We start from the raw sequence: 56,776 nt of genomic DNA on the forward strand, positions 1-56,776 counted from the left end.
GATTGAGCGCAAGGTCATGCTCGACTCCTTAGGGCAATGATGCCTTCAGGGTAACGAGTCAGGCCGGCACGACCAAGGGCGGTTTGGCGCTATTCGTGGCTGCTGCCGCTGGCGCCCGAGGCGTAGGCGGCGAGCAGGCTGTGGATCAGGTCGTTGAGTGGCATGGGCGTTCTCCTTGAGGGCTGCGGATGAGGCTAGGCCAAGACGCTGCCAGCGGCTGGTTGATTGTCTCGATCAGGGCAATAGGCGGTCGCGGACAGTTGCCCACAGAGCCTGTGGATCAGCCTGTGGGTAAGCTGGTGGCAGAGTTGCCAAGGCCTCGATGCACGGCCCTTGCGGGGAATTGCATGTTTTTTGAGCTGCGGAGTTTTTCCAGTAAATACAGCGACTTGGGCTTGACGAGAGTGGATGGAAGCGGTGCGGATAAGTTGTCCACCACTGCTGTGGGTAGCCCTGTTGATAACTGTCGGGTAAGTGAGGCCGGGCCAGGCAGTGCATGGCCTGGCGGCCGTTGTGCGTTTTATGATCAGGCGTCGGGCGGGCGTGGGGGAGGCGCTTGTCCGCCCTGTAGTCAAGCAAAAAATCTAAATTTATCAGCAGGTTGTAAAAGGCTTATGGAACTTATCCAGTCTGCCTGTGGAACGAGCTGTGGATAAGCTGCGGGTGATTGGCGCCAGCCCCGATAGCGCTAGGCGGGGCCGGCGCTGGCTGTTTTTTGAGCGGCTGACGCGGCTAGTCGCTCAGCGAGCTGATCCGGGTCGAGCGGCCGAGCAGCTGCAGGGCGCGTTCCGGATGGTCGGTGATCAGCCCCCGGGCACCGAGGTCGAGCAGCCGGCGCATCGCCGGCTGTTCGTTGATGGTCCACAGCAGCACGTCGAGGCCGCAGTCGCGGGCGGTCCGCAGCAGGCTGGCACTGGCGATCGGTACGCCGCTGTGGCGCTCGGGGATCTGCAGCGCCTGGTAGGAGGGCGACAGCAGGCCGCCCAGGCCCAGCCAGTCGAGCGTCACCAGCAGCCGTACCGAGCCGGGGCCGGCGGAGGTGGCGACGCCTGGGCACTGCTCACGGAACAGTTGCAGGCTGCGCTCGTGGAAACTGCCGACCAGCACCCGCTCGCGCTGACCGCTGGCCTCCAGCAGCTGGCACAGACGGGCCTCGAGACCAACGTCCGGCGCCTTGATCTCGATCACCTTGGGCATGTCCGGCAGGCGCTCGAGCACCTCGGCGAGGCTCGGAATGCGAATGCCCTGGCCGCGGTAGGGGTAGCTCTGGCCGCCGTCGGCAGTCCAGTGGTAGCCGGCATCCAGGGCCTGCAGCTGCTCCAGGCTGCGTGCCGCCACCGGCCCCTGGCCGTCGGTGGTGCGCTCTAGGCGGCTGTCGTGGATCACCACCGGTTCGCCGTCGCTGGACAGGTGCAGGTCCATCTCCAGCATGTCCACGCCCAGGGCGCTGGCGCGTTCGAAGGCGAACAGGCTGTTCTCCGGCCACAGGCCCATGCCGCCGCGGTGGGCGATCACCAGCGGGCGCTCACCGAAGGTGGCCAGCACCGCCGGCGGCGAAGCCGGGCGACTGGTCTGGGCCAGCGCCAGCAGGGCGATGGCGGTCAGCAGCAAGGGGGCGAGGAGAAAGCGGGCGAGGCGCGGCATGGACCCTTCCGGTGCAGTCGATTGAGGCAGCAGAGCTGCGACTATGGCAAAGCTGGCGCAGATCGGCGAGGGCTCGATTGCGACCACCGGCACAGTCCGGGCATTGGCCGCCCAGGTGCCAGCGTGGTGGCCTGGCGCGCCCGGATTGACCCGCCCCGCCAGCTGTACTCTTACTGCTCAGACGAGCCGCCTTGGCCGCGCCGCTCAGTAGCCGCCGCCTCCGCCGCCGATCCCGTAGGGGGCGCGAGCTCGGGCGCGGGCGTTGCTTTCCATCTGTTCGCAGGTGGTGAAGCCCTTGCCGTCGACCCGCTCGGCCGAGTCGAGGCTGATGTGGTAGGCCTGGGGCTGGCCGTCGCGGGTGAGGATGTAGTCGAGACAGCTGCCCGGGCTGACGCTGCGCGGCATCTCGCCGGATGGCGGGCCGCCGATCTCCAGGACCTGCTGCTTGGTCATGTCGAGTTCGACCTTGGCCACCAGGGGTTCGTCGCGATAGCTCAGGTAGGCGGTGGGACTGCCCAGCGAACCGGCGCAGCCGGCCAGTGTGCACAGGAGCAGGCTGGCGCCCAGCGTGTGCTTGTTCATGGATACCTCCGTGAGGACGCCAGAAGCGGGGCGCCGGAGCGCCCCGCTGTGTTGCCGCTGGTCAGTGACTGCGCGCGTGGTGATGGCGCCTATGGATTTATCTTAGTTGATCGGGCGATTGCGCCGATCACTGCGCTATTACTGCCGGGCGCCGCCCTGCGTTCAGCCCTGGCCGTGCTGCTCCAGCAGACGCTCGGCGCCGCCTTCGGCCAGGCGCAGTCCCTGCTGTCCGGGGGTGCGTTCGGCACCGCCTTCGGCGACGTGGCGGTCCTGCGGGCGCACGTTTTGTTGGCTGTCCTTGAGCTCGCCGAGCAACGGCTGGGGGATCTGGCTCGGCAGGGCCAGGGCGTTGGTGGCGAACAGGCCGAGGGCCAGGGCAAGGATCGATGGGTAGTTCATGATGGCTCCTCCGGTTGGAGAACAAGGGTTACGGAGGGCCATGCTAGGGGCTTGCCGACGCCGGCAGAAGTTGAGCGCTTCGATAGTGTCCATCGATGTTGGTGATGCGCTGGATTGTCGGTTTTGTCGGCGCTATTCGCCGATTTTGCCTGATATTTCTCGACTTTTTTCGGCGCCTTGGCAGACGTGGTCGGCCGCGTAGCCACCTCCGCACGGTGATCACAGAGCGCCCAGCAGGCGCGCGATCCGGGCAAGTTGGCATTGTGAAATCTTCGGCTAGGCTGACGGGATAACAACTATTTCGTAGAGAACTGCATGCCAAGGGCCATACGGGTTTTCGTGCGCGGGGTGGATGCGATGAACCGGGTCATAGGCCGGTTCGCCATGTACCTGATATTCGCCATGCTGGCGGTGCTGCTCTACTCCTCGGTCAGCAAGACCTTCGCCGATCCGGCGATCTGGACCCTGGAAACCGCGCAATTCCTGATGGTCGCCTACTTCCTCCTCGGCGGCGGCTATTCCATGCAACTGGATGCCCATGTGCGCATGGACCTGTTCTACAGTCGCTGGTCGCCACGCACCAGCGCGATCATGGATGCACTCACCGTCGGCTTCCTGATCTTCTACCTGATCTTCCTGCTCTACGGCGGCATCTCCTCGACCCAGTACGCCCTGCAGTACGGCGAGACCAGCTACTCGGCCTGGTCGCCGCCCATGGCGCCGATCAAGATCATCATGACCCTCGGGGTGGCGCTGATGCTGCTGCAGAGCATCGCCACCTTCTTCAAGGATGTCGCCACGGCGCGTGGGGAGACGCTCTAAATGAGTTACGAGCTCATCGCCCTGTTGATGTTCTCCTCGATGATGTTGCTGTTGCTCACCGGCAAGCGGGTGTTCGGCGCCATCGGTTTCGTCGCGGTCGGCGCCGCCCTGCTGCTGTGGGGCGACGGCGGCTCGGAAATCGCCTTCAGCGCCGCCATGAAGCTGATGAAGTGGTATCCGCTGCTGACCCTGCCGATGTTCGTCTACATGGGCTACATGCTCTCCGAGTCCGGCCTGGCCGAAGACCTCTACCGCATGTTCCACGTGTGGATGGGGCCACTGCACGGCGGCCTAGCGATCGGCACCATCGGCCTGATGGTGGCGATCTCGGCGATGAACGGGCTGAGCGTCGCCGGCATGGCCATCGGCGCCAGTATCGCCCTGCCGGAATTGCTGCGCCGCGGCTACGACAAGATCATGGTCACCGGGGTGATCCAGGCCGGCAGCTCCCTGGGCATCCTGATTCCGCCCAGCGTGGTGCTGGTGCTGTACGGCATGATCGCCCGTCAGCCGGTCGGCCAGCTGTGGCTGGCCGGGGTCTTTCCGGGGCTGATGATGGCCGGGCTGTTCATCCTCTATATCGTCATCCGCTGTCGCCTGCAGCCCAACCTGGGGCCGGCCCTGGCCGAGGAGGAGCGCGAGCAGATCGGCTGGGGCGAGAAGCTGCGCCTGCTCAAGGCCGGCATCGCCCCGCTGTTCATCTTCTTCTGCATGACCGGGCTGTTCCTGATGGGCGTCACCAGCCTGGTGGAGAGCTCGGCGGTGGGCGCCGCGGCCGCCACCTTCACGGCCCTGGTCAAGGGCCGGCTGAACGCCAAGGTGATGGAGGAAACCCTGCGCAAGACCCTCGGCATCAGCTGCATGTTCATGTGGATCATCCTCGCCGCCCTGTGCTTCGGCGCGGTGTTCGACGGCCTCGGCGCGGTCAATGCGATCGAGGCCTTCTTCGTCGACCGCCTGAACCTGGGGCCCTGGGAGATCCTCATCATGATGCAGCTGTCGTTCATCCTGATGGGCATGTTCCTCGACGACACCGCCATGCTGGTGATCGTCGCGCCGCTCTACGTGCCCCTGGTCGGCGCCCTGGGCTTCGACCTGATCTGGTACGGCGTGCTCTACACCATCACCTGCCAGATCGCCTACATGACCCCGCCCTTCGGCTACAACCTGTTCCTCATGCGCGCCATGGCGCCGCCGGAGGTGACCCTGCGCGACATCTACGTCTCGGTCACGCCCTTCGTGCTGATCATGGTCCTGGCCCTGGTGCTGGTGATGGTCTTTCCACAGATCGCCCTGTGGCTGCCGCAGTGGCACTACGCGCGATGAACCATGTAATTCAGGAGCGGCCGGTCGACCTCGACAGAGGGCCGGCGCAGGCGCCATGAGGGGGATTGAGCCTACCTGAACACGCTGCACCGACCTTGCCGGGTCGCAGTGGTGCTATGCGGTTGTATGACATCTGGATCGACACTATTGGAGATAACAGCATGAGTACGAGACGCAAGTTCCTCAAGACCGCCGCGGTCACCACCGGCGCGGTGGGCGCTTCGGCCCTGGGCTCGGCGCACATCTACGCCGCCGAGCCGAAGAAGATCACCTGGCGCCTGCAGACATACGCCGGCCCGGCCCTTGCCGAGCACGTGATCAAGCCGTCCATCGACGCCTTCAACCTGGCTGCCAACGGGCAGATGGAAATCCAGCTGTACTACGCCGACCAGCTGGTGCCCACCGGCGAGCTGTTCCGCGCCATGCAGCGCGGCACCATCGACGCGGTGCAGAGCGACGACGACTCGATCGCCGCACCGGTGGACGTCTCGGTGTTCGGCGGCTATTTCCCCTTCGCCACCCGCTACAGCCTGGACGTGCCGGTGCTGTTCGAGAAGTACGGCCTGCGGCAGATATGGGAGGAGGCCTACGGCGAGGTCGAGGGCGTCACCTGGCTCGGCGCCGGGGCCTGGGACCCCTGCCATTTCGCCACGGTCGAACCGATCCGCAGCCTGGCCGACCTCAAGGGCAAGCGCATCTTCACCTTCCCCACCGCCGGCAAGTTCCTCTCGCGCTTCGGCGTGATCCCGGTGACGCTGCCCTGGGAGGATGTCGAGGTGGCGGTGCAGACCGGCGAGCTGGACGGCATCACCTGGTCGGGCATCACCGAGGACTACACCGTCGGCTGGGCCGACGTTACCAAGTACTTCCTCACCAACAACATCTCCGGCGCCTGGATCGGCTCCTATTTCGCCAACTCGGAGAAGTGGGCCGAGGTGCCCGAGCACCTCAAGACCCTGTTCAAGCTGTGTATGGACAGCTCCCACTACTACCGCCAGCACTGGTACTGGGGCGGCGAGGCGCAGCTGCGGGTGGAGGGCGGCAAGCTGCAGCTGACCACCATTCCCGATGCCGAGTGGAAGACCGTCGAGGAGGAGGCGCACAAGTTCTGGGACGAGATCGCCAAGACCAGCCCGCGCAGCGCCAAGGTGGTGGAGATCTTCAAGAAGTACAACGCCCTGATGGCCAAGGCTGGGCCACCCTACCGTTACTGACACTGACTGCCTGCGCTGCCGGGCGCAGGCCGGTGCCCGTGCCCGGTTGCGTCTGCGCCGGCGCGGGCGCCGTGCGTTTTGCGGCCGGTCGCTGGCAGCGAAGCAGAACCACCGACAGGGGACGTCGGCCATAACAACAGACAGGGGGCGAGTATGCTCAAACCGCGAGAAGTGAAGACCATTGAGGACGCCAAGCGTATCGTCGAGGAGCGCGGGCTCAGCCATATCAAAGTAGGGGTGTTCGATAACGATGGGGTGATGCGCGGCAAGTACCTGAGCCGCAGCAAGTTTTTCTCGGCGCTGGACTCGGGCTTCGCCTTTTGCGACGTGGTCCTGGGCTGGGACGTCAAGGACCAGCTGTACGACAACGCCAGCTACACCGGCTGGCACACCGGCTACCCGGACGCGCCGGTGCGGGTGCTGCCGCACACCTGCCGGGACATTCCCTTCGAGAACGGCATGCTGCTGTTCATCTGCGAGTTCGACCAGCAGGCCGAGGCCGTCTGTCCGCGCGGCACCCTGCGCCGGGTGGTCAAGCGCTGCCAGGAAATGGGCTTCGACCCCTTCGCGGCGCTGGAGTACGAATTCTTCATGTTCGACGAGACCCCGGAGTCGGCGCGGGAGAAGGGCTTTCGCAACCTCAAGCCGTTCACCCCGGACTGGTTCGGCTACTCGACCATCCGCAACTCGGTGCATGCCGAGCTGTACCACGAGATCCTCGAACTGGCCGAGCAGATGGACTTTCCCATCGAAGGCCTGCACACCGAGACCGGCCCCGGCGTGCTCGAGGCGGCCATCGCCTATGACCATGCCGAGGCCGCGGCCGACAAGGGCGCGCTGTTCAAGACCTTCATGAAGGTGCTGGCCCAGCGCAACGGCCTGATGGCCACCTTCATGGCCAAGTGGTCGGGCAAGTACCCGGGGCAGAGCGGGCATATCCACGTCTCCCTGCGCGACCGCAGCAGCGGCAAGTCGGCGTTCCACGACCCCAGCCAGCCGCACAACATGAGCGCGCTGCAGCGTCACTTCCTCGCCGGCCAGCAGCGCCTGATGCCGGAGTTCCTGTGCATGGTGGCGCCGACGCTGAACAGCTACCGGCGCCTGATCCCCGGTTTCTGGGCGCCGACCGATGCCACCTGGGGCGTGGAGAACCGCACGGCGGCGCTGCGCGTGATCCCCGGCAGCGACAAGTCGCAACGCCAGGAATATCGCCTGGGCGCGGCGGACGGCAATCCCTTCCTGGCGCTGTCGGTGGCCATCGGCTCGGGGCTGTACGGGGTGATGCAGCAGTGGCAGCCGACCGAGCCGGTGTCCGGCAACGCCTATGCGCAGAAACATCCGCCGGAGCTGGCGCTGCCGCGCACCCTGTGGGACGCGGCGCAGCGCCTGCGCGCCTCCACCGCCGCGCGCGAGCTGTTCGGCGACCCGTTCGTCGAGCATTTCGCCGCCAGCCGCGAATGGGAGGAACGTGAATACCGTCGGCATGTCAGCGATTGGGAGCTCGATCGCTACTTCGAAATCATCTGATTGCCGGGGGCGGCACGCTGTCGCCGCGCCCCTGTCCCGTTCTGGAGTGTCGCAATGAGCAAGTTGCAGTGCATATCACCGATCGACGGCTCGCTGTACGTCGAGCGTGAACTGGCTTCGCCCGAGCAGATCGCCGTGGCCCTGGCCAAGGCCGAGCAGGCCCAGCGGATGTGGAAAGACACCCCCCTGAGCGAGCGGGTCGCCATCGGCCGCAAGGCCATCGCCGCCTTCGCCGCCAAGGAAACCCAGCTGGCTGAGGAGCTGTGCTGGATGATGGGCCGGCCGATTCGCTACACCGCCGGGGAGATCCGCGGTTTCGTCGAGCGCGCCAGCCATATGGCGGACATCGCCGAGAGCGCCCTGGCCGACATCCGCCTACCGGACAAGCCCGGCTTCACCCGCTTTATCCGTCGCGAGCCGCTGGGCGTGGCGCTGGTCATCGCGCCGTGGAACTACCCCTACCTGACCGCGGTGAACGCGGTGATGCCGGCGCTGCTGGCCGGCAACGCGGTGCTGCTCAAACACTCGGCGCAGACCCCGCTGTGTGCCGAGCGCATGGTCGCGGCCTTCGCCGAGGCCGGGCTGCCGGACGGGGTGTTCCAGTACCTGCACCTCAGTCACGCCGATACCGAGCAGCTGATCAAGGCACCGGCGGTGCGCTACGTGGCCTTCACCGGCTCGGTGCCGGGCGGCGCCATGGTCGAGCAGGCGGCCGCCGGGCGCTTCATCGGCACCGGACTGGAGCTGGGCGGCAAGGACCCGGCCTACGTGCGCGCCGATGCCGACCTGGCCCACGCGGTGGAGACCAGCATCGACGGTGCCTTCTTCAACTCCGGGCAATCGTGTTGCGGCATCGAGCGCATCTACGTGCACGAGTCGCTGTACGACGCCTTCGTCGAGCAGGCGGTGGCGCTGGTGCGCCAGTACAGGCTGGGCCGCTCCGACGACCCCGAGACCACTCTCGGCCCGCTGGTGCGCGCCGAGGCCGCCGACTTCGTCCGGGGCCAGATCGACGAGGCGGTGGCCCAGGGCGCGACCGCCCATATTGACCCGGCCGACTTTCCCCAGGACCTGCGCGGCACGCCCTACCTGGCGCCCCAGGTGCTCACCGGCGTGCACCACGGCATGCGGGTGATGACCGAGGAGTCCTTCGGTCCGGTGGTCGGCATCCAGAAGGTCAGCGGCGATGACGAGGCGCTGGTGCTGATGAACGACAGCGAGTTCGGCCTCACCGCCGCCATCTTCAGCCGCGACGTCGAGGCCGCCCAGGCCCTGGCCGAGCGGGTCGAGGCCGGCACCGTGTTCCTCAACCGCTGCGACTACCTCGACCCGGCGCTGGCCTGGACCGGGGTCAAGCACTCCGGCCGCGGCTGCACCCTGTCGAGCATCGGTTACGAGCAGCTGACCCGGCCGAAATCCTTCCACTTCAAGACTCAGCTGTGAGGCGCCCCATGGACCTGAAGCAATACCGGATGAACTGGAACTACCCCACCGCGGTGCGCGTCGGCGCCGGGCGCATCACCGAGTTGCCGGCGGCCTGTCGTGAGCTGGGCATGCAGGCACCGCTGCTGGTCACCGACCCCGGCCTGGCGGCGCTGTCGGTGATCGACGACGCCCTGCTGCAGTGCCGCGACGACGGCCTCAAGGCCGGGCTGTTCTCGGCGATCAAGGGCAACCCCACCGGCCAGAACGTGATGGACGGCGTGGCGGCCTTCAAGGCCGGCGGGCATGACGGCGTGGTCGCCTTCGGCGGCGGCTCGGCGCTGGACGCCGGCAAGGCCATCGCCCTGATGGTCGGCCAGGATCGCCCCTTGTGGGACTTCGAGGACGTCGGCGACAACTACCTGCGGGTCAATGTCGCCGACATGGCGCCGGTGGTGGCGGTGCCGACCACCGCCGGCACTGGCTCGGAAGTCGGCCGCGCCTCGGTGATCACCGATGAGGCGGCGCAGATCAAGCGCATCATCTTCCACGCGCGCATGCTCCCGGCCCTGGTCATCCTCGACCCGCAACTGACCATCGGCCTGCCGGCCAAGGTCACCGCCGCCACCGGCATGGACGCCCTGTCGCATAACCTGGAGGCCTACTGCTCGCCGCTGTTCCACCCGATGGCCGAGGGCATCGCCCTGGAGGGCATGCGCCTGATCCAGCACTTCCTGCCGCGGGCCGTGGCCCACGGCGCGGACGTCGAGGCGCGGTTGCAGATGCTGGTGGCCTCCAGCATGGGCGCCACCGCCTTCCAGCGCGGCCTGGGCGCCATGCATGCCCTGGCCCATCCGCTCGGCGCGCTGTACGACGCCCACCACGGCCTGCTCAACGCGGTGCTGATGCCCTACGTGCTGCAGGCCAACCAGGAGCGCATCGGTCCGCAGATGTACCGCCTGGCGCGCTACCTCAACCTGGCCAAGCCGGGGTTCGATGGCGTGCTCGACTGGGTGCTGGAGCTGCGCAGCGAGGTGGGCATCCCCCACAGCCTCGGCGAGATCGGCATCGACGACAACCGCATCGAGCAGGTCGGGAAGATGGCCGAGGTCGATCCGTCGGCGGGCACCAACCCGATCGCCTTCAGCGCGGCGCAATACAGCCAGCTGTTCGAGAAGGCGCTGCGCGGGACGTTGTAGCGCGTCGGGGGAGTGTGTCCAGGCGGGGCATCGTGCTGCGCCTGGCGCGTCGAAGGTTGGCTCAAGCGCCACATCGCGCTGCGTTTGGTTCGTCGAGCAGGGCGTGCGCAGCGCCATCCCTGTGCCTGGTCTGGCTGCACGGACGATAGGCTCGTCATGCTGATAGAGCCCGGGACTGGGCGGATATACGAATGCCACTGCGCGGAGATCAGGCTCGAGAAACGATCACGCACTATAGGTAAGAACAGCCCATGTCGATTGCTGACCCACCTACTGGGAGATAAGAGAAAGTAGGCTTTCTTGCAGGGAGCCGGCATGTTCCGTGCCTGACTCATCAGTGAGCGAGAAAGCAACAAAACGCCCCCCAATCGGTGTGACGCCATCAATTGCGCTGCATAGGGTTAAAAGGGCGTCAGTTGACGCGATGCGTGCAAAAGATAAAAGTATTTCTTGCTGGTGCGGCTTAAGTTCACGAGCCAAACCAATGATGGCTTGCCACTCTTCGTTCCTCACGGAGGCCAAATCTTGGGTAGTGAGCATGCTTCTGTAGAACGATAGATTGTCTTCACATGCCTCTTTCACGAGGGCTTTGCACAGGCTCGATGTTTTCATGGCTTAGCTCTGGCACTAGGTTAAAGGTGTGGCCGCGATACTTGGACATCCAAGTGAGCGAAATCAACGAATTGAACCGCGAGTTAGGCGCAGCTAAGACAATACGGTAGTTGCAGCAACGGGAAAGCGAAAGACCGACGCTGCTGAAGCAACGAATCTATTGGGTAGGCTATTTGTCGTGGTACCGGGCGTGGGTTCACCCCCCTTCGCAGGCGCGAGTGACGGCAGTTACTAACAGGCGCCCGGTGAATGTTCAGTCATCCTTGTGGTCCGTTGGTGAACAGAGTGACTTTCCCATGAACACACTCAGTGGATGTTCCGGATAGGCGCCGAACGCCCCCCGTCGCATGTAGCCGTGTCTCCCGTAGAACCGCAGCGCCTCTGGCTGATACGGGCCCGTTTCAAGCATGAGCTCTCGGCAGCCTGACTTGTAGGCACCCGCTTCCAGGGCGGCGATGACGTGCCGCGCCACGCCCATATTCCGCGCTTCCGGCCGCACATACATGCGCTTGACCTCGCCGTAGAGGTCGTTAAGCACAACAGCGCCGCACCCGAGGGCTGCGCGCTGTTCATTCCGGGCTACGACAAACAGTACATTGGGCTTGGATAGCGACGTGAGGTCGAGCGCATACCGCGCTTCCGCCGGGTACAAAGAGTCCTGATAGGCATCGAGCTCTGCGATGAGCGCGATGACATCTGTTTGATTGGGCGATTCTTGTTCTACACGCATGATCGACTTCCGATGCCTGGCGTTAGATTAAGGGGCGGGCTTTGGCCCGATCCGAGTGAGTGAAGCGAAGGATCTGAACGCCGGAGCGGGCACATCTCGCGCCACGCTTCTATCACCCACAGCGGTGCTGGTTGAGCTGGCCAAGTCCATGTACCGAGTCGCCGAGAGTTTCCGTGTCGGAGGGGGCAGCGTAAGACCAGATGCTCTGGTTATGGACTGAATACATCAGAGCCCGGATTCAGCCATCAGCCTTATTTTTGTGGCTTTCTCGAAGTGATCCAGTTTGTGGGTTTGTATCCACCATGTTGCAGCCTCCATGAGTCGTTCTGGATCGTCATTTTTATTGGCAAAGAACGCATAAAAAGAAACGCCAACCGAGTCGCCCTTGGCAAGTATTTTCTTGGTGCACACGCTGACTATTTTTTCTCTTAGGTCCTGCCGCATTAATCTGCACTCTCCGTTGTCTGGCGTTTAGGTTGAGAGGCAGGCGTTAGCCTGCTCCTGTGGGTGAGACGAGCGATCTCCGTCGTGTTGACTGTTTTGTTTCATATCCACACATCATTCGTGGCGGTGCGATCGCTGGCTGCATGGCCAGTGTTGAGTACCCCGCGGGGCTCGATTAGTAGAACCTTTGCTTCATCTTTCGCGAAAGGTTTGTGCTCCTTGCCCTTCGGTACGACGTACATCTCGCCTTTCGACAGGTTTACATGTCCATCACGAAAATCAATTCGTAGTTTTCCGTCTAGTACAATAAAGGTTTCGTCTGTGTCCTTGTGTTCGTGCCAGACAAAGTCACCTTTGATTTTAACTAATTTGAACTGGTAGTCATTCATCTCTGCGATGACTTTGGGTGCCCATTGCTCGTCAAAGAGAGCAAGTTTTCTTTCAAGGTTTAGTGCCTCATATTCCATTGAGTGCTTCCTCTAGGTAACCGCTTGGTTAAAGTCCTTTCTTCGCCCGTCCTGTGTAAGCGCAGCGTGCGGCCTGCGCGGCTTGTTAGACCTCATTGCCCTGGCCGCGCCGGCAGTGAGTGAGTACCGCCTGTATGAAGGGTGCTTTGGCCGCTGTGTACGCTTCGCGGTCAGTGCGATGCTGAACGGCAAGCTGTAGTTTCAAGGCGGCGTACTGCGCAGCGAGCTTAGGGTTTGAGCGCAAGGTGTCGCGGAAGGCCAGTCGATCAAGCCACGTCGGGCTGTTATATACCAAGATATGCAGGTGATGCGTCCGTAAGTCAGGGGAGGGTTTGCAGAACCAGTGCATGTCCTCGGGCTTATACGGGTAATGCTGATAGGCCAGATGGCGCAATGCTTCAATGGCTCCGCGGGACTCTGCCAGCGACCTGACAGGCGCAGCAATGTCGATGATCGGTTTGGCAACCAAGCCAGGCACTGAAGTGCTGCCGACGTGCTCGATGGGGCCAACAAGCCACGGCTCAAGAACCTCGGCCAGTAACGCCTGCTCCTCTGCGAAAATTCGCGGCCAAGCAGGGTCGTATACGCGTATTTCTATCGGGGCGTCTTCAGTTGCAGCGAAGGTTCGCATGGCTTCTTCTGTGGTCCGTACCTGGATTAAAGGTTTAGCTCTGGCCGGCCCCTCCGGAGTGAGGCCCTCACCTGCACTACAGGCCGAATATACGAATACAACCGCGCAGACGACGCGCCACTCTTCTATCGACAGAGTGCGGCTGACTGTGCGCAGGGAGAGTGCTGAAGAAACGCATAGCAGTTGATCTGGTCAAGTCCGTTTACCAAGTTGCCGAGCGTGTCCGTGTCGGCGGGGTGAGTCAGCGTAGGCGGCTGAGTCGTGGGGTGCTCGGGCGATGTATACAGGAGCGAGCCGAGCCGGTCGAGTGGCTAATGGGGACCTGCGCTACGGCAAACTATTGAGGGGGTGGGGGCACCGGGTGAAGCGGCTGCATGCGTACCCTGTGCGGGACTGCCGGCGGGGCAACCAGGCCGAGCGCAGCGAATGCGAGGCCGACCTCGAGGCCGGCGTTGCCAGGGTTTCCTCCGATGCCGGTCACAAGCCTGGTACGTCTTATCGCCGTGGAATGGCCAACTGTTGCGGGTAGCTCGGCGGAGCGCAGGCTACTCGGCCTGCGCCGCCTTGCACGCCTCATAGGCCGGCGCGGCATAGATGCCCACTTCCACCGCCAGTTCCATCACCCGTGGCAGGTCGGTGCTGTACACCAGCACGGCCTGCAATTCGTCATCCAGCGGTTCGCTGAAGTCGAGCAGGACGTAGCCCCGGGTCTCCGGTGACAGGCTGGAGAGCTGCACCTGGATGCGGTTGAGCGCCTTGAGCGGTTCGACTTTCTGCAGCTGCTTGGGCTTGAGCACGAAGTTCACGCTGGGGCCGAAGGAGTCGGTGATCTGCTGGAACAGCTGGTCGTAGCTGTCGGCCTGGAACAGCACGGTGTCCGGCAGGCTGCCGACCACCACCCATTCGCCGAGCGGGATGGGGAAGTCGTCGTCGTAGTTGATGTCCGGGTTGGCGGCGAGGAAGGCCTGCGGGTCGGCATAGGCCTGGGCGGCCTCGGCGGCGATGCGGGCGATGTCCTCGGCCAGCATGCAGCCCGAGCTTATCTTGCCGATCAGTTCTTCGAGTTGCGCTTGCATGCTGTGGGTCCTGGGGCGATGGAGAAGGGCGCCAAGGATAGCCGAATTCGACCTGGCCGCGGCGCCAGCGGCGCTGCTTCAGGCCGTTGGCGACGGCGGTTGCGCGCTGCCCTCGGTTGCGGCCGCCGCTGCTGCGTCGGGCTCGTCGTCGTTCGGCATCGACTCCATCAGCACCGAGCCCACCGCTAGGGGCGCCTGCATCTGGAAGTGGGTGGGCGTCTCGCTGGTGGCGGGGAAGGGGTCGGTGATGCGCTTGTAGACGGCGTGGGTGACCATCAGGCCGGCCATCACCGCCAGGCTCCAGAAGAAGCTGGCCGGGCCCCATTGCTCCATGGTCAGGGAGACCATGAACGGGCCGATGCTGGCGCCGACGCTGCCCAGCAGCAACAGGGTGCTGCTGGCACCGGTGGCCTGGTCGGCCTCCAGCTGGTCGTTGGTCAGTGCCAGGTACAGGGCCAGCAGGGGGAAGCAGCTGCCGCCGAACAGCAAGGCCAGCAGCAGGTGGCTGTGGTTGGCGGCGAAGCCGACCAGGGCGCTGGCCGCGGCGAACAGCACGGCGGCCGCGGCGGCCGCGGCGATCACCGTGCGCCGGTCCATGCTGTCGGACAACCGGCCCAGCGGCCACTGCAGCAACATGCCGCCGACCACCAGCAGGGCCATGAACAGCGAGATGTCGCTGACCTGCATGCCCAGCCGGCTGGCGTACACCGAGCCCATGCCGAGGACCATGGCGTAGCAGGCGTTGATCAGGAAGGAGCCGACCAGGCCGGTCGGCGCCAGGCGATACAGGGTGGCGATGCTCACCGGGCGGGCGGCGGCGAACGAGGGCATCGGCGTGGCGGTGATCAGGATCGGAATCGCCGCCAGGCTGATGAGGATGGAGATCAGGGTGAACAGCTCGAAGCTGGCCGGGTCGGAGATGTTCAGCAGGAACTGCCCGCCCGACAGGCCGGCGAGCATGGTGATCATGTACAGCGACAGCAGCTGGCCACGGGTGCGGTTGTCGGCGGCCTGGTTCAGCCAGCTCTCGGCGACCACATAGATGGCCGACACCGAGAAGCCGGTGAGCAGGCGCATGACGCCCCAGACCCAGGGGTCGACCCACAGCGAATGGATCAGGATGGTCATGGAGGCCAGGGCGGTCAGCGCGGCGAAGGCGCGCACGTGGCCGACCCGCTGGATGATCGCCGGGGCGCGCAGCGAGCCGAGCAGGAAGCCGGCGTAGTAGCCGGACATCAGCAGGCCGGTGACGCGGGTGTCGAAGCCTTCCAGCTCGGCGCGAATGCCCAGCAGGGTGTTCTGCGCGCCGATGCACAGGCCGATGATGCCCAAGCCGAAGAACAAGGGCCAGACGGCCCGCACTGTCTGCTGAAACATGCTCACCACCGTGTTCGCGCAGCCGCGTCTTGCGACCCGGGCCGGCACCGGCAAAACGTGGCCAGGCCGTGAAGAATGGCTGGCCGAGGGCAGCGCGCCGCGCCTCGGCCCAGAAATGCAAAAGCGGGCGGGACAGCCAAACTGTCCCGCCCGCCGGTCTGATGCCTGAGTTTAGCTAGGCAGGAACTCCTTGGCCCAGCCCAGGCTGGCGATGTTGCGCTCGATCATCGATTCGATCTCGCTCGAGCTGTAGCCGGCATCGGCCAGCACTTCGCGGGTCGAGTGGCCCCAGCGCTCCGGCAGGCTGACCGCCCTGATGCTGGCCTCGCTCGGGCGGATCGCCAGGTGGTCGATCTGGGTCAGGCAGTGGCCGCTCGGGTGGTTGCGGTGGATCGAGAAGGCGAAGCTGCCCTTGTCGATGCCCACGGTGCCATCGCCTTCGCGGCTGTACTGCTCGCGCAGCGACTCGATCGACTGCGGAACCGCGGCGGCGATATCGGCTGCCTGCAGCTTCTCCGCCCAGTAGGCGGCTGGTGCGGCCTGCAGAGCGCTCTTCAGGAACGCGCCGACGTCGGCCGCGGCGCTGATGCCGGCCAGGCCCTCGACTTGCTCCAGCTTCGGCAGTTCGGCTTGCTTGGAGTCGAGGTAGATCCAGCCCTCGGAGGTCTTGTAGAAGTGCGACAGGGCGTGGTGGCCCAGCACTTCGCGACCGGACGGCTCGTTGAAGGGCGCGCGCCCCTCGTAATCGAAGGCGAAGGTGATCTGCGCCAGGTTGGTGACCGCCGACAGCGAGGTGCGCGAGCGGCTCGGCTGGCCGGTCTTTAGCTTGTGGTAGATCGACACCGCCATGCCCAGGCCGGCGGCGAAGCCGCAGTTGACGTCCAGGGTGCCGAGGTGTGCGTGCTCCTCCGGGGTCTCCGGGCCACCGAAGCGGCTCATGATGCCGCTGTGCGCCTGGATGATGTCGTCGTAGCCGATGTAGTTGGTCTTCGGACCCGGCAGCGGGCCGCCGAGGCAGTCGAGGCGGCAGAACAGCACGCCCGGCTTGACCGCCTGCAGGCTGTCGTGGTCCAGGCCCAGGGGCTTGAGCTGACGCTCGGGGGCGTTGATCACCACCATGTCCACCGAGCGCACCAGGCGGTTGAACACCTCGCGGCCTTCCTCGCTCATGATGTCGACCAGGGCGCTCTGCTTGCCCATGCTGGTCTGGAAGCTGAACAGGGTGCCGATCAGCGGATCGTACAGCGGCTTGACCGGGTCGAGCTTGATCACCTCGGCGCCGAAGCGGGCGAGGAAGGCGGTGGAGTGCGGGCCGGCGATCACGTTGGTCAGGTCGAGGATGCGCAGGCCGTCGAGCCAGCCGGCGTTGGAGGCGGGGGCGATGGCGGCGCCGACCGGACGGGTCACCACCTCGGCGGCGGCCACTTCGCTCAGCTCGGCCAGGGCCTGCTCGAAGCTGACATTCTTGCGTGGCCGCGGGCTGACCATCTGCCCGGCGCACTCTTCCAGCCAGGCGAACGGGCCGGGCTGCTTCATCAGGCCGTACTCGGGGTCGTTGACCTCGACGATCAGCCCGGCGGCGTTGGTGTGCTCGTGGTTGACCCACTCCTGGGTGGTGCGGTGCGGCGCGCCGGGGATCTGGCCTTCGCCGAAGATCTTCGCCCACTCCTCGGAGGTCCTGGTCAGGAAGGCCTTCTTCATCTTCGCCGAGATGTGGTCGGCCCATTTCTTCGGCAGCGGGTAGACGCCGATGGAGGTCTCGCCGTCCCACTCGCTGATCGGCGCGTGCAGGTCGTTGACTTCCGGCAGGCCTTCGGCGACCAGCTCGTCGTAGATGCCCAGCACGGTCAGGGCGCGCTTGGCGTGGTTGCGGTGCGACGGGCAGACGCAATAGAACATGCGGCCGTCGGCGCACTTGTAGGTGCGGTAGAAGGGGTCCAGGTATTCCTGCAGGTCGTCGTAGCTCAGGTCCATCGCGATGTTGTTGGCCTTGCGGTACTCGATCTCCTTCTCGCGCATGGTCTTGTAGCGCTCGGGCAGGCCTTCGATGACGTAGGAGTTGTACGACAGGCCTTCCATCAGCGCGGAGATCACCGGCACTTCGATGGCGTCGCCACGGCCGGTGCGCTCACGGGCCTGCAGGGCCAGGGCGACGGAGGCGGCAGCCAGGGCGGTGGCGTAGGCGGAGCCCAGCGGCAGCGGCGAGAAGCTCGGGTTCAGGCCCAGCAGCACGCGGTTGAAGCCCATGTCGGTGAAGGCGCCAGCGGTCGCCGCGACCACGGCCTCGGTGGCCTTCCACTCGCGGCGCAGTTCGTCGTTGCTGGCGAAGCCGGGGATGGACAGGGTGATCAGCTCCGGACGGGCTTCACGCAGCTTGGCGAAGTCGATGCCCAGCTCCTGCATGACGCCGGGACGGAAGCTCTCGATGACGATGTCGGCCTTGTCGATCAGGGCCATGGCCTGGGCGCGTCCGGCATCGGACTTGAGGTCCAGGCGCAGGCAGCTCTTGTTGCGGTTCAGCACGGCATTGGCCGGGTGGTCCCACTGCGGGCCCTGCGGCGGATCGATGTGCACCACGGTGGCGCCCAGGTCGGCGAGGGTCATGGCCACGGCCGGGCCGGCGATCTGCTGGCCGAAGTCGAGGACGCGGACACCGTTTAAAGGCAATTGATTGTTGTTGTTCATTTCAATTTATCCCTCGAGGAGCGATCCAGCCTGCTGGTGCAAATCAGGCAAGTTGGGTTGTTTTATTAATAAGTTGGCGAACTGCCACCAAGCTTTGCGGTTTGTCATCGAGCACGAGAGACTCGTTTTCGATGCGCTGTGGTTCGAGCGAGGCCGGCAATAACCTGGGCATCAATATCGATGGGCAGTTGTGCCCGTTATTGCCGCACCGCTCAGTTCCCGAACCGGCCTGTTCTGCTTGTCGCCTCTATCGCTGGCGGCAATAGGTGCGTTCGGCAGGTGCTTGGTCTGCTTCGGTGAGGCGGATATTAGGAATGAAGAATTGCGCTAACCAGCAATAAAAAATGGACCTAAGGCGGGGTTTTGCTTATGGGTGCATAAGTGCGTGACCTGGCGGTCACTCGAGCGCCCGAGGTGCTGTCAATGCGACCTATGTCGTCGGCCGCCGCTGCCGTCCATGAGGTAGTTTGCTAATGGATCCATAAAAAAAAGCGGCTCATAGGCCGCTATTTTTTTGCTTTTCAGCGCTTTTTATCTTCATAACAATAGATTTCGTATCGATATCGCGGGTTCGCCAGGCCGGGATCGACCGCTGAGGGCCGCTCCCCGTGAGCGTCTGAGCGAGGGGGAAAGGCAGGGCAGTGGCGAAGTTTGAGAGTGCCGGGCGTTGCGTTATCAGCGCCGGCAGTTCCGCCGCGGATAGATAAGCAAGTCGCCTTTCGCCTGTTGGAATAGTGACGGTGCTTTATTACCAGTGGCGTGATGGCACTTTAGCAAGTACGGCGAGATTGGCCCGCATCGACAGTTTATTTGCGTCACCCGCGTCGGCTTAGCCAAGCGGTCGACATCGACAGAACAATAACGCCTGGGACTATTCAGTCCGAGTTTCCAGGCCCAGTTACTCGGAAATAATGGAGTCGTCATGGCTACTCAAGTGATCCTTCCCCGCATCATGCAGATTGGCGAGAACGCCAGTCAGGATATTCCGCTGGTGATGACCAACCTGGGCTGCAAGCGGCCGCTGATCATCACCGACAAGATGATGGTCAAGCTGGGTTACGCCGCCACCATCCAGGAGCGCCTGGCGGCCCACGACATCACCGCCGAAGTGTTCGACGAGACGGTGCCGGAGCCGACCGTGGCGTCGATCCAGGCCGGCGTGGAGAAGGCGCGCAACGGCGACTACGACTGCATCATCGCCCTCGGCGGCGGCAGCCCGATCGACAGCGCCAAGGCCATCGCCATCCTCGCCAAGCATGGCGGCGAGATGCGCGACTACAAGTTCCCGCGCATCGTCGTCGAGTCCGGCCTGCCGATCATCGCCGTGCCGACCACCGCCGGCACTGGCTCGGAAGTCACCCGGGTGACCATCATCTCCGACGAGAAGACCGACGAGAAAATGCTCTGCGTGGGCATCGGCTTCATGCCGGTGGCGGCGCTGATCGACTTCAGCCTGACCCTCAGCCTGCCGTCGCGCATCACCGCCGACACCGGCATCGACGCCCTGACCCACGCCATGGAGGCCTACGTCAGCAAGAAGGCCAGCCTGTACAGCGACAGCCAGGCCCTGGAGGCCATGCGCCTGATCGCGCCGAACCTGCGCCGCGCCTACCACGACGGCGCGGACAAGGCCGCCCGCGAGGCCATGATGCTCGGCTCGACCCTGGCCGGCGTGGCGTTCTCCAACGCCTCGGTGGCGCTGGTGCACGGCATGAGCCGACCGATCGGCGCACACTTCCATGTGCCCCACGGCCTGTCCAACGCCATGCTGCTGCCGACCGTCACCGAGTTCTCCATCCCGGCCGCCGCCGCGCGTTACGCCGACTGCGCCCGCGCCATGGGCGTGGCCAGTGCCCAGGACAGCGACGAGGTGGCCAACGACAAGCTGCTCGCCGAGCTGCGCGCCCTCAACGACGAGCTGCAGGTGCCCACGCCCGAGCAGTTCGGCATCGATCGCCAGCACTTCTTCGACCAGCTGCAGGTCATGGCCGAGCAGGCCCTGGCCTCCGGCTCGCCGAACAACAACCCGCGCGTGCCGAGCGCCGAAGAGATCATCGAGCTCTACAAGAAGCTCTGGTAAGCCCACGTCTATCAGCCATTAGCGGTGGCGAGCCAGCCGCCTCAACCCCTTATCGAGGAACAGTTGCGATGAACACAGTAGGACACCTGATCAACGGCCAAGTCATCAGCGACGCCGCGCGCCTGCAGGACGTTTACAACCCCTCCACCGGCGAGGTCAGCAAGCAGGTTGCCCTGGCGTCCAAGGCCACCGTCGAGCAGGCCATCGCCGCCGCCGAGGCGGCCTTCCCGGAATGGCGCAATACCCCGCCGATCAAGCGTGCGCGGGTGATGTTCCGCTTCAAGGAGCTGCTCGAGCAGAACGCCGAGCGCATCGCCCAGATGATCGGCGAGGAGCACGGCAAGATCGCCCATGACGCCCTCGGCGAGCTGCAGCGCGGCATCGAGAACGTCGAATATGCCTGTGGCGCCCCCGAGCTGCTCAAGGGCGAGCACAGCAAGAACGTCGGCCCGAACATCGACTCCTGGAGCGAGTTCCAGCCCCTGGGCGTGGTCGCCGGCATCACCCCGTTCAACTTCCCGGCGATGGTGCCGCTGTGGATGTTCCCCATGGCCATCGTCTGCGGCAACTGCTTCATCCTCAAGCCGTCCGAGCGCGACCCCAGCTCCACCCTGTTCATCGCCCAGCTGCTGCAGGAAGCCGGCTTGCCGGATGGCGTGATGAACGTGGTCAACGGCGACAAGGAAGCGGTCGACGTGCTGCTCTGCGACGAACGCATCCAGGCCGTCAGCTTCGTCGGCTCGACGCCGATCGCCGAGTACATCTACAAGACCGCCAACGCCAACGGCAAGCGCTGCCAGGCTTTAGGTGGCGCGAAGAACCACGCCATCGTGATGCCCGACGCGGACATGGACAACGCCGTCAACCAATTGCTCGGCGCGGCCTTCGGCTCCTCCGGCGAGCGCTGCATGGCGCTGTCGGTGGCCGTGGCGGTGGGCGATGCGGCCGCCGATGCGCTGGTCGAGAAGATGCAGGCCGCCATGCAGTCGCTGAAGGTCGGCGCCTACTCGGACAAGAGCAACGACTTCGGTCCGGTGATCACCAAGGCCCATCAGCAGAAGGTGGTCGGCTACATCGACAGCGCCGAAGAGCAGGGCGCCAAGGTGGTGGTCGACGGCCGCAATCCGCAGGTCGAAGGTCACGAGAACGGCTTCTTCGTCGGCGGCACGCTGATCGACAACGTCAACCCGGAGATGCTCAGCTACAAGGAAGAGATCTTCGGCCCGGTGCTGCAGGTGGTGCGCGTCAACAGCATGCAGGAGGCGATGGACCTGATCGATGCCCACGAGTACGGCAACGGCACCTGCATCTTCACCCGTGACGGCGAGGCGGCGCGCTACTTCTCCGACAACATCAAGGTCGGCATGGTCGGCATCAACGTGCCGCTGCCGGTGCCGGTGGCCTACCACAGCTTCGGCGGCTGGAAGCGCTCGCTGTTCGGTGACCTGCATGCCTACGGCCCGGACGCCGTGCGCTTCTACACCAAGCGCAAGACCATCACCCAGCGCTGGCCGTCGGCCGGGGTGCGCGAGGGTGTGTCCTTCTCCATGCCGACCATGAAGTAAGCGGCCGCCAGCTCGGGGCAGCCTGCGCCTTGCGCAGGCCGGAGGCCACGCCCACGCAAGGGGGGCGTGGCCTCCGTCGTTTATGCCCGGGGATTGCCCGCTGTACAGGGGGAAATGAACGAATGACTACGACGACGCGCGAGAAAGGCTCCTCGATCAGCCGGGTGCTGGAGATCATCGAGGCGGTCTCCAGGGCCGAGCGGCCGATGTCCCCGGCCGACCTCGCCTACCAGCTGGATATCCCCAAGCCGAGTATCCATCGCCTGCTCAGCCAGCTCGAAGGCGACGGCTACCTGCAGATCAACATGCGCGGGCTCATCGTGCCCGGCGACCGCATGCACGACATCGCCCTCGGCGTGTTGCATAGCGGGCGCTTCAAGGCGCCGCGCCAGGCCATCCTCAAGCGCCTGACCGCGGAGATCGGCGAGACCTGCGGCATCGCCATTCCCAACGGCACCGAGATGATCTACTACGACCGGGTGCAGACCGACCGGCCGCTGCAGGTGTACCTGCCGGTGGGCAGCCATACGCCGATCTGGTGCACCGCCAGTGGCAAGCTGTACCTCAGCTCGCTGCCCCGGGAGCGGCGCCAGCGCATCATCAACAACCTGCCGCTGCAGCGCTTCGCCCGCAACACCCTGACCAGCGCCGCGGCGCTGGAAGCCGCCTTGCTCAAGACCCGGGATGAGGAGCTGGGCACCGATGACGAGGAGTTCGTCGATGGCCTGGCGGCCTGCGCAGTGCCGATCCGCGGTCGCGATGGTCGCTTGTTCGCCTGTCTGTTCGCCCATGCGCCGCTTATACGCAAGAGCCTGGGCGAGCTGCTGACATATACTCCGTTGTTACGCGAGGCGGCCGGGGAGTTGGGTCAGCTGATCAATGACACGGAGGTTGTCAGGGACTGAATTCGAGCGTGAGCGATGAAGAAGAGGCTTCCCCCACTGAACTGGCTGCGGTCGTTCGAGGCGTCCGCCCGCCACCTGAACTTCACCCAGGCGGCCACCGAGCTGAACCTGACCCAGGCGGCGATCAGCCAGCAGGTCAAGGGCCTGGAGTCGCAGCTCGGCGTCAGCCTGTTCAAGCGCCTGCCACGCGGCCTGGAGCTGACCGAGGCGGGCCAGGCCTACATGCCGGTGGTGCACGAGGCGGTCGAACGCCTGGCCGCGGCCACCGACGAACTGTTCGGCCAGGGGCGCAAGCGCCTGCTCACCGTGCGGGTCAACCTGGTGTTCTTCACCACCTGGCTGGCCCCGCGGCTGGCGCGCTTTCGTGAGCGCCACCCGGATGTCGGCCTGCGCTTCACCAGCAATATCTGGCTGGACGAGCGGGAGAAGGAGGCGGACATGGAGATCCGCTACGGCCAGGGCGTCTGGGCGGGCTACAAGTCCAGCCGGCTGACCTGGGACGAGCTGTTTCCGGTGTGCAGCCCGCAGCTCAACAACGGCGAGGCGCCGCCCGCGTCCCCCGAGGCCCTGGCCGATCACACCCTGCTGCATGTGATCGGCTACGAGGAGGGCTGGGGCTACTGGCTCAACCAGACCGGCTTCCTTCACGTCGATCCGTCCCAGGGCATGCAGTTCGATACCCTGATCACCGCCCTGGAGATGGCCACGCTCGGCCATGGCCTGGCGCTGGGGCGCACCTCCCTGGTGGCGGGGATGATCGAAAGCGGGCGTCTGCTGGCGCCGTTCGAGCAGCGGATTGCCACCTCCGAGGCGTTCTACCTGGCCTGCCCGGCGCACCAGTACATGTCGCCCCAGGCCGAGGCCTTCTGGTCATGGCTGGAGGAGGAGGCGGAGCTCGCCCGCGACCCACTGCGCCACTGAGCCGCCGGGCACCGTCTAGCGCAACTGCGCCTCGGCCAGGGTGCGGCTGCGGGGAATGCGCCCGGCGTCCCAGTGCCGCGCGGCCCATTCCAGCAACTGCGCCGGGCGCGCCTCGGCGAGTTCGCCGGGGACCTTTTGCCCCAGGGCATGCAGGGCGCGCAGCAGCAGCGGCGCGGCTTGGTCGGCGGGCAGCGGCGGCGAGCGGTAGGACTTGCCCAGCTTGTGGCCGTCGGGCTGGATGATCAGCGGCACGTGTAGGTAACGCGGCTGGGCCGCGCCGAGCAGCTCCTGCAGATAGAGCTGGCGCGGGGTGGAGTCGAGCAGGTCGGCGCCGCGCACTACGTCGGTGACCCCCTGCCAGGCGTCGTCGAGCACCACCGCCAGCTGGTAGGCGTACAGGCCGTCGCGGCGGCGAATGACGAAGTCGCCCACCTCGCGGCCCAGGTGCTGGCGATACTCGCCCTGCACGCGGTCGCTGAAGCCGTAGCTCAGCTGCGGCACGCGCAGGCGGATCGCCGCGTTATCGGGCGCGTGGCCGGCGTCGCGGCAGAACCCCGGATAGACCCCGTGATAACCCTCCAGCTGCTTGCGCGAGCAGGTGCAGGCATAGGCCAGGCCGCTGTCCAGCAGGCGCTCGATCAGGGCCTGATACTCGGCATGCCGCGCGCTCTGGCGCACCAGCTCGCCGTCCCAGTACAGGCCGTAGCTCTCCAGGGTGCGCAGGATCGCGTCCTGGGCGCCGGGCACCTCGCGCGGTGGGTCGAGGTCCTCCATGCGCAGCAGCCAGCGACCGCCGACGGCGCGCGCATCCAGGTAGGACGCCAGGGCGGCGACCAGGGAACCGAAGTGCAGATAGCCACTGGGGGTGGGGGCGAATCGACCGATGTAGCGGGGAGCGTTCATGCGGGCGGGCTGCAGGGTTGGGCGCGGGAGAGCGTGGGGCGGGGTGTGCGGGCGCGGGGCAGAAACAACGCGGGGCGCCTCAGCGCCCCGTGATCAGATCAGGAACCGATCTGCTTTTCCTTGATTTCCGCCAGGGTCTTGCAGTCGATGCACAGGGTGGCGGTGGGGCGGGCTTCCAGGCGACGGATGCCGATCTCGACACCGCAGGAATCGCACCAGCCGTACTCGTTCTCTTCGATCAGCTCGAGGGTCTCGTCGATCTTCTTGATCAGCTTGCGCTCGCGGTCGCGGGCACGCAGTTCCAGGCTGAACTCTTCTTCCTGGCTGGCGCGGTCGGCCGGATCGGGGAAGTTGGCCGCTTCGTCCTGCATGTGATGCACGGTACGATCGACTTCCTGCATCAGTTCCAGCTTCCACTTGTTGAGGATGCCGGTAAAGTGGGCGCGCATCGGCTCGCTCATGTACTCCTCACCCTTGCTCTCTTGGTAGGGTTCGAAGCCACGAATCAGTTGGCTGCTCTTTGCTTTTGCTTTGATGGGCATGGATGACCGCCTCTCACTCTCTCTAATCCACTGCGCAGGAGTGGTGTCCCTTTGCCGATTTCGCATCGGCCCTGCGGCTGCAAGCGGGCGAACTTACCAGAACGATTGAAGCCGCGCCACTCCCGGTTGTCGAGGTTGCTGCCGTTTCGCCGGGCGCTTGGTTAGAATCCGCCTTTCAACCTCTTTCAAGGCAGGTCCATGGCCCAGTCATACAGTGCGCGCAGCCGTGCCATCGAACCCTTCCACGTCATGGCCTTGCTCGCCCGCGCCAATCAGTTGCAGGCCGATGGCCACGACGTGATCCATCTGGAGATCGGCGAGCCGGATTTCACCACCGCCGCGCCCGTCGTCGCCGCCGGCCAGGCCGCGCTGGCTGCCGGGCATACCCGCTACACCGCGGCGCGGGGTATCCCGGCGCTGCGCGAGGCGATTGCCGGTTTCTACGCACAACGCTACCGGTTGAGCATAGACCCTGAGCGGATTTTGATTACCCCGGGCGGTTCCGGCGCCCTGCTGCTGGCCAGCAGCCTGCTGGTCGACCCGGGCAAGCACTGGCTGCTGGCCGACCCGGGCTACCCCTGCAACCGCCACTTCCTGCGTCTGATCGAAGGCGCCGCGCAACTGGTGCCGGTAGGCCCCGAGGTGCGCTACCAGCTGACGCCCGAGCTGGTCGACCGTCACTGGGATCGCGACAGCGTCGGCGCCCTGGTCGCCTCGCCGGCCAATCCAACCGGCACCCTGCTGCCGCGCGAGGAGCTGGCCGCGCTGTCCCAGGCGCTGAAGGCGCATGGCGGCCATCTGGTGGTCGACGAGATTTACCACGGCCTGACCTACGGTGTGGACGCGGCCAGCGTGCTGGAAGTGGACGACGAGGCCTTCGTGCTCAACAGCTTCTCCAAGTATTTCGGCATGACCGGCTGGCGCCTGGGCTGGCTGGTGGCGCCGCCGGCGGCGGTGCCGGAGCTGGAAAAACTGGCGCAGAACCTCTATATCAGCGCGCCGAGCATGGCCCAGCACGCCGCCCTGGCCTGTTTCGAGCCGCAGACCCTGGAGATCTGCGAGCAGCGTCGCCACGAGTTCCAGCGGCGCCGCGACTTCCTCCTGCCGGCGCTGCGCGAGCTGGGCTTCAGGATCGCCGTGGAGCCGGAAGGCGCCTTCTATCTATATGCCGACATCAGCGCCTTCGGCGGCGACGCCTTCGCCTTCTGCCAGCACTTCCTGGAGACCGAGCATGTGGCCTTTACCCCGGGGCTGGACTTCGGCCGTCATCTGGCCGGCCAGCATGTGCGCTTCGCCTATACCCAGAACCTGCCGCGGCTGCAGCAGGCGGTCGAGCGCATCGCCCGCGGCCTGAAGAGCTGGCGCCCCGATGCGCTTTGAACCGCCGCTGCAGCAGGGCCGCCTGCTGCGCCGCTACAAGCGCTTTCTCGCCGATATCGAGACGGCGAGCGGCGAGCAGCTGTGCATCCACTGCCCCAATACCGGCTCGATGCTCAACTGCATGAGCGAGGGCGCGCGGGTCTGGTTCAGTCGCTCGAGCGACCCCAAGCGCAAGCTGCCGGGCACCTGGGAAATCGGCGAGACGCCCCATGGACGCCTGGCGGTGATCAATACGGCGCGGGCCAACGCCCTGGTGGAGGAGGCGCTGCGGGCCGGACTGATCGCCGAGCTGGCCGGCTTCACCGAACTCAAGCGCGAGGTGCCCTATGGCCAGGAGCGCAGCCGCATCGATTTTCGCCTGGACTACCCGGGCGGGCCGGCGTTCGTCGAGGTCAAGAGCGTGACCCTGGGCTTCGCCGATTCGGCCGTGGCGGCCTTCCCCGATGCGCGCACCGAACGCGGCGCCAAGCACCTGCGCGAGCTGGCCGCGCTGGCCCGCGATGGCGTGCGCGCGGTGCAGCTGTATTGCGTCAACCTGAGCGGGATCGAGGCGGTGCGCCCGGCCGAGGAGATCGACCCGGCCTATGCCGCGGCCCTGCGTGAGGCCATCGCCGCTGGCGTCGAGGTGCTGGCCTATGGCGCCGACATCGGCCCCGAGGAAATTCGCCTGGTGCGCAGGCTCGAGGTGCAAGGCTAGGGTGCGCCCTGCCCACCGCTGGATAGGCACCATGGCGACGAGCGCCGGTGCGCACGGCGCACCCTACGTGGCATGGACATCCCAACCGATGGACTACGCTGGGCCCTGATTAGTAGGGTGCGCCATGCGCACCGATAGATGGACGCCATGGCCTCGAGCGTCGGTGCGCGCGGCGCACCCTACGCGGCGTGGGGCTAGGACTGGAGCCAGATTCCCTCGGCGTCTTCCACGCAGGTGAGCGCCTCGAGCGCCTGTCCGGCGCAGGGGCCGGCGACGCACTCGCCCGACTCGATGAGAAACAGCGCGCCATGGGTGGCGCACTGGATCAGGCTGGCGCTGGCGTCGAGGAACTGGTCGGGCAGCCATTCCAGGGGAATGCCGCGGTGCGGGCAGCGGTTGGCGTAGACGAACACCTGGCCAGCCTTGCGCACGGCCAGCAGCTTGCGCCCCGCAACTTCAAAGCCCCGGCTCTGGCCCTCGGCCAGCTCGTGCGGGGCGCATAAACGCGTCATCGGATTCTCCACGGCAGGCGGCCATTATGCCGCGCCGTGCCCGCTTGCCAAGCGCCGGGCGACGGAGCCGCCGTGATCGGGCTGGCGGCCAGCTCCCCAGCCTTTTATCCTGCCAGCCAACTTCCGGCCGCCAGGTCCGTCCACGCCATGCATCCTGTCATTCCACCGCGCGCGCTGTTTCTCGCGCTGGGCCTGCTGCTGTTGCTCGCCCTCTGGCTGTCCCTGGCCCTGGGGCCGGTCAGTCTGCCGCTGCAGGACACGCTGCAGGCGGCCCTGCGCCTGGTCGGCCTGCCGCTGGGCGGTGCCGAGCTGCAGCAGGCCGAACTGATCCTCGGCCAGATCCGCCTGCCGCGCACCCTGCTGGGGCTGGCGGTGGGCGCGGTGCTGGCGCTGACCGGGGTGGCCATGCAGGGGCTGTTCCGCAACCCACTGGCCGATCCGGGGCTGATCGGCGTGTCCGGCGGCGCCGCGCTGGGGGCGGCTGTCGCCATTGTCGGCGGGGCGGCGTTCGGTGGCCTGCCCGCCGGACTCGAGCCCTATCTGCTGTCGGCCTGCGCCTTCGGCGGCGGACTGATGGTGACCAGCCTGGTCTATCGCCTGGGCCGCCGCGACGGCCAGACCGACGTGGCGACCATGCTGCTCGCCGGCATCGCCCTGACCGCCCTGGCCGGTGCGGCGATCGGCCTGTTCACCTACCTGGCCGACGACGCCACCCTGCGCAGCCTGACCTTCTGGAACCTCGGCAGCCTCAACGGCGCCAGTTATTCGCGGCTGTGGCCGCTGCTGCTGATCACCCTCGGCGTAGCGCTGTGGCTGCCGCGCCGGGCGCGGGCGCTGAACGCCCTGCTGCTCGGCGAGTCGGAGGCGCGCCACCTGGGCTTCGATGTCGAACGGCTGAAGCGCGAGCTGGTGCTGTGCACTGCCCTGGGGGTGGGCGCGGCCGTGGCGGCGGCGGGCATGATCGGCTTCGTCGGCCTGGTGGTGCCGCATCTGGTGCGCCTGCTCACCGGCCCGGATCACCGCCTGTTGCTGCCGGCCGCGATGCTCGCTGGCGCCGCCTTGTTGCTGCTCGCCGACCTGGCCGCACGGCTGCTGCTGGCACCCGCCGAACTGCCCATCGGCATCGTCACGGCGCTGCTCGGTGCGCCCTTCTTCCTCTATTTGCTGGTACGGGGGCGAGCCTGATGCTGCAGGCGCAAGAGCTGGCCGTTCGCCGTGGCCACAACACCGTGTTGGCGGACATCGACCTGCAGCTGCGCCCGGGCGAGCTGCTCGGCGTGCTCGGGCCCAACGGGGCGGGCAAGAGCACCCTGCTCGGCGCCCTGGCCGGCGAGCTACCGGCGGCCCACGGTCGGGTGCTGCTGGACGGGCGCCCGCTCGCCGACTGGCCCGGGCCGGAGCGGGCGCGGCGCCTGGCGGTGCTGCCGCAGAGCTCGACGCTGAACTTCGCCTTTCGCGTCGAGGAGGTGGTGGCCATGGGCCGGCTGCCCCATGCCAGTGGCCGGCGGCGCGATGCCGAAATAGTCGCCGAGGCTCTGCACGCCGCCGATGCCGCCCACCTGGGCGGGCGTAGCTACCTGCAACTGTCCGGCGGCGAACGCCAGCGCGTGCACCTGGCGCGGGTGCTGGCCCAGCTGTGGCCGGGCGGGGCGGGGCAGAGCCTGCTGCTGGACGAGCCGACATCGATGCTCGACCCGCTGCACCAGCACATCACCCTGCAGGCCACCCGGCGCTTCGCCGAGCAGGGCGCCGCGGTGCTGGTGGTCCTGCATGATCTCAACCTGGCGGCGCGCTACTGCGATCGACTGCTGCTGCTCGCGGACGGCCGCCCCCATGTGCTGGGCACGCCCGACCAGGTGCTGCGTGCCGAGCCGCTGCGCGCGGTGTTCGGCCTGGAGGTGCTGGTGCAGCGCCACCCCGAGCGCGGCCACCCCCTGATAGTCGCCCGCTGAGGAGTCGCGCATGCGCCTGCTACTTATCGCCTTGGTGCTGTTGCTTGCCGGCTGCCAGGCCGCCTTGCCGCCGCTGCCGGCCTGGCAGAGCCCCGAGGGGCGCCAGCACGCGCAACTGGGGCAGATCGTCGAGCTGGCCAGCGGCCGGCGCCTGAGCCCGACGCAGCTGGTCGAGCGCCTGGCCGCGGCGCCACGGGTGCTGATCGGCGAGCGGCACGACAACCCGGATCATCACGCCCTGCAGCTGTGGCTGCTCGAGGCCCTGGCGGCGCGGCGCGTCCAGGGCAGCCTGCTGCTGGAGATGCTCGGCCCGGACCAGCTGGAGCGGGTCGAGGCGACGCGCCGGCGCCTGGCCGGCGGCCAGGCGGTGACCGACCTGCCCGCCGCCCTGGCCTGGCAGCCGGGCTGGGACTGGGCGCTGTACGGACCGATCATGCGCCATGCCCTGACCCAGCCTTATCCGACGTTGCCGGCCAACCTGGGGCGTGACGAGGTCATGCAGGTCTATCGCCAGCCGCCGCCGCTGGCCGGCAAGGCCTCTACCGCGCCGAAGGTGCGCACGGCGCTGCTGGCGCAGATCCGCGCTGCCCATTGCGACCAGCTGCCGCAGAGCCAGCTGCCGGCCATGCTCGCCGTGCAGCAGCAGCGCGACCGGCGCATGGCCGAGGCGCTGTTGGCATCGCCGCAGCCGAGCCTGCTGCTGGCCGGCGCCTATCACGTGCGCCGCGACCTGGGCGTGCCCCTGCACCTGGCCGACCTGGGCGCTACGCCGGACACCGGCGTGCTGCTGCTGGCCGAGGTCGGCACTCGGGTCGAGGCAGGGCAGGCCGACTACGTCTGGTACACCCCGGCGCAAGTGGAGCAGGACCACTGCGCGCGCATTCGTCAGGCGGCGGATCGCTGAGATTCGTCCACACTAGTCTCAGGAGGTGTGGACCATGGCCGATCAGACCCGGCGGACCCAGCGGCTGGTGGCGCTCTTTGCGCTTGGCTGGCTGCTGTTCAGTTACCCGCTGCTCGCGCTGTTCAACGTCGACGGCACGCTGCTGGGCATTCCGTTGCTCTATGCCTACCTGTTTCTGGCCTGGGCCGCGCTGATCGGGCTGATGATCCTGGTCATCGAACGCTCGGGCTGAGAGGGGGCACGGCCGATGCTGCATGGCGGCGTGATCCTGCTGGCCTCCTGCGCCTACCTGGGGATTCTCTTCGCCATCGCCTACTGGGGCGACAAGCGTGCCGACGCCGGCCGCTCGATCATCGCCAACCCCTATATCTACGCCCTGTCGATGGCGGTCTACGCCACTTCCTGGACCTTCTATGGCAGCGTCGGTCGCGCCGCGGCCAGCGGCGTCGGCTTCCTGCCCATCTACCTCGGGCCGACCCTGATGGCGGCGCTGTTCTGGCTGGTGCTGCGCAAGATGATCCGCATCAGCAAGGCCAACCGCATCACCTCGATCGCCGACTTCATCGCCGCGCGCTACGGCAAGAGCGCCCTGCTCGGTGGCCTGGTGACGCTGATCGCGGTGGTCGGGGTGATTCCCTATATCGCCCTGCAGCTGAAGGCGGTGTCGACCAGCTTTCTTATCCTCCTGCAGTACCCGCAGATCGTCATGCCAGCGCAGCAGGCCAGCGCCGGCCTGCTGCAGGACACCGCGCTCTATGCGGCGCTGCTGCTGGCGGCCTTCACCATCGTCTTCGGTACCCGTCACCTCGATGCCACCGAGCGTCACGAGGGCATGGTGGCGGCGATCGCCTTCGAGTCGCTGGTCAAGCTGCTGGCCTTTCTCGCCGTGGGCATCTTCGTCACCTTCGGCCTCTACCACGGCTTCGCCGACCTGTTCGAGCAGGCGCGGCGCCTGCCGCAGGTGAGCGGCCTGCTGACCCTCGGCGGTGCGGCCGGCAGCTACGGCTCCTGGGCCTCGCTGATCCTGCTGTCGATGCTGTCGATCCTGTTCCTGCCGCGGCAGTTCCAGATCGGCGTGGTGGAGAACGTCAACGAGCAGCACCTGGCCAAGGCGATCTGGCTGTTCCCCCTGTACCTGCTGGCGATCAATGTCTTCGTCCTGCCGATCACCTTCGCCGGCCTGATGCACTTCGCCCCGGGCCAGGTCGACGCCGACACCTTCGTCCTCACCCTGCCCATGGCCCTGGGCCATGAGGCCTTGGCCCTGCTGGTGTTTATCGGCGGCCTGTCGGCGGCCACCGGCATGGTCATAGTCGAGAGCATCGCCCTGTCGACCATGATCTGTAACGACCTGGTGATGCCGCTCCTGCTGCGCTGGCGGGCTCTGGGCCTGGCGCGGCGCAACGACCTGTCCGGCTTGCTGCTGGGCATCCGCCGCGGCGCCATCGTGCTGCTGCTGTTGCTCGGCTACGTCTACTACCGCGCCGCCGGCGAGGCCTACGCGCTGGTGTCGATCGGCCTGGTGTCCTTCGCCGCGGTGGCCCAGTTCGCCCCGGCGATGCTCGGCGGCATGTACTGGAAGCAGGGTACCCGCGCCGGCGCCCTCTGCGGCCTGCTGCTGGGCTTCGCGCTGTGGCTCTATACCCTGCTGCTGCCGGCGTTCGCCAAGTCCGGCTGGCTGCCGCTGTCGTTCATCGAGCAGGGGCCGCTGGCCATCGCCTGGCTCAAGCCACTGGCGCTGTTCGGCCTGAGCGGCCTGGACGAGATCAGCCACGCGCTGTTCTGGAGCCTCACCGCCAACCTCGGCGGCTATGTCGCGGTGTCGCTGCTGGGCCGGCAGAGCGCCCGTGAACACGCCCAGGCGCTGCTGTTCGTCGACGCCTTCAAGGTCGCCGGACGCGGCTCCAGCCTGTGGCGCGGCAAGGCCTCGGTGGCGGAGATCAGCGCCCTGGTCGGCCGCTTCCTCGGCCCGCAGCGCGCCGCCGCAGCCTTCGCTGGGCACGCGGCACGGCGCGGGCTGCGCTCCAGCGAGGAGCTCGAGGCGGACGCCGAGCTGGTGCATTTCGCCGAGCAGCAGCTGGCCGGCGCCATAGGCGCCGCTTCGGCGCGGGTGATGCTGGCCTCGGTGGTGGAGGAGGAGCCGCTGGGCATGGACGAGGTGCTCGGCATCCTCGATGAAGCCTCCCAGGTGCTCGCCTACAGCCGCCGCCTGGAGCAGCAGTCCCGCGAGCTGGAGGCCGCCACCGGCGAGCTGCGCGCGGCCAATGCCCGGCTGCAGGAGCTCGACCGCCTGAAGGATGACTTCATCTCCACCGTGACACACGAGTTGCGCACGCCGCTGACTTCCATTCGCGCCTTCTCCGAGATACTCAACGACAATCCTGAGCTGGAGGCGCAGCAGCGCGCCCGCTTCATCGCCATCATCGTCAAGGAGAGCGAGCGCCTGACCCGGATGATCAACCAGGTGCTGGACCTGGCCAAGCTGGAGTCGGGCCGGGCCGAGTGGCACGCGAGCGCCGTCGACCTCCGGCAGGTGATCGAGGACGCCGTGGCCACCACCAGCCAGCTGCTCAGCGACAAGGGGATCAGCCTCGGCCTCGACCTGCCGGCGCAGGTCGCGCCGGTGCAGGCCGACCGCGACCGCCTGCTGCAGGTGTTGCTCAACCTGATCTCCAACGCGGTCAAGTTCTGCGCCGCCGAGGACGGGCGCATCGACATCGTCCTGCGCGAGCTGCCCGAGGCGCTGCGGGTGGAGGTGCGCGACAACGGTGCCGGCATCGACCCGGGCGATCAGGAGGCGATCTTCGAGAAATTCCGCCAGGCCGGCGACCACCTCACCGAGAAACCCCAGGGCACCGGCCTCGGCCTGCCGATCAGCCGGCAGATCATCGAGCACTTCGGCGGCCGCCTGTGGGTGGACAGCGCGCGTGGGCAGGGCGCCTGCTTTTCTTTTACCCTTCCCTTAGGGGGCGACGCCGAGACGCCGGCCCCTGGCCGCAAGACGGAGGAACAGGCATGAGCCGTACCGTGTTGATCGCCGACGACGAGCCGAACATCGTCATCTCCCTGGAGTTTCTCCTGCAGCAGGAGGGCTATCGGGTGCAGGTGGCGCACGACGGCCAGGAGGCCTGGGAGGCGATCCAGCGTCAGCCGCCGGACCTGGTGCTGCTCGATGTGATGATGCCGCGCCTGAGCGGCTTCGATGTCTGCCAGAAGATCCGCGAGAACCCGGCCTGGCAGCAGCTGCCCATCGTCATGCTGACCGCCAAGGGCCGCGAGGTGGAGGTCAGCAAGGGCCTGGCACTGGGCGCCGACGCCTATATCAGCAAGCCGTTTTCCACCCAGGAACTGCTGGCCCAGGTGCGCGCGCTGCTCGGGGACGCCTAGGTCATGCGCCCGCGCCTCAGGTTCGTCGCCTGGCTGGCCGGGCTGGGGCTGCTGCTGGGCGCCTTGCTCGGCCTGGCCGGCGCGGCGCTGTGGCTCGACCTGGACGCGGCGGAGCGGGCCGCGCTGCTGGCGTTGCCCGAAGGGCGCGGCGCCTTGCTGGTGGTGCTTGGCGGCCTGCTGCTGGTGCCCTTCGCCGTGCTCCTGCGAATCGGCCTGGCGGGTTATCCGGAGGCGGCGGCGCGCCTGGTCGAGGAAGTCGACATCATCCGCCGGGTCAACAGCGGCCATCGTCTCAAGCCAGTGGGAGCCCGGCCGATGCGTCGCCTGGCCCGCGCGCTGAATGCCTTCGCCGAGGCCCATGGCGCCCTGCAGCAGGAGGTGAAGCAGCGCATCGACGAGGCCAACGCCCATCTGGAGCAGGAGAAGAATCGCCTGGCCGCGCTGATGTCGGAGCTCGCCCAGAGCGTGCTGGTGTGCAACCGCGAGGGGCGCATCCTGCTCTACAACAGCAGCGCCAGCCTGCTCCTGGAGCCGGGCGCCGCGGAGGCGGTCGGTACGCCGGTCGGCCTGGGGCGCTCGATCTTCGCCATCCTCGACCAGCGGCTGATCGTCCACGCCCTGGAACGCCTGCGTCAGCGCCTGGCGCAGCACAGCCCGCGGCCGGTGGCCAATTTCGTCACGGCGCGCGGCGCCCATCTGCTGCGCGCGCAGATGGTGCCGCTGCAGGATGCCCTGGGCGAGCTGATCGGCTTCGTGCTGATCCTCGAGGACATCACCCGCTCGGTGGAGCTCAACAGCCGTCGTGACGCCCTGCTGCTGCAGCTCACCGAGGGCAGCCGCGCCGCCCTGGGCAATATCCGCGCCGCCGCCGAGACGGTGCAGCAGTACCCGCAGATGGACGCCGAGCAACGCCAGCGTTTCGGCGCGGTGATTCTGGATGAGGCGCAGCGCCTGTCCCAGCAGTTGCAGCAGACCCTGGCCCGGCATGCCGACATCCTCAGGCCGCAGTGGCCGCTGGAGGACATGCTGGCCAGCGACCTGCTGCTGGCGCTGCAACGCAACTTCGCCACGGTACTGGGGGTCACCGCGCACTACGGCGGCGATGATCGACCGCTGTGGCTGAGCCTGGACAGCTATTCCCTGGTGCAGGCCATGACCCAGCTGATGGGCGCGCTGGCGAACGCCTGCGGGGTGCGTGAGGTCGAGCTGGAACTGGCCGGCGAGGGCGGTTTCGCCCGCCTGGGGCTGCGCTGGAACGGCGCCGGTCTGGAGCCGGAAGTGCTGCACGAGTGGGAAGAGCGGCCGTTCAGCCTGGGCGGCGACGACCCCGGCGCCTCGACCCTGCGCGAGGTGCTGGAGCGCCACGGCGGCGAGCTCTGGTGCCAGACCGACCACGCCGCCGGCGTCGGCCGCCTGTGCCTGCAGTTGCCGATCATCGAGCCTCAGCCGCAGCCGGCGCAGTCGTCGCCAGCCCACGGCCGCCCGGTGTACTACGACTTCGACCTGTTCAGCCAGCCGGGGCAGACGCCGGAGCTGGATGAGCGGCCCCTGAGCGAACTGGCCTACACCGTGTTCGACACCGAGACCACTGGCCTGGCGCCGTCCGAGGGCGACGAGATCATCTCCATCGGCGCGGTGCGCATGGTCAATGGTCGGCTGCTCAAGCAGGAATGTTTCGAGCAGTTGATCGACCCCCATCGCTCGATCCCGCGGGAATCGCAGCAGGTGCATGGCCTGACCCCGGAGCTGCTGGCCGGCCAGCCTGGCATCGCCCAGGTGCTGCCGCTGTTTCAGCGCTTTGCCGAGGACACGGTGCTGGTCGCGCACAACGCCGCGTTCGACATGCGTTTCCTGCAGCTCAAGGAGGAGCAGACGGGCGTGCGCTTCATCCAGCCGGTGCTCGACACCTTGCTGCTGTCGGCCCTGGTCCATCCCGGGCACAACCCCGATGAGCACCGCCTCGAGCAGATCGCTGCGCGCCTCGGTGTGCAGGTGATCGGCCGGCATACCGCCCTGGGCGATGCCATGGTCACCGGCGAGGTGTTCCTGCGCCTGCTGCCGTTGCTCGCCGAGCGCGGCATCCACACCCTGCGCCAGGCCCGCGAGGCTTCGCAGAAGACCTTCTATGCCAAGCTCGAGTATTGATCTTCGGCGTACGCCGAAAACAGCCGGGCAAAAAAAAGACCCGGCATGCGCCGGGTCAATAACCGTGATTAGCCTGATGAGGAGATAATCTGAAGAGTCCGACTGCCGGGCCCTAGAGCTTATCGGCTGATCTCGCGACCAGTTGAGTGAATAATAACAATTCTCATTTCGATGTCAACGCTCTTTCGCGAGAAATTCTGCGCGGCTGTGTGTGTTGGCGCGGGGCGCCAGTTTCTAGAGCGCGATCGGCGGCAGGCGCAGCTGGGTGATTTCCTTGTTCATCAGGTCGATGCGCCTGGCCATGCTTTCGATCAGGCTATGGGCGATCCGCGGGTTGCTCTGCATCAGGCTGAGGAACTGGTCCTTGGGAATCACCATCACCGTGCAGGGCTCGGTTGCCAGCACGGTGGCGCTGCGCTTTTCCCGGGTGAACACGGCCATGGCGCCGAAGATCTCGTCCTTCTGCACGTCACCAACCTTGTGCCCGTCGACGAAGGCCTCGGCATGGCCCTCGATGATGATGAACACGTGATCGGCGGCGTCGCCCTGGTGAATCAGTTCTTCGCCGGCGGCGAAGTGCTGGAAACCGGTCGAGGTGCGCAGCTCCGGCTGCTTGAGGCGCGCCAGGGCATCGGAGAGCAGGGCGGTATGACCGATCAGGTACTGGATGAGCAGTTCCTGGCGCTGCTCGCTGGCGTAGATGTGCTTGAACACTTCATTGCGCGAATAGGGCAGCAGGCTGAGGGGCTCCTCGCTGCGGTAGCGGCAGCTGGGCAGGTCGATGCCCTGGCGCAGGCCGACCAGGTCGCCCTCCTGCAGGTAGAACAGCGGGCGCCCATCGACCAGGGCATGCAGCAGGCCATCCTCGATGATGAACAGCTGGTTGCTCGGCAGCTCCGGCGCCAGGTCGTCCACCTGTTCCAGCAGCAGCGCCGGACCACAGGGTTGCAGTCCGTCCAGCAGCTGGGCGGGGATGCTCTGCAGTCGGCTGATCAGCTGGTCGGCGTAAGCCGGTTGCTCCCCGAGTAGATACATGGGCGTAATTCCTTGAACGGACTGGACTGACGAAGCGCACGGATGGCCCTGACACAATAGGTGGCGCCCGGCTTCTGGTAAATCCCCGTAAGCAGAGGTTGTGAGCTAGCTCTTGTTGTGTGCCACGCAGGCTTCGAGCTGGCCGTTCAGCTCCGCCTTGTGGGCGGGCGGCAGCTCGTTCCAGTGCACGTTCAGCAACGCGCCCTCGATGGCGTAGAGCAGCACCTTGGAGGCGCGAAAACCCCGGGCCCGCACGGCCTGGTAAGCGCTCACCGCGCCCAGCCGGCGCAGGTCGTTGGCGCTGTGGATGCCGGCGGCATGTAGCCAAAGGGCCGAAGTCTTGCCGAGGTTCTTCAGGTGTTGCAGTTCGTCGTTCATCAAGCCTCCTTGCGTCGCGAATGGGCGAAGCTGAATAACGAATGGAAGGCGATCAGCGTGCAATGCCTGCCAGTAAGTGTAGCGGCCAGCGAATCGGGCGTGGCTGGTCGGGATCCCCCCAGGCCTGCTGCAGTGCCGGCTTCAGCGCGCCGACCGGGTCGCGGCCGTGCTTGCGCTGCCAGCGCTGCACCGCCGACCAGGTACCCAGATAGCCGGTCAGCTGGCCGAGGTTCCAGGTCGCTTCGAGGGCCAGTTCGGGCGCTTCGAGGCGGGGAAAGGGAAGCGGGATGTCGCGGTAGCCGGCATCGACACTGGCGCGACCGTCCAGCCAGTAGCCGGCCAGGGTGTTGCCGTAGAAATCCTCGATCAGTGCGTCCAGGCGACTGTCGACCTGCATCAGGCCGTAGCACCAGGCGCAGAACAGGCCGTCGGGCCTGAGCAGCCGGCCGACTTCGGCGAAGAATGCCGGGCCGGCGAACCAGTGCAGGGCCTGGGCGACCACGATCAGATCGAGGCTGGCGGATGGCAGGGGCAGCGCTTCGGCGCTGGCGGCGAACAGCTGGATGCCCTGCCAGTCGCGACCGGCTCGCAGCTGCTCGAGGCTGGCATCGCAGGCCAGTACCTGGGCGAAGTGCCGAAGCAGGGGGCGGCTCGCCTGGCCGTTGCCGCAGGCGATGTCCAGGGCGCGTTGGCGTTGCGGGCTGTGCTCGGCCAGCCAGTCGAACAGGGCGTCCGGGTACTGCGGGCGATAGCTGGCGTAGGCCGCTGCGCCCGTTCCGAACAGCTCGGCCACCTCGCTCATGCTCAGCGGGTCCGGTAGCGCAGGCGCGTGCCGAAATTGACCGACATCAAGAGTTCGTCGGCGGACAGGTCGGCGGGGAAGTAGGCGCCGGAAATCTGCGCGTGAGCCAGGCTGGCGCCCTCGAGGAGGGCCTCGCGCAGGTCCAGGCCGCGCAGGTCGGTGCCACGGAAATAGGCGTCGCGGAAGTTGATGCCCTGGGCGTCGAGGGCGCGCAGATCGAGGCCGCGGAAGTCGCCGCCGCTGAGATCGACTTCGACATCCCGGGGACGCTGGGCATTGAAGCCAGCGATGTTCTCCTCACGCAACAGGCGGTAGAGCGGGCTATCGAGTTGGCGTGGCTGGCTCATGGGGGAAACCTTCCTGGGTGGCGTCCCCCGCCAGTATAGAAGCCGCGGCGCGATCTGCCCGATCGTGCTGCGACAGCCCTTACAGCCCCGGCAGGCGCTGACGGATCTGCTTCACCAAGTTGTCCAGGCTGGCACTGTCGTGGGTCTCGACGCGGCGGCTGTTGGCCTGTTCTTCCTCGCTGAGCGGCTCGCGGCTGGCCTGCTGGGCCTGGATCACTTCGAGGGTGGCGTCGGACGGGTCGACGCCGGCGGCCTGGCGCTGGCCCAGCCAGCTGGCGATGACGTCCTCGGGGGCGTGGCAGTCGAGGATCAGGAAGGGTACGGCGCTGGCTTCGGCGATCTGCCAGGCGCCCTGGCGCTGCTCCCGCTTGAGGTAGGTGGCGTCGATCACCACCGGAAAACCGGCATGCAGGGCGAGTTCGGCCAGGCGATGCAGGCGCTGGTAGGTGGCGAGGCTGGCATCCTCGCTGTAGATGCCGGCGCTCAGCTGGCCCTGGTCGGCATTCGACTGCTCACCGAACAGGCGCTTGCGTTCGACGTCCGAGCGCAGGCGCACGGCGCCCAGGGCTTCGACCAGACGCATCGCCACGGAACTCTTGCCGACGGCCGAAACCCCATGGGTGACGGCCAGAAAGGGCGTGGGAATGGCGCTGTAGCTTTCCGCCAGGGCGGCGTAACGGCGGTACTGGCGCAGGATCACCGCACGCTGCACCGCGTCCTCTTCCTGGCCGAGGCGGAACAGCGCGACCTTGCCGCGGACCATGGCGCGATAGGCCTTGTAGAAGTTCAGCAGCTCCAGCGCGGCGTAGTCGCCGGTGTATTCCAGCCAGGTGCTGACGAAGCGCCGCGACAGGCACTTGAGCCCGCGGTCTTCCAGGTCCATGGCGAGGAAGGCGGCATCGGAGATGATGTCGATCAGGCGGAACGGCTCGTTGAACTCGATGCAGTCGAACAGCACCACCTGGCCGTCGAGCAGGGTCACGTTGCCCAGGTGGATATCGCCATGGCATTCGCGAATGAAACCCTCGGCCTTGCGCTGGCCGAGCAGCGGCATGAGGCGTGCGTAGCTGCTCTCGGCCCAGGCCTGCAGGGCGTCGAGTTGTTGCATGTCGGCCGAGTCGGACAGCAGTGGACGGATCTGCTCGAAATTCTGCAGCACCGGCGCCATGACCGCCTCGGCGCTGCCGAGCTCATGCGCCTGCGGCACTTGTGGGGCCTTGAGGTGGAACTCGGCAATCTGTCGGGCCAGGGCCTCGATATGGCCCTCGCTCAGCTCACCGCGCCCCTGTACCTCGCCGAGCAGATGCTCCTGGGGGAACTGGCGCATCTTCAGCGCGTACTCGATGACCGGGCCGTCGCCGGACAGCTGTGGCGCCTCGGCACTGCCGCTGATCGGCAGGACTTCCAGGTACAGGCCCTGGGTCAGGCGCTGGTTGAGGCGCAACTCCTCGTTGCAGAAGTGCTCGCGCGCCGCCAGTTCGGTGAAGTCGAGGAAGCCGAAATTCACCGGTTTCTTGATCTTGTAGGCGTAGGGGCCGGTCAACAGGACCCAGGAGATATGCGTCTCGATGACCTGGAACCCGTCCACCGGGTGGGGGTAGAGGGCCGGGTTCTGCAGGGCGGCGATCAGGGCTTGGCTCACAGGCGATCCTTGGCGTTCGGGCAATAGAAGAGGCCGGCATTATGGCCGCTGTGAGCCGCTCTGCAAACCGCCTGGCAGCGCCTGCCCGTGCCAGGCAAAGTGCGTATAATGCCGCGCCATGACTCGTACCCGATCCCCCCGTTCCCGCTCCAAACGTCGCTCGCGCGGCCTGCGTCCCTGGCTTGGCTGGGCTTTCAAGCTCGGCCTGGTTGGCTTGGTCATCCTAGCCGGCTTTGCCGTGTACCTCGACGCCGTGGTCCAGGAGAAGTTCTCCGGCAAGCGCTGGACCGTGCCCGCCAAGGTCTATGCCAGGCCCCTCGAGCTGTTCGTCGGCCAGAAGCTGGCCAAGGACGACTTTCTCAAGGAGCTGGACGCCCTCGGCTATCGCCGCGAGAGCGCCGCCAATGGCCCAGGCGCCGTGGCGGTGGCCGGCAACAGTATCGAGCTGCACACCCGTGGCTTCCAGTTCTACGAGAGCAGCGAGCCGGCGCAGCGCGTGCGCGTGCGCTTCTCCGGCGATTACGTCGCCGGCCTCAACCAGGGCAATGGTGCCAACCTGGCGGTGGCGCGTCTGGAGCCGATGCTGATCGGTGGCCTGTATCCGGCGCATCAGGAAGACCGCGTGCTGATCAAGCTGGAGCAGGTGCCGCCCTATCTGGTGGAAACCCTGGTGGCGGTCGAGGATCGCGAATTCTTCAACCACTTCGGCGTGTCTCCCAAGGGCATCGCCCGCGCGGTGTGGATCAATGCCACGGCCGGCCAGTTGCGCCAGGGCGGCAGCACCCTGACCCAGCAGTTGGTGAAGAACTTCTACCTGACCAACGAGCGCAGCCTGACTCGCAAGGCCACCGAAGCGATGATGGCGGTGCTGCTGGAGCTGCATTACGAGAAGAAGGACATTCTCGAGGCCTACCTCAATGAGGTCTTCCTCGGCCAGGACGGCCAGCGCGCGGTGCACGGTTTCGGCCTGGCCAGCCAGTACTTCTTCAGCCAGCCGCTGTCGGAGCTTAAGCTCGAGCAGGTGGCGCTGCTGGTGGGCATGGTCAAGGGGCCGACCTACTACAACCCGCGGCGCAATCCCGAGCGCGCCCTCGAGCGGCGCAACCTGGTGCTCGACGTGCTCGTCGAGCAGGGCGTGGTGAGCGCCGAGCAGGCCGAGGCGGCCAAGCGCAAGCCGCTCGGCGTGACCCCGCGCGGCAGCCTAGCCGACAGCTCTTTCCCGGCCTTCCTCGACCTGGTCAAGCGTCAGCTGCGCCAGGACTATCGCGAGGCGGACCTGACCGAAGAAGGGCTGCGCATCTTCACCAGTTTCGACCCGATCCTCCAGCTCAAGGCCGAAACCGCCCTGGCCGACTCCCTGAAACGCCTGTCCGGGCGCAAGGGCGTGGACCAGGTGGAGGCCGGGATGGTGGTGACCAATCCGGAAACCGGCGAGATCCAGGCGCTGATCGGCAGCCGTCAGCCGCGCTTCGCCGGCTTCAACCGGGCGCTGGATGCGCTGCGGCCGATCGGCTCGCTGATCAAGCCGGCGGTCTACCTGACGGCCCTGGAGCGCCCCAGCCAGTTCACCCTGACCAGCCTGCTGCAGGATCAGCCCTTCTCCATCAAGGGCCAGGACGGCCAGGTCTGGAGCCCGCAGAACTACGATCGCAAGGCTCATGGCACGATCTACCTCTATCAGGGCCTGGCCAACTCCTACAACCTGTCCACCGCCAAGCTCGGCCTGGAACTGGGCGTACCGAATGTGCTCAAAACTCTTGAGCGTCTCGGTGTCGAGCGCAAGTGGCCGGCCTATCCCTCGATGTTGCTGGGGGCCGGTGCGCTGACGCCGATGGAGGTGGCGGACATGTACCAGACCCTGGCCAATGGTGGCTTCAACACCCCGTTGCGCGGCATTCGCAGCGTGCTGACCGCCGAGGGCGAGCCGCTCAAGCGCTACCCCTACCAGATCCAGCAGCGCTTCGATGCCGGCGCCATCTACCTGCTGCAGAACGCCATGCAGCGCACCATGAGCGAAGGCACCGGCCGTTCGGTGTACAGCCAGTTGCCCCGCTCCTTGAATTTGGCGGGTAAGACCGGCACCAGCAACGATTCGCGCGACAGCTGGTTCGCCGGCTTCAGCCAGGATCTGCTGGCGGTGGTGTGGCTCGGTCGGGACGACAACGGCCCGACGCCGCTGACCGGGGCCACTGGCGCCTTGCAGGTGTGGACCGATTTCATGCGCAAGGCCGATCCGCTGCCGCTGGACATGCCGCTGCCGGACAACGTGGTGCAGGCCTGGGTCGACGCCAATAGCGGCCAGGGCTCGGATCCCAGCTGCCCGAATGCCGTGCAGATGCCGTATATTCGCGGCAGTGAGCCGGCGCCGGGACCAGGCTGTGGCATACAGGCCCCGGTCGATTCGGTGATGGACTGGGTACGTGGCTGGTTGAATTAAGTGAGAGGGTGTGAAGTGATTAAGTGGTGGATTCCTGCTCTGACAGCCTCGATGGTGCTGGGTGGCTGTGCCAGCGTCCCGCGCGGTTCGATCCCGGTGGTCGACTCCAGCGGATCGGTCTATGACCAGCAGGAGGCGGGTGGTGGCAGCTATGGTCAGCCGGCCATCCAGCCTCAGCCCCAGGCCGTTCCGCAGGATTCCGGGGTGGTGGTGATGGTGCCCCAGGGCGCCGGCAGCTCTGCGCCCATCCAGACCTTCCCGGCGCCGAGCGCGCCGATAGGCGGTGCCAGCGACAGTTCACCGCAGGTCATCGGCGAGCCGCAGGGCGGTTACAGCGCGCCAGCGCCCTCGATGCCCAGTGGGATTCCCAGCAGTGGCGGGCTGGCTGCCGATGAGCAGTTGGATGGTCCGGTACTGGCGCTGTTGACCACGGCGCAGCAGCAGCAGGGCAGTGGAGACCTGAACGGTGCGGCCTCCAGCCTCGAGCGCGCCCAGCGCATCGCCCCGCGCGAGCCGCAGGTGCTCTATCGTCTGGCCGAAGTTCGCCTGGCCCAGGGCGATGCGGCGCAGGCCGAGCAATTCGCCCGTCGCGGTCTGAGCTATGCAAGTGGTCGGCCGGCCTTGCAGGCCAGCCTGTGGAATCTGATCGCCCAGGCACGTGAGCGTCAGGGTGACCCTGCCGGCGCCGCCCAGGCGCGCGAGCGGGCGCGGGTCAGCCTGTGATGGATGCGCGAGTGCCGGCTATTGCGGAGCAGTTGCTACTGATCGAGCGCGAACTGCGCGGGCAGGGCTGGTGGAGCGAGCAGCCGCCCAGTGCCCAGGCGTTGGCCAGCCAGCAGCCATTCTGTGTCGACAGCATGGCGTTCGAGCAGTGGCTGCAATGGATATTCCTGCCGCGGATGAAACAGATGCTGGAGGCCGGGGCGGCGCTGCCCAGTGTCTCGGGTATCCAGCCGATGGCGGAACAGGTCTACAGCGACCGCAGTGCCCAGGCTACGGAGCTGATTCGCCTGCTGGGCGAATTCGATCGGTTGATCGGCGGCGCGGCCTGACGCCGCGCCGATTTTGCCGCCTTACTTGCAGTTGTCGGCAATCGCCTTCTGCGCCGCGCCGATACGCTCCTGACGTTCCTTTTCGCTGAGACGGCGCACTTCGCCACCTTCCTCGACGCGCACGCGCGGATTGTTCTGCAGTTGCGCCAGGTTGGTGCGCATGTTTTCGCAGTATTTCCTGCGCTCGGCTTCCTTGGCAGCGACCTGCTGCTTGACCTTCTCGTCGATGGCGGCCTGCTCTGGGTCGGCAATGCTCTCGAAGGTCGGCGCGGCTTTCACCGGTTCGGCAGGCTTGGGCGGCGGTGCGGCGGTATTGATGGTGGTGGCCTGCGCACCTTGCGGCGGCTGCGCGCCGAAGTGGGTGACGCCTTGGGCGTCGACCCACTTGTACACCTGGCTGGCCATGGCGGTTGCGCTCAGGGCGAGCAGCAAGCTGCTGATGAGGATTGTGCGGCGCATGCTGTTTCCTTTTGATGTGCTGCGAAGGCTGAGGGCTACTATAACCAAATCGGCTGAATCTTCATCCTGCGCCACGTCACAGCAGAAGATTGCGCAAAGCGTCACGCGCCGCTTGACTTGCCTTCGCCGAATCCGAACAATCCAACGTTCGCTGTAGTGGAGTCCGCCGCAAGTGTCCTCCAGCTCAGCAACAAGAGGCGCTACCCGTGCCGAACCGTGTTACCCGCAACGCGTTACCTCGCGCTGGGAGGGCCAGTCCCGCAAGACCATGGGCTGTTCCGTTACTCGTCATGCCGATGTCCAGAGTTCACGATCACAGTCGTGCAAGTCAGCTGACCAGTAAGACCTACTAAGAGTCACTCGTTGTCGGGTGGCATTCTGGCGTTCAAGAGGTGAACAACGTGGAGCTTTTATCCGGCGCTGAAATGGTCGTCCGCTTTTTGCGTGACGAAGGCGTTAAGAACATCTATGGGTACCCGGGCGGTGCTCTGCTGCATATCTACGATGCCCTGTTCAAGGAACCGGAAGTCAATCACATCCTGGTTCGCCACGAGCAAGCGGCAACCCATATGGCTGACGGCTACGCCCGCGCCACCGGCAAGGCCGGTGTGGTGTTGGTGACTTCCGGCCCGGGCGCGACCAATGCCATCACCGGTATCGCCACCGCCTACATGGATTCAATTCCGATGGTGGTGCTGTCCGGTCAGGTGCCGAGCAACATGGTCGGTACCGACGCCTTCCAGGAAACCGACATGATCGGCATCTCCCGGCCGATCGTGAAACACAGCTTCATGATCAAGCACGCCTCGGAGATTCCCGAGGTGATGAAGAAGGCGTTCTATATCGCCCAGTCCGGCCGTCCAGGTCCGGTGGTCGTGGACATTCCCAAGGACATGACCAATCCGGCGGAGAAGTTCGAATACGTCTACCCGAAGAAGGCCAAGCTGCGCTCCTACAGCCCGGCCCTGCGTGGCCATTCCGGGCAGATCCGCAAGGCGGCCGAACTGCTCCTGAGCGCCAAGCGCCCGGTGGTCTACTCCGGTGGCGGGGTGATCATGGGCGGCGCCGCGGCGCCCCTGACCGAGCTCGCGCAGATGCTCAATCTGCCGGTGACCAATACCCTGATGGGGTTGGGCGGTTATCCCGGCGGTGATCGCCAGTTCCTCGGCATGCTCGGCATGCACGGCAGCTACACCGCCAACCTGGCGATGCACCATGCCGACGTGATCCTGGCGGTCGGCGCGCGTTTCGACGACCGCGTGATCAATGGCGCCGGCAAGTTCTGCCCGAATGCCAAGATCATCCATATCGACATCGATCCGGCGTCGATCTCCAAGACCATCAAGGCCGACATCCCGATCGTCGGTCCGGTCGACAGCGTGCTGGTCGAGATGGTCGCGATCCTCAAGGAGATCGGCCAGGCTCCGAGCAAGGAAGCGCTGTCCAGCTGGTGGAAACAGATCGACGAGTGGCGCGGCAGTCGCGGCATGTTCCCTTACGACAAGGGTGACGGCAGCATCATCAAGCCACAGACCGTGATCGAGACCCTCTGCGAGGTCACCCAGGGCGACGCCTTCGTCACCTCCGACGTCGGTCAGCACCAGATGTTCGCGGCGCAGTACTACCGCTTCAACAAGCCCAATCGCTGGATCAACTCCGGCGGCCTCGGCACCATGGGCTTCGGCCTGCCGGCCGCGATGGGCGTCAAGCTGAGCTTCCCGGATGATCACGTGGCCTGCGTGACTGGCGAAGGCAGCATCCAGATGAACATCCAGGAGCTGTCGACCTGCCTGCAGTACGACCTGCCGGTGAAGATCGTCAACCTGAACAATGGTGCCCTCGGCATGGTCCGCCAGTGGCAGGACATGATGTACAGCAGCCGTCACTCGCACTCCTACATGGAGTCGTTGCCGGACTTCGTCAAACTGGCCGAGGCCTATGGCCATGTCGGCATGCGCATTACCGAGCTGAAAGACCTCAAGCCGATGATGGAGCAGGCCTTCGCGATGAAGGATCGCCTGGTGTTCCTCGATATCCAGGTCGACACCAGCGAGCACGTCTACCCGATGCAGATCAAGGACGGGGCGATGCGCGATATGTGGTTGAGCAAGACGGAGCGGACCTAACCATGCGACACATTATTTCCCTGCTGCTGGAAAACGAGCCAGGCGCATTGTCCCGTGTGGTTGGGCTGTTCTCGCAGCGCAACTACAACATCGAAAGCCTGACCGTGGCGCCGACCGAAGACCCGACCCTGTCGCGTCTGACGCTCACGACTGTGGGACATGATGAAGTGATCGAGCAGATCACCAAGAACCTCAACAAGCTGATCGAGGTGGTGAAGCTGGTCGACCTGTCGGAAAGCGCTCACATCGAGCGTGAGCTGATGCTGGTCAAGGTCAAGGCCACCGGTGCCCAGCGCGCCGAGGTCAAGCGCACCACCGACATCTTCCGTGGGCAGATCGTCGACGTGAATACCAGCGTGTACACCATTCAGCTGGCCGGCACGAGCGACAAGCTGGACAGCTTCATCCAGGCCATCGGCACCGCGTCGATCCTGGAAACCGTACGCAGTGGTGTCACCGGCATCGCCCGGGGCGACAAGGTGCTGAGTATCTGACAGCCATGCTGAAGAAAGCCCCGCCCAGTGCGGGGCTTTTTTTCGCCCCAGGTTATTGCTGGCGATTCCAGAAGGCCGCGATCAGTGGGTCCTTGAGGCGCTTTTGCAGCGCGAACAGGCCTATATCGTAGGCGGTCAACGGCGGCTGAATGTCGTAGATGCGAATGCGTGCGGTCAGCGGGCTGTTGTCGAGCACGATCTGCGGCACCACGCCTATACCGAACCCCAGACTCACCATGCTCACGATAGCTTCGTTGCCGCTCACCTGGGCGTAGATGCGCGGTTTGATGTTGTGGCTCTTCAGCCACCGGTCGGTGCGGGTTCTGGCCAGGCCCTCTTCCGATAGGATCATCGGCACATCTTTCCAGCTTTCCGCGTCGGGGTGGATCAGCTGGTCTTCGGTCAGTAGCTGCGGCGACTGCGGGCCGATGAAGCGCAGCTCGGAGCGAGTGATCGACTGAAAATCGATGCCGGCGGGTAAGTGGTCGGGGCGGGCGCCGATGGCAAGATCTTCCAGTCCCTGCTGCACGCGTTCCACGGCTCTTGCCGGGTCGCCGGTGTGCAGCTTCATTTCAATGCGCGGGTAGTCTTGCCGAAAGCTGCTGAGGATGTCGTAGAGGAAGCTGTAGCTGGCCGTGACGGAGCAGTACAGGGAGAGTTCGCCGTGCAGAACCAGCTGGTCCTGCCGGAACGCCTGGCGAATGGCCTGCCAGCCATTCATGACCTCGCTGGCGTATTCGCGGAACTGCTGCCCCTCGCGGGTCAGCCGGACCGAGCGATTGTCGCGCAGGAACAGCGGTGCGCCCAGTTCATCTTCCAGCTGCTTGATGCAGCGACTGAGTGCGGAGGGGCTGACGTGCTGCTCGTGGCTGGTTTTGCCGAAGTGCAGGTTGTCTGCCAGGGCAAGAAAAAGCTTGAGGGCGTGGCTGTCCATTTGTATTTCGTATTTCGGCATGTTGTGTTGCAAATATATCATTTTACGCAACGGTGAGGATCACTTAAGGTGCCTCTTGTCACGGCGCCTCTGCGCCCCACTCCTTTCGATTCAAAAGAGCCAAGAACATGAAAGTTTATTACGACAAAGACTGCGACCTCTCCATCATCCAGGGCAAGAAAGTCGCCATCATCGGTTACGGTTCCCAGGGCCATGCCCAGGCATGCAACCTGAAGGACTCCGGTGTCGACGTCACCATCGGTCTGCGCAAGGGCTCGGCTACTGTCGCCAAGGCCGAGGCCCACGGCCTGAAGGTCACCGACGTCGCCTCCGCTGTCGCGGCTGCCGACCTGGTGATGATCCTCACTCCGGACGAGTTCCAGGGCCAGCTGTACAAGAACGAGATCGAGCCGAACATCAAGCAGGGTGCAACCCTGGCTTTCTCCCACGGTTTCGCCATCCACTACAATCAGGTCGTCCCGCGTGCCGACCTCGACGTGATCATGATCGCGCCCAAGGCCCCGGGCCACACCGTGCGTTCCGAGTTCGTCAAGGGCGGTGGTATCCCTGATCTGATCGCGATCTACCAGGACGCCTCCGGCAACGCCAAGAACGTCGCCCTGTCCTACGCCTCCGGTGTCGGCGGCGGTCGTACCGGCATCATCGAAACCACCTTCAAGGACGAAACCGAAACCGACCTGTTCGGTGAGCAGGCCGTTCTCTGTGGCGGTTGCGTCGAGCTGGTCAAGGCTGGCTTCGAAACCCTTGTCGAAGCCGGCTATGCCCCGGAAATGGCCTACTTCGAGTGCCTGCACGAGCTGAAGCTGATTGTCGACCTGATGTACGAAGGCGGCATCGCCAACATGAACTACTCGATCTCCAACAACGCCGAGTACGGCGAGTACGTGACCGGTCCGGAAGTGATCAACGAGGAGTCGCGCAAGGCCATGCGCAACGCCCTGAAGCGCATCCAGGACGGTGAGTACGCGAAGATGTTCATCAGCGAAGGTGCTACCAACTATCCGTCGATGACCGCCAAGCGCCGCAACAACGCGGCCCATGGCATCGAGATCATCGGTGAGCAGCTGCGTTCGATGATGCCGTGGATCTCCGCCAACAAGATCGTCGACAAGAGCAAGAACTAAGCCCTGTCGGTGTGAGAAAGAACGCGGCCCTGGCCGCGTTTTTTCGTTCTACCGCAAGGCTTCTGGTATAAAGCCTGATTGCTGAGCCTGGGCAGTGGCGAGTTGGCACTGCTGCTGTCTGGCGAAATTCTCCCTATACGTTGCAAGGTGTTGTTCATGAGCGAGCGTCCAGAAGCGCCCAACGCGGCCCCCGACGAAGAGAGCCTGCTACCGATCGATGAGCATGTCGAGGAAGGCCATGATGATGAGGGGCGAAAGGTTCGTCATCGTGGGGTCTACCTGCTGCCCAACCTGTTCACCACGGCGAACCTGTTTGCCGGCTTCTACGCCATCATCAATGCCATGAACGGTAATTTCTATGTGGCCGCGGCCGCAGTGTTCGTGGCCATGGTGCTGGATAGTCTCGATGGTCGAGTGGCACGCCTGACTAATACGCAGAGCGCCTTTGGCGCCGAATACGACTCTCTGTCCGACATGGTCGCCTTCGGTGTGGCGCCTGCGCTGTTGGCGTTCGAGTGGGCCCTGGGCAGCATGGGCAAGGTGGGCTGGATGGTGGCGTTCATATACGTCGCCGGAGCGGCGCTGCGCCTCGCGCGCTTCAATACCCAGATCGGTACGACCGACAAACGCTTCTTCATCGGCTTGGCCAGTCCTGCGGCGGCCGGTGTGGTCGCGGGTACGGTCTGGGCTTTCAGTGACTTCGGCATCAAGGGGTCCAACATGGCCTTTGGTGTGGCGGTGCTGGTGGCGGCCGCCGGCATGCTGATGGTCAGCAATATCAAGTACTACAGCTTCAAGGATCTGGACCTGAAGGGGCGCGTGCCCTTTGTTGCGATCCTTGCCGTTGTGCTGCTCTTTGCGGTGGTGTTCAGTGATCCGCCGCGCATACTGCTGATCATCTTCCTGGCCTATGCCGCGTCCGGTCCTTTGCAGTACCTCCTGCAACTGCGTCGGCGCAAGTCGGTAAAGTGATCTAGCGTCCGGCCGACGCCGCGACCCGCAGTGCGGCGTCGGCGGGCAGGAGCTAGTCCTGCCCATTCCTTTCGTGGTTCCTCTCTCTGCCCTCTGGGCTGTCAGTCTTCGTGCTAGTGCGCATTGGGTTTCCCCTCGCTAGGCTTCGTTGGGCTCCTGTCTGTTTCGCTCGTCAGGGCTGCCATGCATGGTGCTTGGTTGTGGATATCTTCAGTGCCGCTATTGGATTGCTGCTTGGTATGGGGCTACGAATGCTGCAGCCCGGGCGGCTTGGGCTGTGGTTGAGTCGCCGGGCTTCCGGCGCGCGGGTGACGTCAGTGTCTTCGCGTTCGGGTGAGAGGGGTTGGCGGGGTGGAGTAGGGCCTTCGCTCTGTGTATTGGAAAGAACTCGATAAAGCGTTGACCTGCTGCGCTTGATGCCTATAATGCGCGCCTTCTCCGGCGTAAGTCCCCTATAAAACGCTTTGCAAAACAAAGAGTTAAGTTTGAGTTAGGGGTTGCAACACGGCGAAAGCTGCGTAGAATGCGCCGGGCTGACGGGGTGGCAAGTTGATCCTGTCGGTGCTTCGGTCCAAGGTGGTCGAAAGTGGTAGAAGAGGCAGTTGACAGCGGTTTGAAACGCTGTAGAATTCGCCTCCCGCTGACGAGAAGCTTGAGGCTGATCGAAGGTGCAAGTGGTTGAAGTAGAAAAGAAATTTTCGAAACTGCTTGACGGAAGATGAGGCTGCTGTAGAATGCGCGCCTCGGTTGAGACGAAAGACTTAACCAACTGTTCTTTAACAACTGAATCAAGCAATTCGTGTGGGTGCTTGTGAGGTAAGACTGATAGTCAACTGATTATCAGCATCACAAAGCAACACTCGTTAATTCGAGAGTTAACTCTTTTAAGTAAGAGATTTGCGATTGCTGAGCCAAGTTTAGGGTTTTCTCAAAACCCAAGCAGTATTGAACTGAAGAGTTTGATCATGGCTCAGATTGAACGCTGGCGGCAGGCCTAACACATGCAAGTCGAGCGGATGAGGGTAGCTTGCTACCTGATTCAGCGGCGGACGGGTGAGTAATGCCTAGGAATCTGCCTGGTAGTGGGGGACAACGTTTCGAAAGGAACGCTAATACCGCATACGTCCTACGGGAGAAAGTGGGGGATCTTCGGACCTCACGCTATCAGATGAGCCTAGGTCGGATTAGCTAGTTGGTGAGGTAATGGCTCACCAAGGCGACGATCCGTAACTGGTCTGAGAGGATGATCAGTCACACTGGAACTGAGACACGGTCCAGACTCCTACGGGAGGCAGCAGTGGGGAATATTGGACAATGGGCGAAAGCCTGATCCAGCCATGCCGCGTGTGTGAAGAAGGTCTTCGGATTGTAAAGCACTTTAAGTTGGGAGGAAGGGTTGTAACCTAATACGTTGCAATTTTGACGTTACCGACAGAATAAGCACCGGCTAACTCTGTGCCAGCAGCCGCGGTAATACAGAGGGTGCAAGCGTTAATCGGAATTACTGGGCGTAAAGCGCGCGTAGGTGGTTTGTTAAGTTGGATGTGAAAGCCCCGGGCTCAACCTGGGAACTGCATCCAAAACTGGCAAGCTAGAGTACGGTAGAGGGTGGTGGAATTTCCTGTGTAGCGGTGAAATGCGTAGATATAGGAAGGAACACCAGTGGCGAAGGCGACCACCTGGACTGATACTGACACTGAGGTGCGAAAGCGTGGGGAGCAAACAGGATTAGATACCCTGGTAGTCCACGCCGTAAACGATGTCAACTAGCCGTTGGAATCCTTGAGATTTTAGTGGCGCAGCTAACGCATTAAGTTGACCGCCTGGGGAGTACGGCCGCAAGGTTAAAACTCAAATGAATTGACGGGGGCCCGCACAAGCGGTGGAGCATGTGGTTTAATTCGAAGCAACGCGAAGAACCTTACCTGGCCTTGACATGCTGAGAACTTTCCAGAGATGGATTGGTGCCTTCGGGAACTCAGACACAGGTGCTGCATGGCTGTCGTCAGCTCGTGTCGTGAGATGTTGGGTTAAGTCCCGTAACGAGCGCAACCCTTGTCCTTAGTTACCAGCACGTTATGGTGGGAACTCTAAGGAGACTGCCGGTGACAAACCGGAGGAAGGTGGGGATGACGTCAAGTCATCATGGCCCTTACGGCCAGGGCTACACACGTGCTACAATGGTCGGTACAAAGGGTTGCCAAGCCGCGAGGTGGAGCTAATCCCATAAAACCGATCGTAGTCCGGATCGCAGTCTGCAACTCGACTGCGTGAAGTCGGAATCGCTAGTAATCGTGAATCAGAATGTCACGGTGAATACGTTCCCGGGCCTTGTACACACCGCCCGTCACACCATGGGAGTGGGTTGCACCAGAAGTAGCTAGTCTAACCGCAAGGGGGACGGTTACCACGGTGTGATTCATGACTGGGGTGAAGTCGTAACAAGGTAGCCGTAGGGGAACCTGCGGCTGGATCACCTCCTTAATCGACGACATCAGCTTCCTTATAAGCTCCCACACGAATTGCTTGATTCATTGCGAAAGACGATTGGGTCTGTAGCTCAGTTGGTTAGAGCGCACCCCTGATAAGGGTGAGGTCGGCAGTTCGAATCTGCCCAGACCCACCAATTGTTGTGGGGTTTGGCCTTGTACGAATATGGGGCCATAGCTCAGCTGGGAGAGCGCCTGCCTTGCACGCAGGAGGTCAGCGGTTCGATCCCGCTTGGCTCCACCACTTACAGCACCGGTATGTAGAGTTCAGAAATGAACATTCCTGAGACTGTCAGTTGAATGTTGATTTCTGGTCTTTGACCAGTACGAAAATCGTTCTTTAAAAATTTGGGTATGTGATAGAAGTGACTGATTAATTACTTTCACTGGTAATTAGTTTGGTCAAGGTAAAATTTGCGTTGTTCTCAAGTGCAAATTTTCGGCGAATGTCGTCTTCACGTTATAGACAATAACCAGATTGCTTGGGGTTATATGGTCAAGTGAAGAAGCGCATACGGTGGATGCCTTGGCAGTCAGAGGCGATGAAAGACGTGGTAGCCTGCGATAAGCTTCGGGGAGTCGGCAAACAGACTTTGATCCGGAGATCTCTGAATGGGGGAACCCACCCAGCATAAGCTGGGTATCACACACTGAATACATAGGTGTGTGAGGCGAACCAGGGGAACTGAAACATCTAAGTACCCTGAGGAATAGAAATCAACCGAGATTCCCTTAGTAGTGGCGAGCGAACGGGGACTAGCCCTTAAGCTTCTTTGATTTTAGCGGAACGCTCTGGAAAGTGCGGCCATAGTGGGTGATAGCCCTGTACGCGAAAGGATCTTAGAAGTGAAATCGAGTAGGACGGAGCACGAGAAACTTTGTCTGAATATGGGGGGACCATCCTCCAAGGCTAAATACTACTGACTGACCGATAGTGAACCAGTACCGTGAGGGAAAGGCGAAAAGAACCCCGGAGAGGGGAGTGAAATAGAACCTGAAACCGTATGCGTACAAGCAGTGGGAGCCCACTTTGTTGGGTGACTGCGTACCTTTTGTATAATGGGTCAGCGACTTATATTCAGTGGCGAGCTTAACCGAATAGGGGAGGCGTAGCGAAAGCGAGTCTTAATAGGGCGTTTAGTCGCTGGGTATAGACCCGAAACCGGGCGATCTATCCATGGGCAGGTTGAAGGTTAGGTAACACTGACTGGAGGACCGAACCGACTACCGTTGAAAAGTTAGCGGATGACCTGTGGATCGGAGTGAAAGGCTAATCAAGCTCGGAGATAGCTGGTTCTCCTCGAAAGCTATTTAGGTAGCGCCTCGTGTATCACTGCTGGGGGTAGAGCACTGTTTCGGCTAGGGGGTCATCCCGACTTACCAAACCGATGCAAACTCCGAATACCAGCAAGTGTCAGCACGGGAGACACACGGCGGGTGCTAACGTCCGTCGTGAAAAGGGAAACAACCCAGACCGTCAGCTAAGGTCCCAAAGTTATGGTTAAGTGGGAAACGATGTGGGAAGGCTTAGACAGCTAGGAGGTTGGCTTAGAAGCAGCCACCCTTTAAAGAAAGCGTAATAGCTCACTAGTCGAGTCGGCCTGCGCGGAAGATGTAACGGGGCTCAAACCATACACCGAAGCTACGGGTTCATCTTAGGATGAGCGGTAGAGGAGCGTTCTGTAAGCCTGTGAAGGTGAGTTGAGAAGCTTGCTGGAGGTATCAGAAGTGCGAATGCTGACATGAGTAACGACAATGCGAGTGAAAAACTCGCACGCCGAAAGACCAAGGTTTCCTGCGCAACGTTAATCGACGCAGGGTGAGTCGGCCCCTAAGGCGAGGCAGAAATGCGTAGTCGATGGGAAACGGGTTAATATTCCCGTACTTCTAGTTACTGCGATGGAGGGACGGAGAAGGCTAGGCCAGCACGGCGTTGGTTGTCCGTGTTTAAGGTGGTAGGCAGAGTGCTTAGGTAAATCCGGGCGCTTAATGCCGAGAGCTGATGACGAGCGTTCTTTTAGAATGCGAAGTGGTTGATGCCATGCTTCCAGGAAAAGCTTCTAAGCTTCAGGTAACTAGGAACCGTACCCCAAACCGACACAGGTGGTTAGGTAGAGAATACCAAGGCGCTTGAGAGAACTCGGGTGAAGGAACTAGGCAAAATGGCACCGTAACTTCGGGAGAAGGTGCGCCGGTGAGGGTGAAGCATTTACTGCGTAAGCTCATGCCGGTCGAAGATACCAGGCCGCTGCGACTGTTTATTAAAAACACAGCACTCTGCAAACACGAAAGTGGACGTATAGGGTGTGACGCCTGCCCGGTGCCGGAAGGTTAATTGATGGGGTTAGCGAAAGCGAAGCTCTTGATCGAAGCCCCGGTAAACGGCGGCCGTAACTATAACGGTCCTAAGGTAGCGAAATTCCTTGTCGGGTAAGTTCCGACCTGCACGAATGGCGTAACGATGGCGGCGCTGTCTCCACCCGAGACTCAGTGAAATTGAAATCGCTGTGAAGATGCAGTGTATCCGCGGCTAGACGGAAAGACCCCGTGAACCTTTACTATAGCTTTGCACTGGACTTTGAGTTTACTTGTGTAGGATAGGTGGGAGGCTTTGAAGCGTGGACGCCAGTTCGCGTGGAGCCATCCTTGAAATACCACCCTGGTAACCTTGAGGTTCTAACTCTGGTCCGTTATCCGGATCGAGGACAGTGTATGGTGGGTAGTTTGACTGGGGCGGTCTCCTCCTAAAGAGTAACGGAGGAGTACGAAGGTGCGCTCAGACCGGTCGGAAATCGGTCGTAGAGTATAAAGGCAAAAGCGCGCTTGACTGCGAGACAGACACGTCGAGCAGGTACGAAAGTAGGTCTTAGTGATCCGGTGGTTCTGTATGGAAGGGCCATCGCTCAACGGATAAAAGGTACTCCGGGGATAACAGGCTGATACCGCCCAAGAGTTCATATCGACGGCGGTGTTTGGCACCTCGATGTCGGCTCATCACATCCTGGGGCTGAAGCCGGTCCCAAGGGTATGGCTGTTCGCCATTTAAAGTGGTACGCGAGCTGGGTTTAGAACGTCGTGAGACAGTTCGGTCCCTATCTGCCGTGGACGTTTGAGATTTGAGAGGGGCTGCTCCTAGTACGAGAGGACCGGAGTGGACGAACCTCTGGTGTTCCGGTTGTCACGCCAGTGGCATTGCCGGGTAGCTATGTTCGGAAAAGATAACCGCTGAAAGCATCTAAGCGGGAAACTTGCCTCAAGATGAGATCTCACTGGAGCCTCGAGCTCCCTAAAGGGCCGTCGAAGACTACGACGTTGATAGGTGGGGTGTGTAAGCGCTGTGAGGCGTTGAGCTAACCCATACTAATTGCCCGTGAGGCTTGACCATATAACACCCAAACAATTTGCTGTTTGTGTGCCAGACGGTTGAAGTCGACAACAAACCGAAAATTTGCCAGAACACGCAATACCAGACATCACATACCCAATTCGGGGAAGCGCCTTAACCGCGAATCCCCAGCTGAATTGCTTGACGACCATAGAGCGTTGGAACCACCTGATCCCATCCCGAACTCAGTAGTGAAACGATGCATCGCCGATGGTAGTGTGGGGTTTCCCCATGTGAGAGTAGGTCATCGTCAAGCACCTATCCCAAACCCCCGACACGCGAAAGCGGGTCGGGGGTTTGTCTTTTAGTGAAAGCCTAAGATTTGTACTTGGGCGTGAAGCTGAATGCTGGCGAAAGCCGCTAAGTTTCACCAAGTGGTTGAAGTAGAAAAGAAATTTTCGAAACTGCTTGACGGAAGATGAGGCTGCTGTAGAATGCGCGCCTCGGTTGAGACGAAAGACTTAACCAACTGTTCTTTAACAACTGAATCAAGCAATTCGTGTGGGTGCTTGTGAGGTAAGACTGATAGTCAACTGATTATCAGCATCACAAAGCAACACTCGTTAATTCGAGAGTTAACTCTTTTAAGTAAGAGATTTGCGATTGCTGAGCCAAGTTTAGGGTTTTCTCAAAACCCAAGCAGTATTGAACTGAAGAGTTTGATCATGGCTCAGATTGAACGCTGGCGGCAGGCCTAACACATGCAAGTCGAGCGGATGAGGGTAGCTTGCTACCTGATTCAGCGGCGGACGGGTGAGTAATGCCTAGGAATCTGCCTGGTAGTGGGGGACAACGTTTCGAAAGGAACGCTAATACCGCATACGTCCTACGGGAGAAAGTGGGGGATCTTCGGACCTCACGCTATCAGATGAGCCTAGGTCGGATTAGCTAGTTGGTGAGGTAATGGCTCACCAAGGCGACGATCCGTAACTGGTCTGAGAGGATGATCAGTCACACTGGAACTGAGACACGGTCCAGACTCCTACGGGAGGCAGCAGTGGGGAATATTGGACAATGGGCGAAAGCCTG

The 56,776-nt window shown here is 64.1% G+C and carries 48 protein-coding genes, 2 tRNA genes, 4 rRNA genes and 1 pseudogene (2 of these 55 running past the window's edge); 33 read left to right on the forward strand and 22 right to left on the reverse strand.

Annotated features, from left to right (window positions below):
• The 4 genes from LPB260_RS08915 to LPB260_RS08930 form a co-directional block, all read right to left on the reverse strand.
• Window positions 1-18: the beginning of a TIGR00730 family Rossman fold protein gene (locus LPB260_RS08915; protein ID WP_208708334.1), read on the reverse strand. The gene continues 570 nt to the left of window position 1, outside the view; 18 of the gene's 588 nt are visible here — the first part of the coding sequence; its start codon is at window positions 16-18; its stop codon lies off the left edge, out of view.
• 714 nt (window positions 19-732) lie between these two features.
• Entirely contained in the window at window positions 733-1,644 is a 912-nt protein-coding gene (locus LPB260_RS08920; protein ID WP_208708335.1) for a glycerophosphodiester phosphodiesterase, read from the reverse strand.
• A 204-nt stretch (window positions 1,645-1,848) separates the two neighbouring features.
• On the reverse strand, window positions 1,849-2,226 hold the full coding sequence (gene osmE / locus LPB260_RS08925; protein WP_208708336.1) for an osmotically-inducible lipoprotein OsmE: 378 nt from the start codon (window positions 2,224-2,226) through the stop codon (window positions 1,849-1,851).
• 162 nt (window positions 2,227-2,388) lie between these two features.
• Window positions 2,389-2,625 (reverse strand): hypothetical protein, encoded by a 237-nt coding sequence (locus LPB260_RS08930; protein ID WP_208708337.1) that lies wholly within the window; start codon window positions 2,623-2,625, stop codon window positions 2,389-2,391.
• A 315-nt stretch (window positions 2,626-2,940) separates the two neighbouring features.
• Between LPB260_RS08930 and LPB260_RS08935 the strand changes: the two genes are divergently transcribed.
• The 6 genes from LPB260_RS08935 to LPB260_RS08960 all read left to right on the forward strand — a co-directional run bounded on the left by LPB260_RS08935 (window position 2,941) and on the right by LPB260_RS08960 (window position 10,135).
• Window positions 2,941-3,447: a TRAP transporter small permease subunit gene (locus LPB260_RS08935; RefSeq protein WP_208708338.1), complete on the forward strand. Its 507-nt coding sequence runs from the start codon at window positions 2,941-2,943 to the stop codon at window positions 3,445-3,447.
• Window positions 3,448-4,773, forward strand: a complete 1,326-nt coding sequence (locus LPB260_RS08940; RefSeq protein ID WP_208708339.1) for a TRAP transporter large permease subunit — start codon at window positions 3,448-3,450, stop codon at window positions 4,771-4,773.
• Between the two features lie 161 nt (window positions 4,774-4,934).
• Window positions 4,935-5,987 (forward strand): TRAP transporter substrate-binding protein, encoded by a 1,053-nt coding sequence (locus LPB260_RS08945; protein ID WP_208708340.1) that lies wholly within the window; start codon window positions 4,935-4,937, stop codon window positions 5,985-5,987.
• Window positions 5,988-6,140: 153 nt separating this feature from the next.
• Window positions 6,141-7,514, forward strand: a complete 1,374-nt coding sequence (locus LPB260_RS08950; RefSeq protein WP_208708341.1) for a glutamine synthetase family protein — start codon at window positions 6,141-6,143, stop codon at window positions 7,512-7,514.
• A 54-nt stretch (window positions 7,515-7,568) separates the two neighbouring features.
• The gene (locus LPB260_RS08955) at window positions 7,569-8,957 is read left to right on the forward strand and encodes an aldehyde dehydrogenase family protein (protein ID WP_208708342.1); all 1,389 of its coding nucleotides are present in this window, start codon (window positions 7,569-7,571) and stop codon (window positions 8,955-8,957) included.
• 8 nt (window positions 8,958-8,965) lie between these two features.
• Window positions 8,966-10,135, forward strand: coding sequence for an iron-containing alcohol dehydrogenase (locus tag LPB260_RS08960; protein WP_208708343.1), 1,170 nt, complete (start codon window positions 8,966-8,968; stop codon window positions 10,133-10,135).
• 270 nt (window positions 10,136-10,405) lie between these two features.
• Here the strand turns inward: LPB260_RS08960 and LPB260_RS08965 are convergent, their stop codons facing one another.
• The 5 genes from LPB260_RS08965 to LPB260_RS08985 form a co-directional block, all read right to left on the reverse strand.
• Window positions 10,406-10,747: a hypothetical protein gene (locus LPB260_RS08965; protein ID WP_208708344.1), complete on the reverse strand. Its 342-nt coding sequence runs from the start codon at window positions 10,745-10,747 to the stop codon at window positions 10,406-10,408.
• Window positions 10,748-11,000: 253 nt separating this feature from the next.
• Window positions 11,001-11,477, reverse strand: coding sequence for a GNAT family N-acetyltransferase (locus tag LPB260_RS08970; RefSeq protein ID WP_208708345.1), 477 nt, complete (start codon window positions 11,475-11,477; stop codon window positions 11,001-11,003).
• A gap of 225 nt (window positions 11,478-11,702) precedes the next feature.
• Window positions 11,703-11,921, reverse strand: coding sequence for a DUF6500 family protein (locus LPB260_RS08975; protein ID WP_208708346.1), 219 nt, complete (start codon window positions 11,919-11,921; stop codon window positions 11,703-11,705).
• Between the two features lie 101 nt (window positions 11,922-12,022).
• Window positions 12,023-12,388, reverse strand: a complete 366-nt coding sequence (locus tag LPB260_RS08980; protein ID WP_208708347.1) for a cupin domain-containing protein — start codon at window positions 12,386-12,388, stop codon at window positions 12,023-12,025.
• Between the two features lie 85 nt (window positions 12,389-12,473).
• Window positions 12,474-13,019 (reverse strand): GrpB family protein, encoded by a 546-nt coding sequence (locus tag LPB260_RS08985; protein ID WP_208708348.1) that lies wholly within the window; start codon window positions 13,017-13,019, stop codon window positions 12,474-12,476.
• A gap of 164 nt (window positions 13,020-13,183) precedes the next feature.
• Here LPB260_RS08985 and LPB260_RS29010 point away from each other — a divergent pair.
• Window positions 13,184-13,467, forward strand: a pseudogene (locus LPB260_RS29010) (IS110 family transposase); the annotation flags it as partial.
• A gap of 97 nt (window positions 13,468-13,564) precedes the next feature.
• Here LPB260_RS29010 and LPB260_RS08990 read toward each other — a convergent pair.
• The 3 genes from LPB260_RS08990 to LPB260_RS09000 all read right to left on the reverse strand — a co-directional run bounded on the left by LPB260_RS08990 (window position 13,565) and on the right by LPB260_RS09000 (window position 18,157).
• Window positions 13,565-14,095, reverse strand: a complete 531-nt coding sequence (locus LPB260_RS08990) for a hypothetical protein (protein WP_208708349.1) — start codon at window positions 14,093-14,095, stop codon at window positions 13,565-13,567.
• Between the two features lie 78 nt (window positions 14,096-14,173).
• Window positions 14,174-15,472 (reverse strand): MFS transporter, encoded by a 1,299-nt coding sequence (locus tag LPB260_RS08995; RefSeq protein ID WP_208708350.1) that lies wholly within the window; start codon window positions 15,470-15,472, stop codon window positions 14,174-14,176.
• A gap of 171 nt (window positions 15,473-15,643) precedes the next feature.
• Window positions 15,644-18,157, reverse strand: coding sequence for a CoA transferase (locus tag LPB260_RS09000; protein WP_208708351.1), 2,514 nt, complete (start codon window positions 18,155-18,157; stop codon window positions 15,644-15,646).
• 922 nt (window positions 18,158-19,079) lie between these two features.
• Here LPB260_RS09000 and LPB260_RS09005 point away from each other — a divergent pair.
• The 4 genes from LPB260_RS09005 (at window position 19,080) to gcvA (ending at window position 23,628) form a co-directional block, all read left to right on the forward strand.
• A complete protein-coding gene (locus LPB260_RS09005; protein ID WP_208708352.1) occupies window positions 19,080-20,237 on the forward strand; it encodes an iron-containing alcohol dehydrogenase in 1,158 nt (385 codons plus the stop codon).
• A gap of 68 nt (window positions 20,238-20,305) precedes the next feature.
• A complete protein-coding gene (locus tag LPB260_RS09010) occupies window positions 20,306-21,802 on the forward strand; it encodes a CoA-acylating methylmalonate-semialdehyde dehydrogenase (RefSeq protein WP_208708353.1) in 1,497 nt (498 codons plus the stop codon).
• A gap of 122 nt (window positions 21,803-21,924) precedes the next feature.
• A complete protein-coding gene (locus LPB260_RS09015) occupies window positions 21,925-22,707 on the forward strand; it encodes an IclR family transcriptional regulator (protein WP_208708354.1) in 783 nt (260 codons plus the stop codon).
• Window positions 22,708-22,722: 15 nt separating this feature from the next.
• On the forward strand, window positions 22,723-23,628 hold the full coding sequence (gcvA, locus tag LPB260_RS09020) for a transcriptional regulator GcvA (RefSeq protein ID WP_208708355.1): 906 nt from the start codon (window positions 22,723-22,725) through the stop codon (window positions 23,626-23,628).
• 15 nt (window positions 23,629-23,643) lie between these two features.
• Here gcvA and gluQRS read toward each other — a convergent pair whose 3' ends face one another.
• Window positions 23,644-24,531 carry a tRNA glutamyl-Q(34) synthetase GluQRS gene (gluQRS, locus tag LPB260_RS09025; RefSeq protein ID WP_208708356.1) on the reverse strand — a complete coding sequence of 296 codons (888 nt, stop codon included), beginning with the start codon at window positions 24,529-24,531 and terminating at the stop codon, window positions 23,644-23,646.
• Window positions 24,532-24,629: 98 nt separating this feature from the next.
• The gene (gene dksA, locus LPB260_RS09030) at window positions 24,630-25,073 is read right to left on the reverse strand and encodes an RNA polymerase-binding protein DksA (RefSeq protein ID WP_208708357.1); all 444 of its coding nucleotides are present in this window, start codon (window positions 25,071-25,073) and stop codon (window positions 24,630-24,632) included.
• Window positions 25,074-25,271: 198 nt separating this feature from the next.
• On the opposite strand from dksA, the gene LPB260_RS09035 reads away from it, so the two are divergent.
• Entirely contained in the window at window positions 25,272-26,453 is a 1,182-nt protein-coding gene (locus LPB260_RS09035; protein WP_208708358.1) for a pyridoxal phosphate-dependent aminotransferase, read from the forward strand.
• Window positions 26,443-27,150: a DNA/RNA nuclease SfsA gene (gene sfsA, locus LPB260_RS09040; protein WP_208708359.1), complete on the forward strand. Its 708-nt coding sequence runs from the start codon at window positions 26,443-26,445 to the stop codon at window positions 27,148-27,150. The genes LPB260_RS09035 and sfsA overlap by 11 nt, the downstream gene beginning before the upstream one ends.
• A gap of 194 nt (window positions 27,151-27,344) precedes the next feature.
• Here the strand turns inward: sfsA and LPB260_RS09045 are convergent, their stop codons facing one another.
• Window positions 27,345-27,662, reverse strand: a complete 318-nt coding sequence (locus LPB260_RS09045) for a Rieske 2Fe-2S domain-containing protein (RefSeq protein WP_208708360.1) — start codon at window positions 27,660-27,662, stop codon at window positions 27,345-27,347.
• Window positions 27,663-27,863: 201 nt separating this feature from the next.
• Between LPB260_RS09045 and LPB260_RS09050 the strand changes: the two genes are divergently transcribed.
• The 7 genes from LPB260_RS09050 to LPB260_RS09080 are packed head-to-tail and all read left to right on the forward strand — an operon-like array spanning window position 27,864 to window position 36,050.
• The gene (locus tag LPB260_RS09050; protein ID WP_208710143.1) at window positions 27,864-28,847 is read left to right on the forward strand and encodes an iron ABC transporter permease; all 984 of its coding nucleotides are present in this window, start codon (window positions 27,864-27,866) and stop codon (window positions 28,845-28,847) included.
• Complete coding sequence (locus LPB260_RS09055) at window positions 28,847-29,614, forward strand: heme ABC transporter ATP-binding protein (RefSeq protein WP_208708361.1); 768 nt, start codon at window positions 28,847-28,849, stop codon at window positions 29,612-29,614. Before LPB260_RS09050 ends, LPB260_RS09055 begins: the two co-directional genes overlap by 1 nt.
• Window positions 29,615-29,624: 10 nt before the next feature.
• Window positions 29,625-30,518 (forward strand): ChaN family lipoprotein, encoded by an 894-nt coding sequence (locus tag LPB260_RS09060; protein ID WP_208708362.1) that lies wholly within the window; start codon window positions 29,625-29,627, stop codon window positions 30,516-30,518.
• A gap of 34 nt (window positions 30,519-30,552) precedes the next feature.
• Entirely contained in the window at window positions 30,553-30,750 is a 198-nt protein-coding gene (locus tag LPB260_RS09065; protein WP_208708363.1) for a hypothetical protein, read from the forward strand.
• A 15-nt stretch (window positions 30,751-30,765) separates the two neighbouring features.
• Window positions 30,766-33,537, forward strand: a complete 2,772-nt coding sequence (locus LPB260_RS09070) for a sensor histidine kinase (RefSeq protein ID WP_208708364.1) — start codon at window positions 30,766-30,768, stop codon at window positions 33,535-33,537.
• The gene (locus tag LPB260_RS09075; RefSeq protein ID WP_208708365.1) at window positions 33,534-33,905 is read left to right on the forward strand and encodes a response regulator transcription factor; all 372 of its coding nucleotides are present in this window, start codon (window positions 33,534-33,536) and stop codon (window positions 33,903-33,905) included. The genes LPB260_RS09070 and LPB260_RS09075 overlap by 4 nt, the downstream gene beginning before the upstream one ends.
• Window positions 33,906-33,908: 3 nt before the next feature.
• A complete protein-coding gene (locus LPB260_RS09080) occupies window positions 33,909-36,050 on the forward strand; it encodes an exonuclease domain-containing protein (RefSeq protein WP_208708366.1) in 2,142 nt (713 codons plus the stop codon).
• Between the two features lie 234 nt (window positions 36,051-36,284).
• On the opposite strand, the gene LPB260_RS09085 is transcribed toward LPB260_RS09080, so the two are convergent.
• From LPB260_RS09085 to LPB260_RS09105, 5 genes are all read right to left on the reverse strand, one after another.
• A complete protein-coding gene (locus tag LPB260_RS09085) occupies window positions 36,285-37,085 on the reverse strand; it encodes a Crp/Fnr family transcriptional regulator (protein ID WP_208708367.1) in 801 nt (266 codons plus the stop codon).
• Window positions 37,086-37,190: 105 nt separating this feature from the next.
• Window positions 37,191-37,463, reverse strand: a complete 273-nt coding sequence (locus LPB260_RS09090) for a TfoX/Sxy family protein (RefSeq protein WP_208708368.1) — start codon at window positions 37,461-37,463, stop codon at window positions 37,191-37,193.
• A 52-nt stretch (window positions 37,464-37,515) separates the two neighbouring features.
• Window positions 37,516-38,265 carry a class I SAM-dependent methyltransferase gene (locus LPB260_RS09095; protein ID WP_208708369.1) on the reverse strand — a complete coding sequence of 250 codons (750 nt, stop codon included), beginning with the start codon at window positions 38,263-38,265 and terminating at the stop codon, window positions 37,516-37,518.
• 2 nt (window positions 38,266-38,267) lie between these two features.
• A complete protein-coding gene (locus LPB260_RS09100) occupies window positions 38,268-38,612 on the reverse strand; it encodes a pentapeptide repeat-containing protein (RefSeq protein WP_208708370.1) in 345 nt (114 codons plus the stop codon).
• 79 nt (window positions 38,613-38,691) lie between these two features.
• Complete coding sequence (locus LPB260_RS09105; protein ID WP_208708371.1) at window positions 38,692-40,254, reverse strand: bifunctional aminoglycoside phosphotransferase/ATP-binding protein; 1,563 nt, start codon at window positions 40,252-40,254, stop codon at window positions 38,692-38,694.
• Between the two features lie 118 nt (window positions 40,255-40,372).
• On the opposite strand from LPB260_RS09105, the gene mrcB reads away from it, so the two are divergent.
• From mrcB to LPB260_RS09120, 3 genes are read left to right on the forward strand one after another with little or no spacing between them, the layout of a single operon-like run.
• Complete coding sequence (gene mrcB / locus LPB260_RS09110) at window positions 40,373-42,691, forward strand: penicillin-binding protein 1B (protein WP_208708372.1); 2,319 nt, start codon at window positions 40,373-40,375, stop codon at window positions 42,689-42,691.
• 15 nt (window positions 42,692-42,706) lie between these two features.
• Entirely contained in the window at window positions 42,707-43,414 is a 708-nt protein-coding gene (locus tag LPB260_RS09115; RefSeq protein ID WP_208708373.1) for a tetratricopeptide repeat protein, read from the forward strand.
• Window positions 43,414-43,743 (forward strand): YqcC family protein, encoded by a 330-nt coding sequence (locus tag LPB260_RS09120; RefSeq protein WP_208708374.1) that lies wholly within the window; start codon window positions 43,414-43,416, stop codon window positions 43,741-43,743. Before LPB260_RS09115 ends, LPB260_RS09120 begins: the two co-directional genes overlap by 1 nt.
• Window positions 43,744-43,764: 21 nt before the next feature.
• Here LPB260_RS09120 and LPB260_RS09125 read toward each other — a convergent pair whose 3' ends face one another.
• On the reverse strand, window positions 43,765-44,202 hold the full coding sequence (locus tag LPB260_RS09125; RefSeq protein ID WP_208708375.1) for a DUF4124 domain-containing protein: 438 nt from the start codon (window positions 44,200-44,202) through the stop codon (window positions 43,765-43,767).
• 401 nt (window positions 44,203-44,603) lie between these two features.
• Here LPB260_RS09125 and LPB260_RS09130 point away from each other — a divergent pair, with 401 nt between their 5' ends.
• Both LPB260_RS09130 and ilvN read left to right on the forward strand, forming a co-directional pair.
• Complete coding sequence (locus LPB260_RS09130) at window positions 44,604-46,328, forward strand: acetolactate synthase 3 large subunit (protein WP_208708376.1); 1,725 nt, start codon at window positions 44,604-44,606, stop codon at window positions 46,326-46,328.
• 2 nt (window positions 46,329-46,330) lie between these two features.
• Window positions 46,331-46,822 carry an acetolactate synthase small subunit gene (gene ilvN, locus LPB260_RS09135; protein WP_090448329.1) on the forward strand — a complete coding sequence of 164 codons (492 nt, stop codon included), beginning with the start codon at window positions 46,331-46,333 and terminating at the stop codon, window positions 46,820-46,822.
• Window positions 46,823-46,874: 52 nt separating this feature from the next.
• On the opposite strand, the gene ilvY is transcribed toward ilvN, so the two are convergent.
• Window positions 46,875-47,756, reverse strand: a complete 882-nt coding sequence (gene ilvY / locus LPB260_RS09140; protein ID WP_208708377.1) for an HTH-type transcriptional activator IlvY — start codon at window positions 47,754-47,756, stop codon at window positions 46,875-46,877.
• Between the two features lie 128 nt (window positions 47,757-47,884).
• On the opposite strand from ilvY, the gene ilvC reads away from it, so the two are divergent.
• From ilvC to LPB260_RS09180, 8 genes are all read left to right on the forward strand, one after another.
• Complete coding sequence (gene ilvC / locus LPB260_RS09145) at window positions 47,885-48,901, forward strand: ketol-acid reductoisomerase (protein WP_208708378.1); 1,017 nt, start codon at window positions 47,885-47,887, stop codon at window positions 48,899-48,901.
• A gap of 156 nt (window positions 48,902-49,057) precedes the next feature.
• Complete coding sequence (gene pssA / locus LPB260_RS09150; RefSeq protein ID WP_208708379.1) at window positions 49,058-49,873, forward strand: CDP-diacylglycerol--serine O-phosphatidyltransferase; 816 nt, start codon at window positions 49,058-49,060, stop codon at window positions 49,871-49,873.
• Between the two features lie 947 nt (window positions 49,874-50,820).
• Window positions 50,821-52,357 (forward strand): 16S ribosomal RNA (locus LPB260_RS09155).
• Window positions 52,358-52,422: 65 nt separating this feature from the next.
• Window positions 52,423-52,499 (forward strand) — tRNA-Ile (locus tag LPB260_RS09160).
• A 31-nt stretch (window positions 52,500-52,530) separates the two neighbouring features.
• Window positions 52,531-52,606: transfer RNA gene (locus LPB260_RS09165), tRNA-Ala, on the forward strand.
• A 250-nt stretch (window positions 52,607-52,856) separates the two neighbouring features.
• Window positions 52,857-55,747, forward strand: a 23S ribosomal RNA gene (locus LPB260_RS09170).
• A 140-nt stretch (window positions 55,748-55,887) separates the two neighbouring features.
• Window positions 55,888-56,003: ribosomal RNA gene (gene rrf / locus LPB260_RS09175) — 5S ribosomal RNA — on the forward strand.
• A 391-nt stretch (window positions 56,004-56,394) separates the two neighbouring features.
• Window positions 56,395-56,776: ribosomal RNA gene (locus tag LPB260_RS09180) — 16S ribosomal RNA — on the forward strand (it continues 1,155 nt past the right edge of the window).
• Together the 16S, 23S and 5S rRNA genes with 2 tRNA genes alongside form the textbook arrangement of a ribosomal RNA operon.

The organism is Pseudomonas sp. LPB0260 (genome assembly GCF_013388395.1).

Bases quoted from the DNA above. Each gene is read 5' to 3' on its own strand.
- LPB260_RS09000 (WP_208708351.1), bottom strand. From the start codon at position 18,157: ATGAACAACAACAATCAATTGCCTTTAAACGGTGTCCGCGTCCTCGAC.
- LPB260_RS08935 (WP_208708338.1), top strand. From the start codon at position 2,941: ATGCCAAGGGCCATACGGGTTTTCGTGCGCGGGGTGGATGCGATGAAC.
- LPB260_RS09075 (WP_208708365.1), top strand. From the start codon at position 33,534: ATGAGCCGTACCGTGTTGATCGCCGACGACGAGCCGAACATCGTCATC.
- LPB260_RS08940 (WP_208708339.1), top strand. From the start codon at position 3,448: ATGAGTTACGAGCTCATCGCCCTGTTGATGTTCTCCTCGATGATGTTG.
- ilvY (WP_208708377.1), bottom strand. From the start codon at position 47,756: ATGGACAGCCACGCCCTCAAGCTTTTTCTTGCCCTGGCAGACAACCTG.
- LPB260_RS09005 (WP_208708352.1), top strand. From the start codon at position 19,080: ATGGCTACTCAAGTGATCCTTCCCCGCATCATGCAGATTGGCGAGAAC.
- LPB260_RS08985 (WP_208708348.1), bottom strand. From the start codon at position 13,019: ATGCGAACCTTCGCTGCAACTGAAGACGCCCCGATAGAAATACGCGTA.
- LPB260_RS09080 (WP_208708366.1), top strand. From the start codon at position 33,909: ATGCGCCCGCGCCTCAGGTTCGTCGCCTGGCTGGCCGGGCTGGGGCTG.
- ilvC (WP_208708378.1), top strand. From the start codon at position 47,885: ATGAAAGTTTATTACGACAAAGACTGCGACCTCTCCATCATCCAGGGC.
- LPB260_RS08970 (WP_208708345.1), bottom strand. From the start codon at position 11,477: ATGCGTGTAGAACAAGAATCGCCCAATCAAACAGATGTCATCGCGCTC.
- LPB260_RS08980 (WP_208708347.1), bottom strand. From the start codon at position 12,388: ATGGAATATGAGGCACTAAACCTTGAAAGAAAACTTGCTCTCTTTGAC.
- LPB260_RS09060 (WP_208708362.1), top strand. From the start codon at position 29,625: ATGCGCCTGCTACTTATCGCCTTGGTGCTGTTGCTTGCCGGCTGCCAG.
- LPB260_RS08965 (WP_208708344.1), bottom strand. From the start codon at position 10,747: ATGAAAACATCGAGCCTGTGCAAAGCCCTCGTGAAAGAGGCATGTGAA.
- gcvA (WP_208708355.1), top strand. From the start codon at position 22,723: ATGAAGAAGAGGCTTCCCCCACTGAACTGGCTGCGGTCGTTCGAGGCG.
- LPB260_RS09100 (WP_208708370.1), bottom strand. From the start codon at position 38,612: ATGAGCCAGCCACGCCAACTCGATAGCCCGCTCTACCGCCTGTTGCGT.
- LPB260_RS08945 (WP_208708340.1), top strand. From the start codon at position 4,935: ATGAGTACGAGACGCAAGTTCCTCAAGACCGCCGCGGTCACCACCGGC.
- LPB260_RS08995 (WP_208708350.1), bottom strand. From the start codon at position 15,472: ATGTTTCAGCAGACAGTGCGGGCCGTCTGGCCCTTGTTCTTCGGCTTG.
- gluQRS (WP_208708356.1), bottom strand. From the start codon at position 24,531: ATGAACGCTCCCCGCTACATCGGTCGATTCGCCCCCACCCCCAGTGGC.
- LPB260_RS08975 (WP_208708346.1), bottom strand. From the start codon at position 11,921: ATGCGGCAGGACCTAAGAGAAAAAATAGTCAGCGTGTGCACCAAGAAA.
- LPB260_RS08990 (WP_208708349.1), bottom strand. From the start codon at position 14,095: ATGCAAGCGCAACTCGAAGAACTGATCGGCAAGATAAGCTCGGGCTGC.
- LPB260_RS09055 (WP_208708361.1), top strand. From the start codon at position 28,847: ATGCTGCAGGCGCAAGAGCTGGCCGTTCGCCGTGGCCACAACACCGTG.
- LPB260_RS09035 (WP_208708358.1), top strand. From the start codon at position 25,272: ATGGCCCAGTCATACAGTGCGCGCAGCCGTGCCATCGAACCCTTCCAC.
- ilvN (WP_090448329.1), top strand. From the start codon at position 46,331: ATGCGACACATTATTTCCCTGCTGCTGGAAAACGAGCCAGGCGCATTG.
- LPB260_RS09015 (WP_208708354.1), top strand. From the start codon at position 21,925: ATGACTACGACGACGCGCGAGAAAGGCTCCTCGATCAGCCGGGTGCTG.
- LPB260_RS09010 (WP_208708353.1), top strand. From the start codon at position 20,306: ATGAACACAGTAGGACACCTGATCAACGGCCAAGTCATCAGCGACGCC.
- LPB260_RS08950 (WP_208708341.1), top strand. From the start codon at position 6,141: ATGCTCAAACCGCGAGAAGTGAAGACCATTGAGGACGCCAAGCGTATC.
- osmE (WP_208708336.1), bottom strand. From the start codon at position 2,226: ATGAACAAGCACACGCTGGGCGCCAGCCTGCTCCTGTGCACACTGGCC.
- LPB260_RS08930 (WP_208708337.1), bottom strand. From the start codon at position 2,625: ATGAACTACCCATCGATCCTTGCCCTGGCCCTCGGCCTGTTCGCCACC.
- LPB260_RS09125 (WP_208708375.1), bottom strand. From the start codon at position 44,202: ATGCGCCGCACAATCCTCATCAGCAGCTTGCTGCTCGCCCTGAGCGCA.
- LPB260_RS09085 (WP_208708367.1), bottom strand. From the start codon at position 37,085: ATGTATCTACTCGGGGAGCAACCGGCTTACGCCGACCAGCTGATCAGC.
- LPB260_RS09045 (WP_208708360.1), bottom strand. From the start codon at position 27,662: ATGACGCGTTTATGCGCCCCGCACGAGCTGGCCGAGGGCCAGAGCCGG.
- LPB260_RS09095 (WP_208708369.1), bottom strand. From the start codon at position 38,265: ATGAGCGAGGTGGCCGAGCTGTTCGGAACGGGCGCAGCGGCCTACGCC.
- LPB260_RS08960 (WP_208708343.1), top strand. From the start codon at position 8,966: ATGGACCTGAAGCAATACCGGATGAACTGGAACTACCCCACCGCGGTG.
- LPB260_RS08955 (WP_208708342.1), top strand. From the start codon at position 7,569: ATGAGCAAGTTGCAGTGCATATCACCGATCGACGGCTCGCTGTACGTC.
- pssA (WP_208708379.1), top strand. From the start codon at position 49,058: ATGAGCGAGCGTCCAGAAGCGCCCAACGCGGCCCCCGACGAAGAGAGC.
- LPB260_RS09120 (WP_208708374.1), top strand. From the start codon at position 43,414: ATGGATGCGCGAGTGCCGGCTATTGCGGAGCAGTTGCTACTGATCGAG.
- LPB260_RS09070 (WP_208708364.1), top strand. From the start codon at position 30,766: ATGCTGCATGGCGGCGTGATCCTGCTGGCCTCCTGCGCCTACCTGGGG.
- mrcB (WP_208708372.1), top strand. From the start codon at position 40,373: ATGACTCGTACCCGATCCCCCCGTTCCCGCTCCAAACGTCGCTCGCGC.
- dksA (WP_208708357.1), bottom strand. From the start codon at position 25,073: ATGCCCATCAAAGCAAAAGCAAAGAGCAGCCAACTGATTCGTGGCTTC.
- LPB260_RS09090 (WP_208708368.1), bottom strand. From the start codon at position 37,463: ATGAACGACGAACTGCAACACCTGAAGAACCTCGGCAAGACTTCGGCC.
- LPB260_RS09065 (WP_208708363.1), top strand. From the start codon at position 30,553: ATGGCCGATCAGACCCGGCGGACCCAGCGGCTGGTGGCGCTCTTTGCG.
- LPB260_RS08920 (WP_208708335.1), bottom strand. From the start codon at position 1,644: ATGCCGCGCCTCGCCCGCTTTCTCCTCGCCCCCTTGCTGCTGACCGCC.
- sfsA (WP_208708359.1), top strand. From the start codon at position 26,443: ATGCGCTTTGAACCGCCGCTGCAGCAGGGCCGCCTGCTGCGCCGCTAC.